The sequence below is a fragment of the Streptomyces sp. NPDC089799 genome (assembly GCF_040684755.1).
In the GTDB taxonomy this organism is placed as follows: Bacteria; Actinomycetota; Actinomycetes; order Streptomycetales; family Streptomycetaceae; genus Streptomyces.
On sequence record NZ_JBFBGR010000027.1, the window covers coordinates 56766 to 102427 of the forward strand.

Annotated in this window: 42 protein-coding genes and 1 riboswitch (1 of these 43 only partly in view); of the genes, 20 read left to right on the plus strand and 22 right to left on the minus strand. The window is 72.1% G+C overall.

From position 1 onward, the window contains the following. From AB0O36_RS26470 to def, 4 genes are all read left to right on the plus strand, one after another. On the plus strand, positions 1–746 hold the final stretch of the coding sequence (locus AB0O36_RS26470; protein WP_365114690.1) for an HD domain-containing phosphohydrolase. The gene continues 808 nt to the left of window position 1, outside the view; the window shows 746 of its 1554 coding nt (coding positions 809–1554); the start codon falls outside the window, past its left edge; the stop codon is at positions 744–746. Next, positions 743–2014, plus strand: a complete 1272-nt coding sequence (locus AB0O36_RS26475) for an HD domain-containing protein (RefSeq protein ID WP_365114691.1) — start codon at positions 743–745, stop codon at positions 2012–2014. Before AB0O36_RS26470 ends, AB0O36_RS26475 begins: the two co-directional genes overlap by 4 nt. A gap of 136 nt (positions 2015–2150) precedes the next feature. Further along, on the plus strand, positions 2151–3146 hold the full coding sequence (locus AB0O36_RS26480) for a hypothetical protein (RefSeq protein ID WP_365114692.1): 996 nt from the start codon (positions 2151–2153) through the stop codon (positions 3144–3146). 58 nt (positions 3147–3204) lie between these two features. Continuing rightward, positions 3205–3840 (plus strand): peptide deformylase, encoded by a 636-nt coding sequence (def, locus tag AB0O36_RS26485; protein ID WP_365114693.1) that lies wholly within the window; start codon positions 3205–3207, stop codon positions 3838–3840. A 70-nt stretch (positions 3841–3910) separates the two neighbouring features. On the opposite strand, the gene AB0O36_RS26490 is transcribed toward def, so the two are convergent. After that, positions 3911–4363, minus strand: a complete 453-nt coding sequence (locus AB0O36_RS26490) for a hypothetical protein (RefSeq protein WP_365114694.1) — start codon at positions 4361–4363, stop codon at positions 3911–3913. Positions 4364–4467: 104 nt separating this feature from the next. Then, the gene (locus tag AB0O36_RS26495; RefSeq protein ID WP_365114695.1) at positions 4468–5433 is read right to left on the minus strand and encodes a helix-turn-helix domain-containing protein; all 966 of its coding nucleotides are present in this window, start codon (positions 5431–5433) and stop codon (positions 4468–4470) included. Positions 5434–5525: 92 nt separating this feature from the next. Between AB0O36_RS26495 and AB0O36_RS26500 the strand changes: the two genes are divergently transcribed. Further along, positions 5526–5777: a hypothetical protein gene (locus tag AB0O36_RS26500; RefSeq protein ID WP_365114696.1), complete on the plus strand. Its 252-nt coding sequence runs from the start codon at positions 5526–5528 to the stop codon at positions 5775–5777. On the opposite strand, the gene AB0O36_RS26505 is transcribed toward AB0O36_RS26500, so the two are convergent. The 3 genes from AB0O36_RS26505 to AB0O36_RS26515 form a co-directional block, all read right to left on the minus strand. Further along, positions 5729–6745: a ribonucleotide-diphosphate reductase subunit beta gene (locus tag AB0O36_RS26505; protein WP_365114697.1), complete on the minus strand. Its 1017-nt coding sequence runs from the start codon at positions 6743–6745 to the stop codon at positions 5729–5731. The two genes, AB0O36_RS26500 and AB0O36_RS26505, sit on opposite strands and share 49 nt — an antisense overlap. Continuing rightward, positions 6745–9153 (minus strand): ribonucleoside-diphosphate reductase subunit alpha, encoded by a 2409-nt coding sequence (locus tag AB0O36_RS26510; protein ID WP_365114698.1) that lies wholly within the window; start codon positions 9151–9153, stop codon positions 6745–6747. The genes AB0O36_RS26505 and AB0O36_RS26510 overlap by 1 nt, the downstream gene beginning before the upstream one ends. Positions 9154–9306: 153 nt before the next feature. Further along, positions 9307–9426, minus strand: a riboswitch (cobalamin riboswitch). Between the two features lie 45 nt (positions 9427–9471). Continuing rightward, positions 9472–9987, minus strand: coding sequence for a GNAT family N-acetyltransferase (locus tag AB0O36_RS26515; RefSeq protein ID WP_365114699.1), 516 nt, complete (start codon positions 9985–9987; stop codon positions 9472–9474). A 78-nt stretch (positions 9988–10065) separates the two neighbouring features. On the opposite strand from AB0O36_RS26515, the gene AB0O36_RS26520 reads away from it, so the two are divergent. Beyond that, entirely contained in the window at positions 10066–10650 is a 585-nt protein-coding gene (locus AB0O36_RS26520) for a Uma2 family endonuclease (RefSeq protein ID WP_365114700.1), read from the plus strand. A gap of 60 nt (positions 10651–10710) precedes the next feature. Here AB0O36_RS26520 and AB0O36_RS26525 read toward each other — a convergent pair whose 3' ends face one another. The 3 genes from AB0O36_RS26525 to AB0O36_RS26535 form a co-directional block, all read right to left on the minus strand. Further along, positions 10711–10908, minus strand: a complete 198-nt coding sequence (locus AB0O36_RS26525; protein ID WP_365114701.1) for a YbdD/YjiX family protein — start codon at positions 10906–10908, stop codon at positions 10711–10713. Beyond that, complete coding sequence (locus AB0O36_RS26530; protein ID WP_365114702.1) at positions 10905–13058, minus strand: carbon starvation CstA family protein; 2154 nt, start codon at positions 13056–13058, stop codon at positions 10905–10907. Before AB0O36_RS26530 ends, AB0O36_RS26525 begins: the two co-directional genes overlap by 4 nt. A gap of 272 nt (positions 13059–13330) precedes the next feature. Then, positions 13331–14095, minus strand: coding sequence for a GntR family transcriptional regulator (locus AB0O36_RS26535; protein ID WP_365114703.1), 765 nt, complete (start codon positions 14093–14095; stop codon positions 13331–13333). A gap of 292 nt (positions 14096–14387) precedes the next feature. Between AB0O36_RS26535 and AB0O36_RS26540 the strand changes: the two genes are divergently transcribed. The 4 genes from AB0O36_RS26540 (at position 14388) to AB0O36_RS26555 (ending at position 19340) form a co-directional block, all read left to right on the plus strand. Beyond that, entirely contained in the window at positions 14388–15671 is a 1284-nt protein-coding gene (locus tag AB0O36_RS26540; protein WP_365114704.1) for an extracellular solute-binding protein, read from the plus strand. 235 nt (positions 15672–15906) lie between these two features. Beyond that, complete coding sequence (locus AB0O36_RS26545) at positions 15907–16935, plus strand: sugar ABC transporter permease (protein ID WP_365114705.1); 1029 nt, start codon at positions 15907–15909, stop codon at positions 16933–16935. A gap of 86 nt (positions 16936–17021) precedes the next feature. After that, positions 17022–17804 (plus strand): carbohydrate ABC transporter permease, encoded by a 783-nt coding sequence (locus tag AB0O36_RS26550; protein ID WP_365114734.1) that lies wholly within the window; start codon positions 17022–17024, stop codon positions 17802–17804. Between the two features lie 6 nt (positions 17805–17810). Further along, positions 17811–19340: a glycoside hydrolase family 3 protein gene (locus AB0O36_RS26555; RefSeq protein WP_365114706.1), complete on the plus strand. Its 1530-nt coding sequence runs from the start codon at positions 17811–17813 to the stop codon at positions 19338–19340. Positions 19341–19619: 279 nt separating this feature from the next. Here the strand turns inward: AB0O36_RS26555 and nagB are convergent, their stop codons facing one another. Beyond that, the gene (nagB, locus tag AB0O36_RS26560; RefSeq protein WP_365114707.1) at positions 19620–20405 is read right to left on the minus strand and encodes a glucosamine-6-phosphate deaminase; all 786 of its coding nucleotides are present in this window, start codon (positions 20403–20405) and stop codon (positions 19620–19622) included. A gap of 194 nt (positions 20406–20599) precedes the next feature. Next, entirely contained in the window at positions 20600–21361 is a 762-nt protein-coding gene (locus AB0O36_RS26565; RefSeq protein ID WP_365114708.1) for an SDR family oxidoreductase, read from the minus strand. Positions 21362–21447: 86 nt separating this feature from the next. Here AB0O36_RS26565 and AB0O36_RS26570 point away from each other — a divergent pair, with 86 nt between their 5' ends. Together AB0O36_RS26570 and AB0O36_RS26575 are read left to right on the plus strand one after the other, a co-directional pair. Next, positions 21448–22041 (plus strand): TetR/AcrR family transcriptional regulator, encoded by a 594-nt coding sequence (locus AB0O36_RS26570; RefSeq protein ID WP_365114709.1) that lies wholly within the window; start codon positions 21448–21450, stop codon positions 22039–22041. A gap of 389 nt (positions 22042–22430) precedes the next feature. Continuing rightward, positions 22431–23900: a PAS domain-containing sensor histidine kinase gene (locus AB0O36_RS26575; RefSeq protein WP_365114735.1), complete on the plus strand. Its 1470-nt coding sequence runs from the start codon at positions 22431–22433 to the stop codon at positions 23898–23900. Between the two features lie 260 nt (positions 23901–24160). Here AB0O36_RS26575 and AB0O36_RS26580 read toward each other — a convergent pair whose 3' ends face one another. Both AB0O36_RS26580 and AB0O36_RS26585 read right to left on the minus strand, forming a co-directional pair. Beyond that, positions 24161–24418 (minus strand): WhiB family transcriptional regulator, encoded by a 258-nt coding sequence (locus AB0O36_RS26580; protein WP_003953983.1) that lies wholly within the window; start codon positions 24416–24418, stop codon positions 24161–24163. A 323-nt stretch (positions 24419–24741) separates the two neighbouring features. Beyond that, positions 24742–25710, minus strand: coding sequence for a diacylglycerol kinase family protein (locus tag AB0O36_RS26585; RefSeq protein WP_365114710.1), 969 nt, complete (start codon positions 25708–25710; stop codon positions 24742–24744). Positions 25711–25844: 134 nt separating this feature from the next. Here AB0O36_RS26585 and AB0O36_RS26590 point away from each other — a divergent pair, with 134 nt between their 5' ends. Next, a complete protein-coding gene (locus AB0O36_RS26590) occupies positions 25845–26270 on the plus strand; it encodes a hypothetical protein (RefSeq protein ID WP_365114711.1) in 426 nt (141 codons plus the stop codon). A gap of 35 nt (positions 26271–26305) precedes the next feature. Here the strand turns inward: AB0O36_RS26590 and AB0O36_RS26595 are convergent, their stop codons facing one another. From AB0O36_RS26595 to AB0O36_RS26605, 3 genes are all read right to left on the minus strand, one after another. After that, a complete protein-coding gene (locus AB0O36_RS26595; RefSeq protein WP_365114736.1) occupies positions 26306–27211 on the minus strand; it encodes an RNA polymerase sigma factor SigF in 906 nt (301 codons plus the stop codon). A gap of 17 nt (positions 27212–27228) precedes the next feature. Next, positions 27229–27642 (minus strand): anti-sigma regulatory factor, encoded by a 414-nt coding sequence (locus AB0O36_RS26600; RefSeq protein ID WP_365114712.1) that lies wholly within the window; start codon positions 27640–27642, stop codon positions 27229–27231. Between the two features lie 206 nt (positions 27643–27848). Beyond that, positions 27849–28109 carry a UBP-type zinc finger domain-containing protein gene (locus tag AB0O36_RS26605; protein ID WP_365114713.1) on the minus strand — a complete coding sequence of 87 codons (261 nt, stop codon included), beginning with the start codon at positions 28107–28109 and terminating at the stop codon, positions 27849–27851. A 56-nt stretch (positions 28110–28165) separates the two neighbouring features. Between AB0O36_RS26605 and AB0O36_RS26610 the strand changes: the two genes are divergently transcribed. After that, positions 28166–29764, plus strand: coding sequence for a Na+/H+ antiporter (locus AB0O36_RS26610; RefSeq protein WP_365114714.1), 1599 nt, complete (start codon positions 28166–28168; stop codon positions 29762–29764). Positions 29765–29818: 54 nt separating this feature from the next. On the opposite strand, the gene AB0O36_RS26615 is transcribed toward AB0O36_RS26610, so the two are convergent. From AB0O36_RS26615 to AB0O36_RS26630, 4 genes are all read right to left on the minus strand, one after another. Beyond that, entirely contained in the window at positions 29819–30718 is a 900-nt protein-coding gene (locus AB0O36_RS26615) for a pyridoxal-phosphate dependent enzyme (RefSeq protein ID WP_365114715.1), read from the minus strand. Between the two features lie 64 nt (positions 30719–30782). Then, positions 30783–31373 (minus strand): N-acetylmuramoyl-L-alanine amidase, encoded by a 591-nt coding sequence (locus AB0O36_RS26620; RefSeq protein ID WP_365114716.1) that lies wholly within the window; start codon positions 31371–31373, stop codon positions 30783–30785. Positions 31374–31505: 132 nt separating this feature from the next. Next, entirely contained in the window at positions 31506–32690 is a 1185-nt protein-coding gene (locus AB0O36_RS26625; protein WP_365114717.1) for a globin domain-containing protein, read from the minus strand. A gap of 144 nt (positions 32691–32834) precedes the next feature. After that, positions 32835–33284, minus strand: coding sequence for an Rrf2 family transcriptional regulator (locus AB0O36_RS26630; RefSeq protein WP_365114718.1), 450 nt, complete (start codon positions 33282–33284; stop codon positions 32835–32837). 231 nt (positions 33285–33515) lie between these two features. Here AB0O36_RS26630 and AB0O36_RS26635 point away from each other — a divergent pair, with 231 nt between their 5' ends. The 5 genes from AB0O36_RS26635 to AB0O36_RS26655 all read left to right on the plus strand — a co-directional run bounded on the left by AB0O36_RS26635 (position 33516) and on the right by AB0O36_RS26655 (position 37578). Continuing rightward, positions 33516–34925 carry a family 2B encapsulin nanocompartment shell protein gene (locus AB0O36_RS26635; RefSeq protein ID WP_365114719.1) on the plus strand — a complete coding sequence of 470 codons (1410 nt, stop codon included), beginning with the start codon at positions 33516–33518 and terminating at the stop codon, positions 34923–34925. A 4-nt stretch (positions 34926–34929) separates the two neighbouring features. After that, positions 34930–35961: a family 2 encapsulin nanocompartment cargo protein polyprenyl transferase gene (locus AB0O36_RS26640; protein ID WP_365114720.1), complete on the plus strand. Its 1032-nt coding sequence runs from the start codon at positions 34930–34932 to the stop codon at positions 35959–35961. Positions 35962–36080: 119 nt separating this feature from the next. Next, a complete protein-coding gene (locus AB0O36_RS26645) occupies positions 36081–36677 on the plus strand; it encodes a GNAT family N-acetyltransferase (protein ID WP_365114721.1) in 597 nt (198 codons plus the stop codon). A gap of 95 nt (positions 36678–36772) precedes the next feature. After that, the gene (locus AB0O36_RS26650; protein WP_365114722.1) at positions 36773–37345 is read left to right on the plus strand and encodes a dihydrofolate reductase family protein; all 573 of its coding nucleotides are present in this window, start codon (positions 36773–36775) and stop codon (positions 37343–37345) included. Positions 37346–37380: 35 nt separating this feature from the next. Next, positions 37381–37578 carry a hypothetical protein gene (locus AB0O36_RS26655; protein ID WP_365114723.1) on the plus strand — a complete coding sequence of 66 codons (198 nt, stop codon included), beginning with the start codon at positions 37381–37383 and terminating at the stop codon, positions 37576–37578. Here AB0O36_RS26655 and snpA read toward each other — a convergent pair. Then, on the minus strand, positions 37575–38264 hold the full coding sequence (gene snpA, locus AB0O36_RS26660; RefSeq protein ID WP_365114724.1) for a snapalysin: 690 nt from the start codon (positions 38262–38264) through the stop codon (positions 37575–37577). The genes AB0O36_RS26655 and snpA overlap by 4 nt on opposite strands. A 219-nt stretch (positions 38265–38483) precedes the next feature. Between snpA and AB0O36_RS26665 the strand changes: the two genes are divergently transcribed. Continuing rightward, a complete protein-coding gene (locus AB0O36_RS26665; RefSeq protein WP_365114725.1) occupies positions 38484–39419 on the plus strand; it encodes a LysR family transcriptional regulator in 936 nt (311 codons plus the stop codon). Positions 39420–39561: 142 nt separating this feature from the next. Here AB0O36_RS26665 and AB0O36_RS26670 read toward each other — a convergent pair whose 3' ends face one another. Continuing rightward, entirely contained in the window at positions 39562–44112 is a 4551-nt protein-coding gene (locus AB0O36_RS26670; RefSeq protein WP_365114726.1) for an amino acid adenylation domain-containing protein, read from the minus strand. Beyond that, complete coding sequence (glyA, locus tag AB0O36_RS26675; RefSeq protein ID WP_365114727.1) at positions 44109–45500, minus strand: serine hydroxymethyltransferase; 1392 nt, start codon at positions 45498–45500, stop codon at positions 44109–44111. Before glyA ends, AB0O36_RS26670 begins: the two co-directional genes overlap by 4 nt. Between the last annotated feature and the right edge of the window lie 162 nt (positions 45501–45662).

Sequence of the window (45662 nt, forward strand, 5' to 3'; positions counted from 1 at the left end):
CGCGCGGCCACGGCGAGCGCGTCGGCCAGGCCTCCGCGATGATCGCCCGCGAACTGGGCATGTCCGCGGACCGCGTCGAGACGGTCCGGATCGCGGGCATCCTGCACGACGTCGGCAAGCTCGGCGTTCCGACCCGGCTGCTGTGCAAGGACGGTCCGCTCACCCCCGAGGAGCGCCGCACCATCGAACTGCACCCCGAGTACGGCCACGAGATGGTCCGGGGCATCGGCTTCCTCGGCGAGGCCCGGGCGGCGATCCTGCACCACCACGAACGGGTGGACGGCGGCGGCTACCCCTACGGCCTGACCGGCGAGCGGATCCCGGTGGCGGCCCGGGTGGTGGCCGTCGCCGACGCCTTCGACGCCATGACCTCCACCCGCTCCTACAGCCGCGCCCGGCCCGTCCCGGTCGCCCTCGCCGAGCTCGAACGCTGCGCCGGAGCCCAGTTCGACCCGGAGATGGTGCTGGCCCTGACCACCGCGGTCCGCCGGGACGGCTGGCACCCGGTGGTCACCTCCGACGTGCCGGGCCCGCCGCCGCTGAACGCGCTCCCGGCCCAGGGCGGCGAGGCCGCCGGACGGGCACACTCCGGGTCGGTCCGGGCCGGTGGCCGCGCCGGGGCCACGGGTCACACCGGGGCGGCCGGAGGCGCCGGAGATGCCGGGCCTCCCGGACCCGACGGACCCGCCGGCGAGGGCGGAGGGTCCGACCGCACCCGCCGGACCGGCCGGACGGGCACCCGGTGAGGCCCGGCACCGTGTGGGCCGTGCGCGGCGCGGCCGGCGCGCTGACCGCGGCGGCGCTCGGCCACACCCTCTGGAACGGCATCACCGAGCCCGGCACCGCGCTCGCCTTCGGCCTGCTGATCACCGTCGGCGAGCTGGCCCGCGGGGACACCGTGGACGACCGGACCGGCCACCTCCCGGCCGGGGCCCGCCGCCCCGCGCCGCTCGGCTCCGCCGGCGCCCTCGCCTACGCCCTGCTCGGCCAGAACGCCGGAGCGCCCACCCACCACGGGGTGCTCCAGACCGTCGCCGTGGTGGTCGCGGCCGCCCTGGCCGGGACCGTCCCGCACATCGCCCGCGGCCACGGGCCCGCTCTCGACCACCTCGCCCGCCGGGTGCTCACCGTCGCGTTCGCCGCCGCCTGCTTCCAGCCGTTCCACCGGTCCGCGGGGCCGGCGGACCCGGTCGGCCAGGGGCCGCTCCTGGTGCCGTTCCTGGTCCTCCTGCTCGGCCTGACCGCCCTGTGCGACGCCGTGCTCGCCGCCGCCCTGGCCCGGGCCCGCACCGGATGGCCCTACGGGCCGCTGCTCCGGGACGAGCTGCGCGCGCTCGCCGGGATCGGCTCGGCGATCGGCGCCACCGGGGTGGTGACGGCCCTGGGCGTGGCCGTGGCCGGGCTGTGGGCCCTGCCCGTGTTCAGCGTGCCGCTGCTGCTCACCCAGCTCTCCTTCCGGCGGATCTCCGCCGCCCGTACGACGTACCGCCAGACCATCGCCTCGCTCGCCCGGGCCACCGAGATCGCCGGCTGCACCCGGCCGGGCCACGCCCGCCGGGTCGCCTCGCTCAGCTGCGCCGTGGGCCGGGAACTCGGGCTGTCCGAACGGGAACTGACGGTGCTGGAGTACGCCGCGCTGATGCACGACATCGGCCGGCTGTCGCTGGCCGACCCGGCCCCGGCGGGCTCCGCCCCGCTGCCGGCCGCCCAGGCCCGCCGGATCGCCGGGCTCGGCGGGGAGGTGGCCCGGCAGACCGGACTGCCCGCGGAGGTCGCCGTGGTGGTGGAGCGGCAGGCCGACCCGTACCGGGAACAGCCCGTGGCCGCCCGGATCGTCCGGGTGGCCGACGCCTACGACGACCTGGCCGGCGCCGCCCGGAACCCCGGCGGATCGCTGGAGGCCCTGGAACGGCTGCGGCTGGGCACCGGCCGGGAGTACCAGCCGGAGGTGGTCGAGTGCCTGGCCCGCGTCCTGCGGGGAACGCGGCCGCCCGGGAAGCAGACCCCGACGTGATGGAATCGCCGCTGTTCGGGCGGGGTAACCCATGGGTAATGAGCGGCCGTCCGAGTGGGCATGGTTGGATGCGAAGTGGAGAGTGTCCGCAAGGCTGCACCCACAGGCTGCACCGTTGGACCGGCAGGCGGGAATCGTGAGGATCTTCGGGAAGGTACGGCACAGGCCCTCCGCATCGTGGCGGCAGGCCACCGACCGCGCGTTCACTCTGATCGGCGACGGCCGGTACGAGGACGCGGGCGCCCTGCTGACCAGAGCCGCGGACCTGGAGCCCTGGCTGTCGGAGTCCTGGTTCAACCTGGCGCTGCTGCACAAGTTCCGGCACGACTGGGAGCAGGCCCGCGCGGCCGGACTGCGCGCCGTCGCCCTGCTGGACCGGGCGGCCGGCGCACCCGACTGGTGGAACGTGGGCATCGCCGCCACCGCCCTGCAGGACTGGCCGCTGGCCCGGCGGGCCTGGCAGGCGTACGGCCTGAAGGTCCCGGGCCACCCGCACGGCACGGGCGGCTCGGCCGAGCCGGTGGGCATGGAGCTGGGCAGTGCGGCCGTACGGCTGTCGCCCGAGGGCGAGGCCGAGGTGGTCTGGGGCCGCCGGCTGGACCCGGCCCGGATGGAGGTCCTGTCGATCCCGCTGCCCTCCTCCGGGCGGCGCTGGGGCGAGGTCGTCCTGCACGACGGGGTTCCGCACGGCGAACGGGTGACCGCGGCCGGTCCCGCCTACCCGGTCTTCGACGAGATCGAGCTGTGGGCGCCCTCGCCGGTGCCGACCTGGGTGGTGCTGCTGGAGGCCGCCACCGAGGAGGATCGGGACGCACTGGAGCGGCTGGCCTCGGACGCCGGTTTCGCCGCCGAGGACTGGTCGTCCTCGGTCCGCCTGCTGTGCCGGACCTGCTCGGAGAGCTCGATGCCGAGCGACGAGGGCGAGGGCGAGCACCTGGACCCGCACGACCACAGCGAGCCCGGTCACCCCGGCCCGCTGGGCCACCGTACGGCCGGTTCCGGCTCGCTCTGGGTGCCCGAGCGGGAGTGCGGGATCGCCGCTCCGGCCGGTCTGGTGCGCGGCCTGCTGGACGGCTGGGTGGCGGACAGCCCCGACACCCGTGAGTGGCGGGATCTCGAAGAAGTCTGCTGACCCCGGCACGTAGGCTGTACGGGCACACCAGAGACTTCAGGGAAGGCGTACGCGGGACATGGCGCAGCAGGAGAACGAGGTCCTCAAGGTCGATGACGACGGTTACGTTGTGGACACCGAGGACTGTGAGGCGCGTGAGCTCGCCCACCGGGAGCGGGGCACGGCCCGGCCGATCACCGTGGTCGGCAACCCGGTGCTGCACCGCGAGTGCAAGGACGTCACCGAGTTCGGCGAGGACCTCGCCCGGCTGATCGACGACATGTTCGCCAGCCAGAAGGCGGCGGAGGGCGTGGGCCTGGCCGCCAACCAGATCGGCGTGGACCAGAAGGTCTTCGTGTACGACTGCCCGGACGACGAGGGCCTGCGGCACACCGGCGTCGTCGTCAACCCGAAGCTCGTGGAGCTGCCGACCGACCGCCGCGTCCTGGACGACTCCAACGAGGGCTGCCTGTCCGTGCCGACCGCGTACGCCTCGCTGGCCCGCCCGGACTACGCCGAGGTGACCGGCCAGGACGCCCTGGGCAACCCGATCAAGGTGCGGGGCACCGGCTACTTCGCGCGCTGCCTGCAGCACGAGACCGACCACCTGTACGGCTACCTGTACATCGACCGCCTCTCCAAGCGCGACCGCAAGGACGCGCTGCGCCAGATGGCGGAGAACTCCCCGCGCTACGAGACCGTGCCGAACGAGTAGCGGTTCCCGCGCACGCCCGAGGGGCCCGCTCCGGTCAGGAGCGGGCCCCTCGGCATGTGGGACGGGCCGATCAGCCCCACCGGTCGTCGTCGGTGCCGGCCGGGGTGGTGTCCCAGCCGTTGCCGTCCTTGCCGACCGGGGTGGTGTTCCAGCCGAAGTCGGCCTTGCCGGCGGGGGTGGTGTTCCAGCCGAAGTCGTTCTTGCCGATCGGGGCCGTGCCCCAGTCGGAGTCGGCCTTGCCGGCAGGAGTGGTGTTCCAGCCGAAGTCGGCCTTGCCGGCGGGAGTGGTGTCCCAGCCCAGGTCGTTCTTGCCGATCGGGGGAGTGCCCCAGTCGGAGTCGGCCTTGCCGGCGGGAGTGGTGTTCCAGCCGAAGTCGGCCGGGGCGGTGTTCCAGCCGAGGTCGTTCTTGCCGATCGGGGCGGTGCCCCAGTCGGAGTCGGCGGAAGCGGTGGTGACGGCGCCACCGAAGGCGAGCGCGGCGATGGCAGCGGTGGCCAGGAAACGTGCTGTGGTGCGCGACATTTGAACCCCCTGAAATATCGGCGGAGTTGACGGGACCGACCGTATGCAGACCGATCGCCGACGGCATACGGCCAAGATCACAGCACGTGGGGGAACAGGCGACTTCAGGCCACCCGCGGACCGCGGAAGGCGCGCCGGAAGGCGTTCGGGGTGGTGCCCAGGGCGCGCAGGAAGTGGTGCCGCAGCGCGGCGGCGTTACCGAAGCCGCAGCGGCCGGCGATGGCGTCCACCGTCTCGTCCGAGCACTCCAGCAACTCCTGCGCCAGCAGCACCCGCTGACGCAGCAGCCACTGGTAGGGGGTGGTGCCGGTCTCGGCGAGGAAGCGGCGGGCGAAGGTCCGCGGGGACATGTGCGCCCGCTCCGCCAGCTGCTCCACGGTGATCTCCTCGGCCAGGTGCCGGGACATCCACTGCAGCACCTCGCCGACGGTGTCGCATGGGGTGCGCGGCAGGGGGCGCCGGATGTACTGGGCCTGGCCGCCGTCCCGGTGCGGCGGGACCACCATGCGCCGGGCGATGGTGTTCGCGACCTCGGCGCCGTGCTCCTGGCGGACCACATGCAGGCAGGCGTCGATGCCGGAGGCGGTGCCGGCCGCCGTGACCACCCGGCCCTCGTCCACGTACAGCACCTCGGGGTCGACCAGGGCGCGCGGGTAACGGCGCATCAGGGTGGCCGAGTGCATCCAGTGGGTGGTGCAGCGGCGCCCGTCCAGCAGTCCGGCCGCGCCCAGCACGAAGGCGCCGCTGCACACGCTGAGCACGCGCGCGCCCCGGTCGACGGCTGCGCGCAGGGCCTCCAGCAGCGGCTCGGGGTAGTCGCGGACCGGGGCCTGCCGGTCGGCGGGCAGGCAGATCAGGTCGGCTTCGGCCGTCCGCTCCAGGCCGTGTGCGGGCCGGAGGGTGAGTCCGGTGTCCGCGAGCGCCAGCGGGCCCTCCTCGCCGGCGCACACGGCGAAGTCGTACACCGGCAGGCCTTCGGCGCTCCGGTCGATCCCGAAGACCTCGCAGAAGATCCCGAACTCGAAGGGGGCGACGCCGTTCATCAGCACCACGGCCACGTTCTTCAGCATGGGCCCAGTGTGCCAGCGATCTGGCAGTAATTCGCACTTCCATGACAGTCCTGCCACTGTCCGGTGGGGATCATCCTGGCGAGAGTTGAGGCATGAACACGCCCATGAACACGCCCTTGGACACGCTCCTGAGCTACCTCGCCGTCGTCGCCCTCGCCGCCCTGGTCCTGGGCCCCGCCCTCTTCGGAATCGCCCGGGAACGCCGGATCGGCCGGCAGCTGCGCGAGGCGCAGGCCGCCGGCCGATCCGTGGAGGGGGCCCGGGCGTCCCGGGTGTCCGGGGCGTCCCGCAGGGCTCAGAAGTCCTCGTCGAGGTCGACCGTGCCCTCGACGGCGACCTGGTAGGCCGACGGACGCCGCTCGAAGAAGTTGGTCAGTTCCTGGACGCCCTGGAGCTCCATGAAGGAGAACGGGTTCTCCGAGCCGTATACCGGCGCGAAGCCGAGGCGGACCAGACGCTGGTCGGCGACGCACTGGAGGTACTCGCGCATGGACTCGGTGTTCATGCCCGGCAGGCCGTCACCGCACAGGTCGCGGCCGAACTGCAGCTCGGCTTCCACGGCTTCCTTGAGCATGTCGGTGACCTGCTGCCGCAGCTGCTCGTCGAAGAGCTCCGGCTCCTCCTTGCGCACGGTGTCGATGACCGCGAACGCGAAGTCCATGTGGCAGCTCTCGTCGCGGAACACCCAGTTGGTGCCGGTGGCCAGGCCGTGCAGCAGGCCGCGCGACCGGAACCAGTAGACGTACGCGAAGGCGCCGTAGAAGAACAGGCCCTCGATGCACGCCGCGAAGCAGATCAGGTTCAGCAGGAAGCGGCGGCGGTCGGCGGCCGTCTCCAGGCGGTCGATCGTCTCGACCGAGTCCATCCACTTGAAGCAGAACTGCGCCTTCTCGCGGATGGAGGGGATGTTCTCCACGGCGGCGAACGCGGCCGTGCGGTCGTCCGGGTCGGGCAGGTAGGTGTCCAGCAGCGTCAGGTAGAACTGGACGTGCACGGCCTCCTCGAACAGCTGGCGCGACAGGTACAGGCGCGCCTCCGGGGAGTTGATGTGCTTGTACAGCGTCAGGACCAGGTTGTTCGCCACGATCGAGTCGCCCGTCGCGAAGAACGCCACCAGACGGCCGATCATGTGCTGCTCGGCCGGGCTCAGCTTCGCCAGGTCGGCCACGTCGGAGTGGAGGTCGACCTCCTCCACCGTCCAGGTGTTCTTGATCGCGTCCCGGTAGCGCTCGTAGAAGTCCGGGTAGCGCATCGGGCGGAGCGTCAGTTCGAAGCCCGGGTCGAGCAGGTTCTTCGTGTCGGTGGTGGTCATTACTGGCAGGCCTCGCAGGACTCGGGGTTCTCAAGGGAGCAGGCCAGCGCGTCGGCGTCGACGGCCTGCGGGAGCGGCGCGGCGGTGGCGGGGACCGCCGTGCCGGAGGCCGCGCGGGCGATCTTCGTCGCCGGGCGCGAGCGCAGGTAATAGGTGGTCTTCAGGCCCTGCTTCCAGGCGTACGCGTACATCGAGCTGAGCTTCCCGATGGTCGGCGTCTCCATGAACAGGTTCAGCGACTGGCTCTGGTCCAGGTACGGGGTGCGGGCCGCGGCCATGTCGATCAGGCCGCGCTGCGGGATCTCCCACGCCGTCCGGTACAGGTCGCGGACCTCGTCCGGGATCCAGCCGAAGCCCTGGACGGAGCCGGAGGAGTCCCGCAGTGCCTCGCGGGTCTGCGCGTCCCACACGCCGAGCTTCTTCAGGTCGTCCACCAGGTACGCGTTGACCTGGAGGAACTCCCCGCTCAGCGTCTCGCGCTTGAACAGGTTGGAGACCTGCGGCTCGATGCACTCGTACACGCCGGCGATCGAGGCGATCGTCGCGGTCGGGGCGATCGCCAGCAGGAGGGAGTTGCGCAGACCGGTGGTGGCCATGCGCGCGCGCAGCGCCTCCCAGCGCTCCGGCCAGTGGTGCGCCACGCCGTAGTGGTCCGGGTGCAGGACGCCCCGGGCGGTACGGGTCTCCGCCCAGGCCGGCAGCGGGCCGCTGCGCTCGGCGAGGTCGGTGGACGCCTCGTACGCGGCCAGCATGATCCGCTCGGCGATCTTCGTGGAGAGCGCCTTGGCCTCGGCGGAGTCGAAGGGCAGGCGGAGCTTGAAGAAGACGTCCTGCAGGCCCATCGCGCCCAGGCCCACCGGGCGCCAACGGGCGTTGGAGCGGCCGGCCTGCTCGGTCGGGTAGAAGTTGATGTCCACCACGCGGTCGAGGAAGGTCACCGCGGTACGGACGGTCTCGTCCAGGCGCTCCCAGTCCAGCTCACCGGTGCCGGGCAGCACGAAGGCGCCCAGGTTGACCGAGCCGAGGTTGCAGACCGCGGTCTCGCCGTCGTTCGTGACCTCGATGATCTCGGTGCACAGGTTCGAGGAGTGGACCACGGTGCCGGGCAGCGCGGTCTGGTTGGCCGTCCGGTTGGAGGCGTCCTTGAAGGTCATCCAGCCCTGGCCGGTCTGCGCGAGGGTGCGCATCATGCGGCCGTACAGCTCGCGCGCGGGCATGGTCTTCCTGGCCAGGCCGGCCTGCTCGGCCTTGACGTAGGCGGCGTCGAAATCGGCCCCGTACAGGTCGACCAGCTCGGGCACGTCGGCGGGCGAGAACAGCGACCACTCGGCGTCGGCGTTGACCCGGCGCATGAACTCGTCCGGGATCCAGTGCGCCAGGTTCAGGTTGTGGGTGCGGCGGGCGTCCTCGCCGGTGTTGTCGCGGAGTTCCAGGAACTCCTCGATGTCGGCGTGCCAGGTCTCCAGGTAGACGGCGGCGGCGCCCTTGCGGCGGCCGCCCTGGTTCACCGCGGCGACCGAGGCGTCCAGGGTCTTCAGGAACGGAACGATGCCGTTGGAGTGGCCGTTGGTGCCGCGGATCAGCGAACCGCGGGCGCGGATCCGGGAGTACGACAGGCCGATGCCGCCGGCGTGCTTCGACAGCCGGGCCACCTGGTGGTAGCGGTCGTAGATGGAGTCGAGCTCGTCCAGCGGGGAGTCCAGCAGGTAGCAGGAGGACATCTGCGGGTGCCGGGTGCCGGAGTTGAAGAGGGTGGGGGAGGAGGGGAGGTAGTCCAGCCGGTTCATCAGCCCGTACAGGGAGGTGACCTCCTCCACCGCGCGGACGCTCTCGTCCTCGGCGAGACCGCAGGCCACGCGGAGCATGAAGTGCTGCGGGGTCTCGATGACCTGCCGGGTGATCGGGTGGCGCAGCAGGTAGCGGCTGTGCAGGGTGCGCAGGCCGAAGAAGCCGAAGCGGTCGTCGGCGCCGTCGGCGAGGGCGTGCTCGACCAGCGCGTCGAGGCGGGCGGCGTGGGCGCGGACGAACTCCGCGGTCCGGTCCGCGATCAGACCCTCGCGGTGGCCGACGGCGACCGACTCGGTGAAGGAGGCGGCGCCCTGGCCGGCGGCCTCCTCGGCGATGGCGAGGGTCAGCAGGCGTGCCGCCAGCTTCGAGTACGCCGGGTCCTCGGAGATCAGCCCCGCGGCCGCCTCGGTGGCCAGGCCGCGCAGCTCGGCCTCGTCCGCGTCGGCGCTGCGGCCGCGCAGCGCGGCGGCGGCGACCCGGCCGGGGTCGGTGTCGGGAAGGTCGGCCGTCAGCTGGGTGAGGATCCGCAGCAGTGCGGCCCCCGGTCCCCCGGTGCCCTTGGTGTCCTCGGAGGACGGGTCGGCGGACTCGGCGCGCGGTGCGGCAGGCGCGATGGTCACGGGGGGAGCTCTCCCTCGCTCGGCTCCGGATCCCCGGTGGCGGGCGCGAGGCAGCGCGCGTACGGGGTGGCGGGGCGGGAAGCGAGCGCAGCACCGTACGGCGTCCACCGGCCCAACCGCGAGGCCCGGACGTGATCGGCACCCGGGACGGACGTACCCGGGCGCACCGTCGGCAGGTACTCGGACTTTTCATACCGTTGCGGGACAGTTCCGGATTCTCACCGGATTCCCCTGCGTCGACAGCGAGGACGAGCATACATGTGGGGGCGGCTGCGTGTTGCCACCCCCACATGTTGTGTCGTGGTGTGAATGGTCCGGCTACTGATCGGGTCCGTTCAGCTCCAGTGCGTAGGTGAGCAGGGGAACGCTGGGGACCGGTGACCAGTCCCGCCCGGGGGTCCGTACGAAGCCCAGCCGGCCGTAGATCCGGTGAGCGCCGCGCATGGCCGGCTGGGTGGACAGCACCAGCGCCCGGACCCCCGCGATGGCCCGGGCCCGCTCGATGCAGGCCCGTACGAGTGCTTCGCCCACGCCCTGCCCGCGAGCCTCCGGCGCGACCGCCAGCATCCGGAACTCGGCCTCGTCCGGTCCGGCGATGTCGCAGTAGCGACTGCCGGGCGGTGCGAAGGCGACCCCGCCGAGCACCGTCCCGTCCTCCCGCACGGCGACCAGCACCTCGGAATCCTCCGCCCGCGCGGCCACGTCCCGCAGGACCCCGAGGTAGTACCCGTCGGGGTTGGCGTCGAGCAGCCCGTCGCCGACGTACGCCCGCGCGGTGATCTCCCCGAGGGCCTCGTACTCCCCGGGCCTTGCCTCCCTGATCACGATGTCCATGCGGTCGAGTGTGCAGGACGGCTGTCGGCGGCCGCCGCTATCGTCGGAGACAGCACCGTCGAGGAAGGCGAGCGAGGCATGACCGTGACGACAGACCGGCCCCACATGCCGACTGACGACTTCGAAGCCGTAGCGCGCATAGCCGCCCGCGAGAGGGAGGGGACGCGGCTGGAGTTCATCGACGGGGTCATCAGGAGCAAGGCCATGCCGGACGGCGATCACGGGCGAATCATCCAGTGGCTGCTCAAGATCTGCATGCAGTCACGGCCTGACTTGTTCCTGCATCCGGGGCAGGGGATCAAGGCGCAGGACTATCGGACGGGGCGGGCCATTCCCGACGCGGTGCTGGCGCATCCGGATGCGTTCGTCGGGCAGGGTGACTGGGTCGAGCCCGAGCCCGTCCTCATGGCCGTCGAGGTGACGTCGTGGGATTCCGACACGCAGCGGCGGGACCACGTCGAGAAGCCCCGAGCGTACGCAGAGACGGGAATTCCCGTTTACCTGCTGATCGATCGGGCGAAGTGTGAACTCTCGGTCTACAGCCAGCCCAACGGGCGACGGTACGAGAGCGTCCACATCGTGCCGTACGGCACCGACATCGCGCTTCCGGATCCGGTCGGCATCGTGCTCCAGACCGAAGTTCTGAAGGACTGGGTGCGCTGACGCGAGGCGACGGTTGGGGGCCCCGCCGGGAATCCGGCGGGGCCCTTCGGTGCAGCCGGGTCAGCAGCAGCGGAAGCCCTCGCGGGGGTCCGCCTCGCGGGCGTCCACCCGGGCGCGTTCGAAGGCGCGGCGGGTCATGACCTCCGCGTCCGGGTCGTGCGAGCGGGCGTGGGCGACATAGCGGTCGTACGCGGCCTCGCCGGAGAACTCCCGGACGTAGTACCGGACCCGAGCGAGCCGGTCCCGCAGGGCGGTCACGCCACCGGCTCCGAGACCTTGCCGCCGCCCGAGTCCAGGCCGGCGGCCTCCAGTTCGGCCCGCTCCCGGGCCGTCGGGAACAGCCCGGCCGGGGCGACGATCTTCGACTCGGTCCAGGGGACCTCGGCCAGCCGCACCGACTCGGGGCTGCTGACGGCCTTGAAGCAGGTGCGGGCCGCGTCGGCCAGCACCACGATGATCAGCAGTGCGAACAGGGCGCACAGGACGCCGTCCACGGTGGCGTTGGTGACCACCGTGTGCATCTCGTCCATGGTCTTGGCGGGGGGCAGGACCTTGTCCGCGTCGATGCCGGCCTGGTACTTGTCGCGCTGGGCGAAGAAGCCGACCTTGACGTCGTCGGAGAAGACCTTCTGGTAGCTGGCGGTGAGGGTCACCGTCGCGTCCCAGGCCAGCGGAACGGCCGTCACCCAGGCCCACTTGAGCCGGCCGGACTTCACCAGCAGGGTGGTGCAGACCGCGAGGGCGACGGCGGCCAGCAGCTGGTTCGCGATGCCGAACAGCGGGAACAGCTGGTTGATGCCGCCCAGCGGGTCCTTGACGCCGACCCACAGGAAGTAGCCCCAGCCGCCGACCACGATGGCGCTGGCCAGCCACACGCCGGGCTTCCAGCTGACGTCCTTGAAGGACTTGTGGACGTTGCCGAGGGTGTCCTGGAGCATGAAGCGGCCCACCCGGGTGCCCGCGTCGACGGTGGTGAGGATGAACAGCGCCTCGAACATGATCGCGAAGTGGTACCAGAACGCCTTCATCGAGGAGCCGCCGACCACCGAGGCGAAGATCTCCGACATTCCGAGTGCGAACGTCGGGGCGCCGCCCGTGCGGGAGAGCAGGCTGGTCTCCTCCACGTCCTTCGCGGCCTGCGCGAGGGTCTCCGGGGAGATGGCGAAGCCGAGGTGGGTGACGGCCTGCGAGGCGGACTCGACCGTGGTGCCGATGACCCCGCCCGGGGAGTTGACGGCGAAGTAGAGGCCGGGCTCCAGGATGCAGGCCGTGATCACCGCCATGACGGCCACGAAGGACTCGGTCAGCATCGCGCCGTAGCCGATCATCCGGACCTGGGTCTCCTTCTGGATCATCTTCGGGGTGGTGCCCGAGGAGACCAGGGCGTGGAAGCCCGAGAGGGCGCCACAGGCGATGGTGATGAACACGAAGGGGAACATCGAGCCGGCGAACACCGGGCCGTCGCCGCGCGAGGCGAAGTCGGTGACGGCGGGCATCTTCAGGGTGGGCGTGGAGATGACCACGCCGACGGCCAGCAGGGCGATGGTGCCCACCTTCATGAAGGTGGAGAGGTAGTCGCGGGGTGCGAGCAGCATCCAGACCGGCAGCACCGAGGCCAGGAAGCCGTACACCACCATCCAGATGACCAGGGTCTCCTTCTCCAGGGTGAAGGTGCCGGCCAGCGAGGACTCCGCGACCCAGCCGCCCGCGACGATGGCGAGCAGCAGCAGGGCCACGCCGATCACGGAGACCTCGGTGACCCGGCCGGGGCGCAGCACCCGCAGGTAGAAGCCCATGAACAGGGCGATCGGGATGGTCATGCCGATGGAGAAGACTCCCCAGGGGGAGTGCGCCAGCGCGTTGACGATGACCAGGGCGAGCACCGCGAGCAGGATGATCATGATGACGAACACGGCGACCAGGGCGGCGGCTCCGCCCACCGGGCCGATCTCGTCCCGGGCCATCTGGCCGAGCGAGCGGCCGTCGCGCCGGGTGGAGAAGAACAGCGTGACCATGTCCTGCACCGCTCCGGCGAAGATCACGCCGGCCACGATCCAGATGGTGCCGGGCAGGTAGCCCATCTGGGCGGCGAGCACCGGGCCGACAAGCGGGCCGGCGCCGGCCACCGCGGCGAAGTGGTGGCCGAAGAGCACGCGGCGGTCGGTCGGGTGGAAGTCGACACCGTTGTCGAGGCGTTCGGCGGGGGTCGCCCGGGTGTGGTCGGTCTTCAGTACCCGGTCCGCGATGAACTTCGAGTAGAAGCGGTAGCCGATCGCGTACGAGCCCAGTGCGGCGGCGAGCAGCCAGGCGGCCGAGATCTCCTCGCCGCGGGAGAGCGCGAGCACGCCCCAGCCGATGGCGCCGATGAGTGCCACGAGCACCCAGATGCCGATCGACCGGGGCGTCATGCGCCGTTGTGTCGGTGTTGCTCCCGGTTCTGCCATGACCCTCGTCCCCTCGTTGATCACTACACGCAAGTGCAGGGAATCTATGGGGGGCGGCCCGCCCGGCGTAAGCCCCCGTCCGGAATCCGGTCATGAAGGTCCGTTGGGGGTTCGCCGGGCATTCGTCGAGGGTCGGTGGAGAACCCGTGGAGGACCGGACGGAAGGCCGGACGGAAGGCCGGACGGGGGCCGGGCCGGGGCCGGGCCGGGGCCGGGTGGAGGACCCGGCCCGGGGGTCAGACGGCGGGCCGCTTGAGGCGGGCCACGAACTTGTACCGGTCACCGCGGTACACCGACCGCACCCACTCGACGGGTTCGCCGTCGGCGTCGAAGGAGTGCCGGGACAGCATCAGCATCGGCAGGCCCACGTCGGTGCCGAGCAGCCCGGCCTCGCGCGGGGTGGCCAGCGAGGTCTCGATGGTCTCCTCGGCCTCCGCGAGGTGGACGTCGTACACCTCGGCGAGGGCGGTGTAGAGGGAGGTGTACTTGGCCAGCGAACGGCGCAGTGCGGGGAAGCGCTTGGCCGAGAGGTGGGTGGTCTCGATGGCCATCGGTTCGCCGCTGGCCAGCCGCAGCCGTTCGATCCGCAGCACCCGCCCGCCGGTGGTGATCTTCAGCAGGCCGGCCAGGGTGTCGTCCGCCGTGACGTAGCCGATGTCCAGGAGCTGGGAGGTCGGCTCCAGCCCCTGGGCCCGCATGTCCTCGGTGTACGAGGTGAGTTGCAGGGCCTGCGAGACCTTCGGCTTCGCGACGAACGTCCCCTTGCCCTGGATCCGCTCCAGCCGGCCCTCGACCACCAGCTCCTGCAGCGCCTGCCGGACCGTGGTCCGCGAGGTGTCGAACTCCGCGGCGAGGGTGCGCTCCGGCGGCACCGGGGTCCCGGGCGGGAGGGTCTCGGTCATTTCCAGCAAGTGCCGCTTGAGCCGGTAGTACTTGGGTACGCGTGCGGTGCGGGTGGCCGCTCCGCCGTCCGGCTCAGAGAGCGCCCCTTCGGTGGCCATTGCCGCCCGCCTTCCCGACTCCAGTTCTGCTGCCGTCACCGGCTCCTCCGATATGTCGCTGTCACATCGTGACACGTGCCGGAGGGTCGCCCTCGCCCCTCCTGAGGTGTCGGTCCGGTAACGGACCGAGCACCCGCTCATTAGACCCTTGACACCCCTAAAGGTCTAGGCCAAGCTCCGGGTACTGGTCTAAACCAATCATGAACCAGGTCCCAGCCCCACAGGCAGTACTTGGCGTATGTCATCGCGGCGGGCAAGGGAAGTGCAATGCAGCATCCCTGAGGAGGGTGGCGTGAAGCGCAAGCTCATCGCGGCGGTCGGTGTCGCGGGCATGGTGATCGGCCTCGCGGCGTGTGGCGACGGGGACGACAGCAAGGGCAAGACCGACGCGAACGGCAACAAGGAGCTCACCGTCTGGGTGATGGACGGCTCCGCTCCCCAGCCGTGGCTCGACGCCGTGAACAAGGAGTTCGAGGCCAAGCACCCGGGCACCAAGGTAAAGGTCGAGGTCCAGCAGTGGAAGGGCATCCAGGAGAAGGTCACCACGGCCCTCTCCGAGAACACCCCGCCGGACGTCATCGAACTCGGCAACACCCAGACGGCCGGCTACTCGGTCACCGGCGGCCTCGCCGACCTCACCGGTGACAAGGCCAAGCTCGGCGCCGACGCCTGGTCCAAGGGCATGCTGCCGTCCGCCGAGGTCGACGGCAAGCTGTACTCCGCCCCCTGGTACGCCGCCAACCGTGTCGTCGTCTACGACAAGAAGGCCTACGCCAAGGCCGGCGTCACCCCGCCCAAGACCCGCGACGAGTGGGTCGCCGGCCTGGAGAAGCTGAAGGCCGCCGACCCGGCCACCCAGCCGATCTACCTCCCCGGCCAGAGCTGGTACGTCCTCGCCGGCTTCATCTGGGACGAGGGCGGCGAGCTCGCCGTCAAGGACGGCGACAAGTGGAAGGGCCAGCTCGGCACCCCCGCCGCCAAGAACGGCATGGAGTTCTACAAGAAGCTCCAGGGCTACTCCACCGCCCCCAAGGACAAGGACGAGGCCACCCCGCAGCAGTCCACCGACATCGTTCCCAAGGGCGGCGTCGCCTCCTGGATCGGTCTCGGCTGGGAGGCCGCCGGCGCCGAGAAGGCCCTGAAGGAGGCGGGCAAGGAGGCCGACTTCGGCTACTTCCCGATCCCGGGCAAGACCGCCGACAAGCCGGGCGCCACCTTCCTCGGCGGCTCCAACCTCGCCATCTCCGAGCGCTCCAAGAACAAGGACCTCGCCAAGGAGTGGCTGGCCCTGGCCGCCGGCAAGGACCAGATGACCAAGTACGCCGCCGAGCTCAAGGGCGCCCTGCTGCCCAACCAGGAGGCCGCGAACTTCCAGGCCCCGGCCGGCTCCTTCGCCGAGGCCATGGCCCAGGGTGCCGTCTCCGGCAAGATCACCCCGATCACCCCGGGCTGGGCGAACGTCGAGACCGAGCCGAACCCCATCAAGGAGTTCATGACCAAGGTCCTGAAGGGCGAGGACGCGGCCAAGGCCGGCGAGGCGGCCGACAAGGAAATCGCCTCCCGCATCAGCAAGTGACACCCGCCGGACGAGTGACACCGCTCGGCGAGTGACACGCGCCGGACGAGTGACACCCGTTCGACGAGCGACACCCGCACCCGGCTCCGGCCGGTGGCACCCGGCGCCCCCGGCCCACACCGGACGGCACCACCTGAGCAGCACGACGCACCGGGGGTGCGGCAGCCGCGCCCCGGCGCCCGCCGTACCCCCGGTCGCGCATTGACGCCACAGTCAACCGCGAGGAAACAACGACATGACCGTGCACTCCCAGGGAGCGGCGACCAGCGCTCCACAGGACGCACCACAGAAGTCCGCCGGAAGGCCGCCCGTGCCCCCGGCGCAGACCGCTCCCGGCCCGGGCCGGCCGTCTCCTCGCGGGGGCAGAAAGTCGCTCCCGTCCGGCTGGCTGCCGTACGCGCTGATCGCGCCGGCCGTCATCAGCCTCGTCGGTCTGCTGCTCTACCCCTTCCTCAAGAACATCCTGCTGTCCTTCCAGCGGGTCAACCGGATCGAACTGATCCAGCGCAAGGCCCCGTTCACCGGGTTCGACAACTACACCGAGCTGCTGGGCGACTCGCAGTTCTGGACCGTGGTCGTCCGCACCTTCGCCTTCACCGCGGCCAACGTCGCCCTGATCATGGTGCTGGGCAGCCTCATCGGCATCCTGCTCAACCGCCTCGGCAAGTGGATGCGGCTGGTCCTCTCGCTGGCCCTGGTCATGGCCTGGGCCATGCCCATCGTCGCCTCCGTCACCGTCTTCCAGTGGCTGTTCGACGAGCAGTTCGGCGTCGTCAACTGGCTGATGCGCACGCTCGGCTTCTCCGGCTACGAACAGCACAACTGGTTCGAGACCGGCTTCTCCACCCTGGCGATCATCACCGTCCTGGTGGTCTGGGGCTCCATCCCCTTCGTCGCCCTCAACATGTACGCCGGCCTGACCACCGTCGGCGCCGAGCTGTACGAGGCCGCCAAGATGGACGGCGCCAACGGCTGGCAGACCTTCTGGAAGGTCGTCTTCCCCAACCTCAAGCCCTTCTTCCTGGTCACCACCTTCCTTGAGGTGATCTGGGTGTTCAAGGCGTTCACCCAGGTCTACGCGATGCGGGCGGGCGGCCCCGACCGGGCCTCCGAGACCCTCCCGGTCTTCGCCTACATCGAGGGCCAGAGCCAGGGCCACTACGGCCTCGCCGCCGCCATCTCGGTCCTGACGATCCTGATGCTCGTGGTCGTCATGTCCTTCTACTTCCGCCTGATCCTGAAGCAGGAGGACGATCAGAGTTGAGCACTCAGCAGAGCCTTCGCCCGCGCCCGGAACTCCGGAACCGCAAGCCCCTCCGGCCGGCCACCGTCGCCAAGAACCTCGGCGCGCTGCTCCTGGCCGTGGTCTTCGTCTTCCCGGTCTACTGGATGATCTCCTCGGCGCTGAAGCCGTCGAGCGAGATCCTCACCAAGGACCCGGTCTTCTTCTTCACCCCCACCTTCGACAACTTCGGCACCGCCACCGGGGTCGAGCTGTTCTGGACCTACGTGCAGAACAGCCTGATCGTCACGGTCGCCGCCGTGCTGCTGGCCCTGCTCGTCGCCCTCGCCGCGAGCTTCGCCATCGCCCGGATGAAGTTCAAGGGCCGCAAGGGCCTGATCCTCGGCGTGATGATGGCGCAGATGGCCCCCTGGGAGGTCATGGTCATCGCGATGTACATGATCGCCCGCGACGCGGAGATGCTGAACAGCCTCCCGCTGCTCACCGCGATCTACTTCGTGATGGTCCTGCCCTTCACCATCTGGACCCTGCGCGGCTTCATCGCGGCCGTCCCGGTCACCCTGGAGGAAGCCGCGCAGATCGACGGCTGCACCCGCGGCCAGGCGTTCCGCAAGGTGATCTTCCCGCTGCTCGCCCCCGGCCTGATGTCCACCTCGCTCTTCGGCTTCATCACCGCCTGGAACGAGTTCGCGATGGTCCTGATCCTCAACAAGGACAAGAGCGCGCAGACCCTCCCGCTGTGGCTCACCCAGTTCCAGACGGCCTTCGGCAACGACTGGGGCGCCACCATGGCCGCCTCCACCCTGTTCGCCCTGCCCGTCCTGCTGATCTTCGTCTTCCTCCAGCGCAAGGCCGTCGGCGGGATGACCGCCGGCGCCGTGAAGGGATAACGGCACATGACTGTCCTTGCGCACCGCTCCACCGCGTCCGATTCGAACGACAGGCTCAACCGGGACGCCCTGGCCGTCCTCCAGCCCGGCTTCGAGGGCACCACCGCCCCGGCCTGGCTGCTCCGCCGGGTATCCGAAGGCCTCACCGCGGTCGGTCTGTTCGGCCGCAACATCACCTCGCCCGCACAGCTCGCCGCACTCACCGCACAGCTGCGCGCCGAACGCGAGGACGTCCTCGTCGCCATCGACGAGGAGGGCGGGGACGTGACCCGCCTGGAGGTGCGCGGCGGCTCCTCCTTCCCCGGCAACCTCGCACTCGGCGCGGTGGACGACACCGCCCTGACCCGGGACGTGGCCCACGAGCTGGGCCGCCGCCTCGCCGGGTGCGGGGTCAACCTCAACTGGGCGCCGTCCGCCGACGTCAACTCCAACCCGGACAACCCGGTCATCGGCGTACGGTCCTTCGGCGCCGACACTCTGCTCGCGGCCCGCCACACCGCCGCGTACGTCGAGGGCCTCCAGGCCGCCGGCGTGGCCGCCTGCACCAAGCACTTCCCCGGGCACGGCGACACCAGCGTCGACTCGCACCACGCCCTGCCGCGCATCGACGCCGACCCCGACACGCTCTACGCCCGCGAACTGGTGCCCTTCAAGGCGGCCATCGCCGCCGGCACCAAGGCCGTGATGAGCGCGCACATCCTGGTCCGGTCCCTGGACCCGACCCGGCCCGCCACCCTCAGCCCGCAGATCCTCACCGGCCTGCTCCGCAAGGAGCTCGGCTACGAGGGCCTCATCGTCACCGACGGCATGGAGATGAACGCCATCGCCGGAACCTACGGGATCGAGCGCGGCTCCGTGCTCGCCATCGCGGCCGGTGCCGACGCGATCTGCGTGGGCGGCGGACTCGCCGACGAGGCCACCGTGCTGCGGCTGCGGGACGCCCTGGTCGACGCCGTCCGCGAGGGCTCCCTGCCCGAGGAGCGGCTCGCCGACGCCGCCGCCCGGGTGCGGGCGCTGGCCGACTGGACCCGGCAGGCCTGTACGGCCCGGGCGGACGCGCCGCAGGAGGAGGGGAGCGGCGCGTCCGCGATCGGCCTCACCGCGGCCCGCCGCGCCCTGGCCGTGTCCGGCCGGCCGGCCGCCGTACGCCGCCCCTACGTCGCCACGCTCGCCCCGGTCGCCAACATCGCGGTGGGCGACGAGACCCCGTGGGGCGTCGCCGCCGAACTGGCCGCGCTGGTCCCGGACACCGAGAGCGGGGTCCACCCCGAGGGCGCCACGGCGGCGGACGTCCTGGCCGCGGCCGGGGACCGCACGGTGGTCGCCGTGGTCCGCGACGCCCACCGCCACCCGTGGATGGCCGCGGCCGTGACCGGGCTGGTCGCCGCGCGCCCGGACACCGTGGTGGTGGAGATGGGCCTGCCGCGCGCCGAACCGGCCGGAGCCCTGTACATCGCCACGCACGGCGCAGCCCGGGTCTGCGGCCGGGCCGCGGCGGAGGTCATCGCGGGCACGGGCGCCGGCACGGCGGGCTGAGCACCGGCCCGTCTCACGGACCGGGTCCGGCGCCTCGGGCAGGGGTGCGTACGGACCCCGGGGTGTCCCGCGGAACCAGGCGGTCGTGCGGGACACCCCTTCTGACCCCGACGTGCCCGACGGCGCGCACGCCGGACCGGGCCGGCACCCCGACCACGCCGGTACCGGGTACACCGGAGGCCGGGCTTCCCAGGGGGAAGCCCGGCCTCCGGTGCTGTGCGGCGCCGACCGTACGCGTCGGGATGCGTATGTCGGGATCCGTACCCGTCGGGCCGCTGCCTACAGGCCCTGCCAGGCCGGCTTGGCGGCGTAGGTGTGGCGGAAGTATTCCGCCAGCTTGAGCTTGGAGGCCGCGGCCTCGTCCACGACGACCGTGGCGTGCGGGTGCAGCTGCAGCGCGGACGCCGGGACCAGGGCGGAGAGCGGGCCCTCCACGGTCTGGGCGACGGCCTCGGCCTTGCCCTCGCCGGTGGCCAGCAGCACCAGGTGGCGGGCGTCCAGGATGGTGCCGATGCCCTGGGTGATCACGTGGTGCGGCACCTGGTCGATGTCGTCGTCGAAGAAGCGGGCGTTGTCCACCCGGGTCTGCTCGGTGAGCGTCTTGATGCGGGTGCGGGAGGCGAGCGAGGAGCACGGCTCGTTGAAGCCGATGTGCCCGTCGGTGCCGATGCCGAGCAGCTGGAGGTCCACACCGCCGGCCTCGGCCAGCGCCCGGTCGTACGCCTCGCAGGCCGCCTGGACGTCCTCGGCGGAGCCGTCGGGGCCCATGAAGCTGGCTTCGGTCAGCCCGAGCGGCTCGACGACCTCGCGGAGCACGACCGCCCGGTAGGACTCGGGGTGGCCGGCGGGCAGGCCGACGTACTCGTCGAGCTGGCATATCCGGGCGCGGGAGGGGTCGACCTCGCCGCGCGCGACCTTGCCGGCCAGGGCTTCGTAGATCGGCAGCGGCGTCGAGCCGGTCGCCACGCCCAGCAGGGCGTCGGGCTTGCGGCGGACCAGGGCGGCCATGGCCTCCGCGATGAGCTCGCCGCCTGCCTTGGCGTCCGGGACGATGACAACTTCCACGCTGGGCCTGCCGTTCTGGAGAGGGGTCCCCCGGCGCAGCCGTGGGGAATGGGGCTGTGTGGTATAGACCAATCTAGCAGAGTCGCCCCCTTCCCGGCTGCGTTTTCCGCCCGACTTCCATGGTGGTCCCGGCGGGCCGCCCCGGCAGGGCGGGGCAGCCCGCAGGCCGGGGCGGCCGGGGCCGCCGGAGTCCGTCAGAGCAGCGCGAGCTGGAGGCCGCCGGTCGCCGCCAGGTGCTGGCCGGTCACCCACCCGGCGTCCGGCGAGGCCAGGAAGGCCACCACCGAGGCGACCTCGTCCGCCGTCCCCAGCCGGTGGAACACCGAGCGTGACTCCGCGTGCGCCCGGGCCGCCGGATCGGCCAGCCAGCCGGCGTTGAGGTCGGTCTCGGTCACACCCGGGCCCACCGAGTTCACCGTGATCCCGCGCGGCGCGAGCTGCGCGGCCAGCGACACCGTCAGGGCGTTGACCGCGCCCTTCGCGGCGACGGTGGCCAGGATGGCGGGCAGGGCGATGTCCGGGGTGCCGGTCACGTTCACGATCCGGCCGCCGTCCTTCAGGCGGGCCAGCCCGTGCCGGATGACGAAGAACGGCGCCTTGGCGTTGAGCGCGTGCGCCCGGTCGTACGTGTCCTCGTCGGTGGTCTCGATGTCCGCGAAGAAGGCCGCGCCCGCGTTGTTCACCAGGACGTCCACCTTCTCGGTGGCCAGTGGGTGGGCGGCGTACGCAGCCCACAGCGCCTCGGCGTCGCCCGGGACCCCCAGCTCCGCCCGGATCGCGAAGGCCCGCCCGCCGGCCGCCTCGATGCCCGCCACGGTCTCCTTCGCCGTCGCCTCGTTGCTGCCGTAGTGCACGGCCACCAGCGCGCCGTCGCGGGCCAGCCGCTCGGACACCGCCCGTCCGATGCCCCGGCTGCCGCCGGTGACCACTGCCGTCTTCCCCTGGAGCACGCCCATGGCGCTCCCCTTTCCGTAGCGATCGATACAGAAGCTGACGACGGGGACCGTACCAGATTTTCTAGCGTACGCTATAGAATTGGCGCATGGTGACCGGACAGCGCGGCAGGCCCCGCTCCTTCGACCGCGACGCCGCCCTCGACAAGGCGCTGACCGCCTTCTGGGAGCGCGGCTACGAGGCGACCTCGATCTCGGACCTCACCAGGGCGATGGGCATCGGCGCGCCCAGCCTGTACGCGGCCTTCGGCGACAAGCGCAAGCTCTTCGACGAGGTCGTGCTGGTCTACGGCGGCCGATACGGGGACTTCGCGAGCGTCGCGCTCGCCGAGGAGCCCACCGCGCGGACCGCGATCGGGCGGATCCTGCGCGAAGCCGCCGAGATCTACACCGACCCCGCCCACCCGCCCGGCTGCCTGGTGATCAGCGCGGCCGTCAACACCACCGCGGGCGAGGTGGCGGAGGCGCTGCGGGTCCGGCGGGAGGCCAACCTGGCGGCGTTCGAGAGCCGGATCCGGGCGGACGTCGCGTCCGGCGAACTGCCGGCGGACACCGATGCGCACGCGCTGGCCCGCTACTGCGGGGCGGTGCTCCAGGGGATGTCCGTGCAGTCGCGGGACGGCGCGACCCGGGAAGAGCTGGAGGCGGTGGCCGAGACGGCGCTGCGCGCCTGGCCGGCGTAGGGGATTCCCGGGCTCTCAGGGGGCTCTCGGGGCGCGCCCCGGGCTACCCGGGGGCTCCTCTGGGCCACGGTGCCGGGACGGGACCCTCGACCCGTCCGGCACCGTAGCCCGGAGTTCTTCGGCCGGCAGGTGTGCGGTCCTGGCGGCCGGCAGGAGGTGCCTGCGCGGTCAGGGCAGAGCGCGTGGCTTCCTCGATCCGTCCTCCTGTGCGGGGAGGACGGAAGCTTGATGACGATTGTGGACTAGACCAATATCCTCTGTCCATCCGACGACGGAAACGGATTCCGAACCGTCGCTTCCTCCAAGGTTACGCGGCCCACCGTACTCGTGGGTATTCCTGTGGGGAAAGTCTTGTCGGAAACCCGGGTACGCTCGCACATGTGCCCTCCATGAACGACCTCGTCCGCCAGCACACCGCTCTCAGCGACACCGACCTGGAGTGGCTCCACATGCTGGTGTCGGAGTGGCAGCTGCTCTCCGACCTGTCGTTCGCGGACCTGGTCCTGTGGGTCCCCACGCTGGACGGCACCCGCTACGTCTCGGTCGCCCAGATGCGGCCCAACACCGGCCCCACCTCCTACCAGGACGACATGGTCGGCCACCTGGTGCCGCGCGGCCGCCGCCCGCTGCTGGACGCGGCCCTCGACGAGGGACGCATCGTGCGCGAGGGCGACCCGGAGTGGCGGGAGGAGGTCCCGGTGCGGGTCGAGTCCATCCCGGTCCGCCGCGAGGGCCGGGTACTCGGAGTGATCGCCCGGAACACCAACCTGCTCACTGTGCGTACACCGAGCCGGCTGGAGCTCACCTATCTGCAGTCCGCCTCCGACCTGGCGCAGATGATCGCCGCGGGCTCCTTCCCGTTCCCCGGCCAGCAGGTCGACATGGACGCCTCCCCGCGCGTCGGCGACGGCCTGATGCGGCTGGACGCCGAGGGCGTGGTGACGTACGCGTCCCCGAACGCGCTCTCCGCCTACCACCGGCTGGGCCTGGCCTCCGACCTGGTCGGCCAGCACCTGGGCACCACCACCGCCGAACTCGCGCCCTCGCGCGGCCCGGTGGACGAGGCGCTCGTCAAGCTGGCCAGCGGCTGGGCGCCGCGGGAGACCGAGGTCGAGGGCAACGGCGGCGTGATCCAGCTCCGCGCGATCCCGCTGAAGCCCAAGGGCACCCGGATCGGCTCGCTGGTGCTCTGCCGGGACGTCACCGAACTCCGGCGCCGCGAACGTGAACTGATCACCAAGGACGCCACCATCCGGGAGATCCACCACCGGGTGAAGAACAACCTGCAGACGGTGGCCGCGCTGCTGCGGCTGCAGGCCCGCCGCATGGACTCGGACCAGGGCCGCGAGGCGCTCAACGAGGCGGTCCGCAGGGTGGGTTCGATCGCCATCGTGCACGAGACGCTGTCCCAGAACCTGGACGAGCGGGTGGAGTTCGACGAGATCGCCGACCGGGTGATCGCGATGGTCGCGGAGATCTCGCCGGGCAAGGTGGACTGCCGCCGCACCGGCCGGTTCGGCATCCTCGACGCCGAGGTCGCCACCCCGCTGTCGATGGTGCTCACCGAGATCCTGCAGAACGCCCTGGAGCACGCCTTCGCGCCGGGGGAGCGGGGCACCGTCGAGGTGACCGCGGTGCGCGGCGGCACCGGACGCGACGACGCGCGGCTGATGATCACGGTGCAGGACGACGGCCGGGGCCTGCCCGAGGGGTTCGACCCCCAGAAGGCCGGCAACCTCGGGCTGCAGATCGTACGGACCCTGGTCGAGGGCGAGCTCGGCGGCAGCTTCGACATGGTCCCGGGCGACGCGCGCGGCACCAAGGTCGTGCTCGACGTCCCGGTGAGCGCCCCGAAGTAGCTCCCGCGGGGCGGCCCGACCGTCACGCAGCGTATCCGCGCGGATGCGTCTGGATCGTCACCGGTCGTCACGCAGCGTGGCGGCGACCCGTCCCTTGCGGTCCTGTGCGCACCCCGCGCAGCGCCCGGTACCGCACCCCGTACGGCAACCCGGAAAGCACTGAGCCCCGGACCGGGGGGTTCCCGGTCCGGGGCTCAAGAGCACGTTGCCGATCGCTACGGGGTACTACGCGCTGCGGCTCGAGGCTCGAAAGTCGATGATCAGGCGCTGGCGTTGCGCGCCCGGTTGCGGGCGGCGCGGCGCTTCATGGCGCGGCGCTCGTCCTCGCTCAGACCGCCCCAGACACCGGAGTCCTGGCCGGACTCGAGCGCCCACTGCAGGCACTGCTCCATGACGGGGCAACGGCGGCAGACGGCCTTGGCTTCCTCGATCTGCAGCAGCGCAGGACCGGTGTTGCCGATGGGGAAGAAGAGCTCGGGGTCTTCCTCGCGGCAAACGGCGTTGTGACGCCAGTCCATGGCTGCTCCATCTCCTTGTATTGCGGGCAGGTTGCTTGTGAATGTGAACGCTTTCACGAATCCCCCCGCAAGGGAAGGGCCAACGCCCAGTTTCCCGGGGCGGTCCGTGATTCGTGGAGGGGTTCTGGCGGTCTTCGTGGGTGCTGGCCGGGTTGTGCGGGCCGTCCCGATCGCCATGTAGAGATTCGCAAACCTCGGACGGGGATACAACCCCTTCCGGAAAGTTTTTTTTGATTCGTCGGTGTCGACTAGGTCACAGCCGTACTTCTAGGGGGTGGACTGGCGCCTAAACGTTCGAGTGAAAGGACTTTGGGCTCTTCTACTCACACAATCACACGCAGTGCACGGCGAACGCCTGTGAACCGAACGCTGGTGCGCAGACCCAGGTGGTCTCCGTCCATCTGGAAAGGAAGCGGCACCTTCGAATGCAAGGTGAACTCGGTCAGATCGTGCAGGGACAGCGCGTGCTTGCCCCGCGGACCGCGTTCAGGAGTCGAGGTCAGGAGCTGTGTGGCGTAGCGCGCGACCGCCGAAGTTGACAAACGGTTCAGCGCGAGAACGTCAAGTGCGGTGTCGAAGGACGCCTGCGGGGACGCGTACAGCGGGCGGTTCCCCAGGAAGGTCCAGGGTGACGTGTTGCACACTATCGACAGGACCAGACCCGGCACCGGGTCCGCGCCCGGCCGCTCCAGGGTGACGGTGCCGCGCCGCCGGTTCGGCTCCTCCAGGTACTGCCGCATCAGCTGGCGCACGTAGAGGGAGTGCGTCGAACGCTTGCCGCGCTCGCGCTGTTGTTCGACCCGGCCGACGACTCCTGCGTCGAAGCCGAAGCCGGCGCAGAAGGTGAACCAGCGCGGCGGGACCCCCTGGTCCTCCGAACCCTCCGGGCCGTCCGCCAGGCCGAGGCCCACCGTCCGCTCGCGCCGCTCCCGCAGCGCGTCCAGCAGTGCGCCCGTCGCCTCGACCGCGTCGTTGGGGAGGCCGAGCGCCCGTGCGAAGACGTTCGTGGAACCGCCCGGCACCACGGCCAGGCCGGGCAGCCGCTCGGGGTCGGGCCCGGCGTGCAGCAGGCCGTTGACCACCTCGTTCACCGTGCCGTCGCCGCCCAGCGCCACGACCAGCTCGATGTTCCCGCTCTCGGCGGCCTGCCGGCCGAGGTCCCGCGCGTGCCCCCGGTACTCGGTGGTCACCGTCTCCAGCTTCATCTCGCTGGCCAGGGCGTGGATCAGGACGTCACGCGTACGCGCACTGGTGGTGGTCGCTGCTGGGTTGGCCACGAGAAGTGCACGCATGAGCGTCAGAGTACCCACACCGGGTCGGCTCACCCATAACCGCCCGCCCCCGCCCGCCCCTGGTCGGGGCCCGCCCGGCTCCGGCCGTGGCCCGCCCCCGACGGTGCGCCGGGCGGCGCGGCTACCCTGCTGGGGTGAGCAAGCAGCAGACCTCCGCGCCCCCGTCCCTGCCCGGCCGGCTGACCGCCGCCGCGGCACTCACCGCGCTGGAGGGCCTCGCGCTGGCCGGCCTCGGTGTCTATCTCCTCTACGTCGGCATCGCCGGCGACGCCGACTCCCCGCAGCAGGCGGAGACCGGCGGTCTCACCGTGCTCGGGCTCGCCGCGCTGCCGCTGATCGCGGCCCGCGGTCTGCGCCTGGGCCGCCGCTGGAGCCGCGGCCCGGCGATGATCACCCAGTTCATGGCCATGCCGGTGGCCTGGACCCTGTGGACCACCGGCGGCGCGATGGCGTTCGCCGCGGTGGCCCTGGCCGTGGCCGCGCTGGCCGTCCTGGTGCTGCTGGTGAACCCCACGGCCACCGAGGCCCTGGGCATCGGGGCCCGCGAGGAGACCCGGTAGGGACCTGACCCGCCGGGGACTCCGGCGGGGCCCGGTCACTCCTCGACGAGCAGCTTGTCCCGGAGCTGGGCCAGGGTGCGGGCCAGCAGCCGGGAGACGTGCATCTGGGAGATGCCGACTTCCTGGGCGATCTGGGACTGTGTCATGTTGCCGAAGAAGCGGAGCAGCAGGATTCGCTTCTCCCGCGGCGGCAGCCCCTCCAGCAGCGGCTTCAGGGACTCGCGGTACTCGACGCCCTCCAGCGCCTCGTCCTCCGCGCCCAGCGTGTCCGCCACCGCAGGCGACTCGTCGTCGGTGTCCGGCACGTCCAGGGAGAGCGTGCTGTAGGCATTGGCGGATTCCAGTCCCTCCAGCACCTCCTCCTCCGAGATCCCGAGCCGCTCGGCGAGCTCGTGCACCGTGGGGGAGCGGCCGTGCTGCTGGGACAGCTCGGCCGTGGCGGTGGTCAGCGACAGCCTCAGTTCCTGGAGCCGGCGCGGGACCCGTACGGCCCAGCCCTTGTCCCGGAAGTGCCGCTTGATCTCCCCGACCACGGTCGGGGTGGCGTACGTCGAGAACTCGACCCCGCGGTCCGGGTCGAACCGGTCCACCGACTTGATCAGGCCGATCGTGGCGACCTGTGTCAGGTCGTCCAGGGGTTCGCCCCGGTTGCGGAACCGCCGCGCCAGGTGCTCGACCAGCGGCAGGTGCATGCGCACCAGCCGGTTGCGGAGCTCGGCCCGCTGCGGGGAGCCCTCGGGGAGTTCCCGCAGCTCCAGGAAGAGGGCCCGCGCGCCGCTGCGGTCGCGCGGATCGCGCTCCTCGTGGTGATCGTGCTCGTTATCGCTCATAGGGCCCGCCCGTCGCTCCGCCGAGTCCGAAAAGCCGTCTGCCGCGTGGCCGTCCGCATCCGGGTGCGGACGGGCCTGCTGTTCCGGGATGCCGGAGGCGGACTCCCGCACCGGGGTCTCCCCGCCGCTCACGCCGCGCCTGGTCCCGCGCCGCGCTGTTTGTAGAGGCTGATGCTGACCGTGCGGTCCTCCTCGACCGTGGAGTCGACCTTGCCGGCCAGCGCCGACAGGACCGTCCAGGCGAAGGTGTCGCGCTCGGGTGCGCGTCCGTCCGTGGTGGGTGCGGACACGGTCACCTCCAGCGAGTCCTCGATCAGCCGGAACACGCAGCTGAGGACGGAGCCGGGCACGGCCTGCTGGAGCAGGATCGCGCAGGCTTCGTCCACCGCGATGCGGAGGTCCTCGATCTCGTCCAGGGTGAAGTCCAAGCGGGCCGCGAGGCCGGCCGTGGCCGTTCGCAGCACGGACAGGTAGGCACCCGCGGCCGGCAGCCGGACTTCCACGAAGTCCTGGGTCCCGGGCTCGCCTGCGATCTGGGACACCCTCACCTCCAAGGTGGTACGAGCTCTGTTCGCCGGTGACGCTATCGCGATCCGGACGATCGTGTCGCGGCACCCCCGGTGGCAACCCCCACCACGGCAGTGACCGATGGTAAGCCCATCGGTACGCACAGTGGCTAGGGGTCTGCGGGTTCCAAATCGGGGGAACCGGCGGAGGGTTGACCTACCCCACCGCGAGCGATCGAACCTCAGACGATCGAGGCATCGACAAAACACCACCGCCAGGTCTCGCCGGGCTCGTGGCTCCGCATCACCGGATGTCCGGTCTGGTGGAAATGTGCCGTGGCGTGCCGGTGCGGGGACGAGTCGCAGCACGCCACGTGGCCGCACCACAGGCAGAGCCGCAGCTGCACCGGATGACTGCCCACGGCTTCGCATTCCGGGCAGGTCAGGGCACGTGGGACAGGCTCGGGGCGCGGCAGTTCGGCAACGTGCTGGCACTCGCTCATGATGGCCAGGTTACGCAGGTCGGGGCGCGCGACGAGGTACGGAGGGTTGATCTTCGATGGAAGTACTGCCACTGGTGGCGCTGGTGGCGTTCAGCGCCGTGGTGGCGGGCCTGGCCCGCCGGACCCCGGTGCCGGCCCCGCTGCTGCTGGTCGCCGCCGGACTGGCGGCGTCGTACGTCCCCGGCGTGCCGGCGTACGTACTGGACCCGCACGTCGTGCTTCCGCTGGTGCTGCCGCCGCTGCTGTACACGGCCGCGGTGGACAGCTCGTACCTGGACCTGAGGGCGAACCTGCGGCCCGTCGCGCTGCTGTCGGTGGGCTACGTCCTGTTCGCCACCCTGGCCGTCGGCTACGCGGCGTACCTGCTGGTGCCGGGGCTGCCGCTGACCGCGGCCCTGGTGCTGGGCGCGGTGATCGCCCCGCCGGACGCGGTGGCCGCGACCGCGATCGCCCGTAAGTTGGGCCTGCCGTCCCGGATCACCACGATCCTGCAGGGCGAGTCGCTGGTGAACGACGCCACCGCGATCACCGCGTACAAGGTCGCCCTGGCGGCGGTGGTCGGCGAGGGCGCGGGCTGGGCGGGCGGCTTCACCGAGTTCCTGCTCGCCTCGGTGGGCGGCATCGGGGTCGGCCTGCTGCTGATGGTGCCCATCCACCAGCTCCGCACCCGGCTGCGCGAGCCGCTGCTCCAGAACACCCTCTCGCTCCTCATCCCCTTCGTGGCGTACGCGGCGGCCGAGCGGGTGCACGCCTCCGGGGTGCTGGCGGTGGTCGTCGTCGCCCTGTACCTCGGGCACCGGGCCTGGCAGGTGGACTTCGCGACCCGGCTGCAGGAGGAGGCGGTGTGGAAGATGGTCGCCTTCATCCTGGAGTCCGTGGTCTTCGCGCTGATCGGGCTCCAGCTGCCGGTGGTGCTGCGGGGGCTCGGGGAGTACGAGGGCGGCGAGGCCCTCTGGTACGCCCTCGCGGTGTTCCTGGCGGTGGTGGTGGCGCGGTACGTCTGGGTCTTCCCGGCCACCTTCCTGCCGCGGGTGCTGTCCCCGCGGATCCGGGAGCGGGAGCCGGAGACCGACTGGAAGTCCCCGGTGATCGTCGGCTGGGCGGGCATGCGGGGCGTGGTCTCCCTGGCCATCGCCTTCTCCATCCCCATGGCCCTGGACGACGGCACCCCCTTCCCGTACCGGAACCTGATCCTCTTCCTCACGTTCACCACGGTGATCCTCACCCTGGTGGTCCAGGGGCTGACGCTGCCGCCGCTGATCGGGCTGCTGCGGCTGCCGCCGCGCGACGCGCAGGCGGAGACCCTGGCCGAGGCGCAGGCGCAGAGCGAGGCCTCGCGGGCGGCGGAGGACCGGCTGACGGAACTGCTCGCCGACCCGGGCAACGCCCTGCCGCCGCCGCTGACGGACCGGCTGCGCACGGTGCTGGAGCGGCGGCGCAACGCGGTGTGGGAACGGCTGGGCGAGACCAACCCGGTGACGGGCGAGTCCGCGGACGACGTCTACCGCCGCCTCGCCCGGGAGATGATCGAGGCGGAACGCGAGGTCTTCGTCTCCCTGCGGGACCGGCGCCGCATCGACGACGAGATGCTCCGGGCGCTGCTGCGCCGCCTGGACCTGGAGGAAGCGGCGGCGTACCGCGAGGAGACGGCGTAGCCGGCCGGGGTCGTCAGGTCGTCAGGTCGGGCCAGGTCGGGCCGGGTCAGGGGGTCAGGGCCGTCCGGTGATCACGGCCGCGAGGGTGGTGCCGCGGGGGAAGCCGCCGTCCTCGGTCAGCCGGAGCAGCGCCCAGAGCAGCTTCGCCACGTACAGCCGTTCCACGGGGACGCCGTGCCGCTGCCCGAAGTCCGCCGCGAAGGCTTCGAGCGCGTCGGGCACGCGGGCGTAACCGCCGTGGTGGAACCCCTCGGCCAGGCTCCAGTGCGGCAGGACCCGCCCGTACGCGGCGTTCTGGAGGGAACGTATCTCCCCGTCGAGGAAGCCGCCCCCGACCACCGGCACCCCCAGCGCCCGCTGCCCGGGCCCCAGCCCCGCCACGAGCCCGGCCAGCGTCCCGCCGGTGCCGCACGCGACTGCCACCACGTCCGCCGTGCCGGCGAGCTCCCGCCCCAGTCCGGCACACCCCTCCAGGGCGAGCGCATTGCTCCCGCCCTCGGGAATCACGTACGCCCGGGCCGCCCCGGCCTCGGCCGCCAGCCCGGGGTCGGTCGCCTTCTCCCGGTACCGCGCCCGGCTGACGAAGTGCAGCCGCATCCCGTCTGCCACGCACCGCGCGAGCGAGGGATTGAGCGGCCGCCCGGCCAGCTCCTCCCCGCGCACCACCCCCACGGTCGGCATCCCCAGCAACCGCCCGGCGGCCGCGGTGGCCCGCAGATGATTGGAGTACGCCCCGCCGAAGGTCAGCAGCTCGGGATACCCCTGCGCCACGGCGACCCGCAGATTGGGCGCCAGCTTCCGCCACTTGTTCCCCGGCAACTCCGGATGCACGAGGTCGTCCCGCTTCAGCACCAGTCGCACCCCGTGCCGCTCGAACCGCTCGTCCGCCACCTCCACCAGGGGCGACGGCGGCCGTTCCCGAAGGGGCGGGGCAAGGTCCACGGAGCGGTTCACCCACCCATTGTCCGACGTACGGGGCGGGGTGGGGGGCGAGGGCCGGGGCCCTCGCCCCCTTGGGCTACTTCAGGCGTTCCGCCACGCGGGTGCGCATGGAGGCCATGGTGAAGCCCTTCGGGTCGATCTTGCCCGGTTGCCATTCGAGGTGGCCGATGACCGAGCGGGAGGTCCAGCCGTGGACGCGGCAGACGGCGGCGGCCGCGCGGGCGATGGCGTCGAGCTGGCGGGTGGGCCAGGGGTCCTCGCCGTCGCCCAGGTTCTCGCACTCGAAGCCGTAGAAGTGGCGGTTGCCGTCCGTGGTGGCCTCGTTGTCCGGAGGCAGGGCCTTCTCGGCGACGACGGCGCGCAGGACGTCGGGGTCGCCGGCCCCGGCGTGGTTGGCGCGCCCGTAGCCGACCAGGTGGACCCGGCCGTCCTTGGTGATCACGCCGTGGCAGAGCGGGCCGGGGAGCCGGGAATCGCCCTCGCGGCACAGCGCGACGGTGTTCGCCGTGCCGCGCGAGACGGTGTGGTGGATCATCACACCGTTGACCGGCCCCCACGGGCCCTTGTGGTTGCGGTTGTGCGTGCGCCAGGCTCCGACCTCGACGACGGTCAGCCCTTCGCCCCGCAGTGCCGTGATGAACCGTTCCGCGGACATGGGTGCGGACATGGCCGCCTCCTTCCTTGCGTACCGGGAGTGAGCATCCACCACCCGATGTAGCGGAGGAAGAGGTTCCGCGGCTAGTCCCTTCGTACGGTGAGCGAGTCGTTCAGGACAGCCGTGGCCGTCGGGGCCGGGGGCTCAGGAAGCCAGCCAGAGGTCCGGGCCGAAGACCTCGTAGTGGATGTCCGACGCCGCGACGCCCGCGGTCAGGAGCTGTTCGCGGACCGCGCGCATGAAGGGGAGCGGGCCGCAGAGGTAGGCGCGGGTGCCGGGGGCCGGCCGGAGGCCGGAGAGGTCGGCCAGGCCGGTGCGGTCCTCCGCCGTAGCCCCCGACTCGTACCAGAACTCCGCACGCCCGTCGGGGAGTTTGCCGGTGAGCGCCCGGTGGTCGGCGCGCAGCGCGTGGTCCGCCGGGGAACGGTCGGCGTGGACGACGGTGACCGGGGCCGAGTGGCCGGATTCGGCCAGGTGCTCCAGCATCGACAGCATCGGGGTGCAGCCGATGCCGGCCGAGGCCAGGAGGAGCGGGGCGGGCCGGTCGCCGTCCGTGCCGGGCAGGACCAGGTCGCCGTACGGGGCGGAGGCGCGCAGCACGGCGCCCTCGTGGACGTGCTCGTGCAGGTGGCGGGAGACCTCGCCGTCGTGCACCCGCTTGACGGTGATCGAGCGGACCGGCGAGCCCGGTGCGCAGGAGAGGCTGTACTGGCGGATCTGGCGCGCGCCGTCGGCCAGTTCCACCTGTACGGAGACGTACTGGCCGGGCCTGAAGGAGGGGGCGGGACTTCCGTCGGCGGGGACCAGCCGGAAGGTGGTGCAGTCCGCGGTCTCCTCGGTGCGGCCGGTGACCCTCCACTCGCGCCACACGTCGCCGGCGAGGACCTGCCGTTCGGCCTGGAGCCGCTCCTCGATGGCGATCAGGGCGCCGGCCATCAGCCAGTACACCTCGTCCCAGGCCGCGGCGACCTCCGGGGTGACCGCGTCACCGAGCACCTCGGCGATCGCCGCGAAGAGGTGGGTGTGGACCACCTGGTACTGCTCGCGGGTGACGCCGAGGGAGGCGTGCTTGTGGGCGATGCGGTTCAGCATCACGTCCGGCCGGGTGTCCGGGTGGTCGACGAGGTGGCCGGCGAAGGCCGCGATGGATCCGGCGAGGGCCTGCTTCTGGAGCCCGGCGGCCTGGTTGCCCCGGTTGAACAGGTCGCGCAGCAGCTCCGGGTGGGCGGCGAACAGCTTCCGGTAGAAGAGGTCCGTGATGTCGCCGATGGCGGCGCCGACGGCGGGCAGGGTGGCGCGTACGGTCGCGGCCGACTTCTCCGAGAGCATCTGGGCTCCTTCTTCGTGCTTCACGGGCAACGACTGGTTGCAGTTAATTGGTATGTGAGATGCGTATTTAAGGGTGCGGTCGGGCCGGGAGGGGCTTTCGACCGTCCGGTATCGGCCACCGGCCGTGCCGGTCCGCCGGGGCGGTTACGGCGCGGGGCTCCCGGGGCCCCGGGAGATGCCCAGCAGCAGCGGACCGGTCGGCGCCGCCACCAGCTCGCCCACGGTCAGCGGGTCCAGTGCTGCGTAGAACGCCTCCTGGGCCCGGCGCAGTGCGCCCCGCAGGACGCAGGCCGAGCGCAGCGGGCACGGTGTGCCGCCCTCGCACTCGACCACGTCGTCGGCGCCCTCCAGTTCGCGGACCAGGCCGCCCACCGAGGCGTCCCGGCCGGACGGGGTCAGCGTCAGGCCGCCGCCGCGGCCGCGGCGCGCCTCGACCAGTCCGAGGTGCTGCAGCCGGGCGACCACCTTGGCGGTGTGCGTGTAGGGGACCTCCATGGTCGCCGCCACCTCGCGCGTCGTGGGCTGCTCGCCGTCCTCGACGGCCAGGCGCATCAGGACGCGCAGGGCCAGGTCGGTGAATCGGGTGAGCCGCATGGGGACACCGTAGGAAACTTTGCATCTTGGATGCAAATTAAGGTGCGCGGCCCGGGTCGCGCCCCGGGACCGTTGGCCGGATCGCGCCGTACCGGGCAAGGGCGCGGGCCCTAGACGATTCCCCGCCCCCGGCCCGAGTAGTCCCACCCTTTTGTGTAATGGTCCTGCCGCGTGTCGCCCTGGAAGGCTCTTGTTCCGCAGCACATCCATGGAGTGTCGAAAGGGATAGACATGTCGGTCCAGGCAGGTTCCGAAACCGCGGCCCAGGCGCTGCCCCAGCGCAGTCTCGCGACCTCGGCGGCACGGAACTTGGCAACCACGACCAAGTCCGCGCCGCAGATGCAGGAGATCACCTCGCGGTGGCTCCTCAAGATGCTGCCGTGGGTGTCGGTGCAGGGCGGCGCGTACCGGGTGAACCGGCGGCTCAGCTACTCGGTCGGCGACGGCCGGGTCACCTTCGTCAAGACCGGGGACCAGGTCCAGGTCATCCCGGCGGAGCTCGGCGAACTGCCGCTGCTGCGCACCTACGAGGACCTCGACGTGCTCGGCGAACTCGCCCGGCGCTTCCAGCAGATCGAGTTCCAGGCCGGCCAGGAGCTCACCTCCTTCGGCAGCCAGGCCGACCAGGTCTTCCTGCTCGCCCACGGCCGCATCGAGCAGATCGGCCCCGGCCCCTACGGCGCCGACGCCGTGCTGGGCACGGTCGCCGACGGCGCCTACTTCGGCGAGGACAGCCTCGTCGACGACGAGGCCATCTGGGAGTACACCGCCCGCGCGGCCACCTCCGGCACCGCGCTGGTGCTGTCCCGGCAGGACTTCCGGCTCCTCGCCGACCGCGTCGACTCGCTCCGCGCCCACCTGGACCGGGTCCGCAGCGTGCCCGAGCAGCGCACCAACGAGCACGGAGAGGCCGAGATCGACCTCTCCGCCGGCCACGTCGGCGAGCCCGTCCTGCCCGGCACCTTCGTGGACTACGAGGCCAGGCCGCGCGAGTACGAACTCTCCATTGCACAAACGGTCCTGCGGGTCCACACGCGCGTCGCGGACCTCTACAACCAGCCGATGAACCAGACCGAGCAGCAGCTGCGGCTCACCGTGGAGGCGCTCCGCGAGCGCCAAGAGCACGAGATGATCAACAACCCGGAGTTCGGTCTGCTCCACAACGCGGACTACGACCAGCGCATCCAGCCGCACGACGGCGCGCCCACCCCCGACGACTTCGACGCGCTGCTGTCCATGCGGCGCGACTCGAAGCTGTTCCTCGCGCACCCCAAGGCCATCGCCGCCTTCGGCCGCGAGTGCAACCGGCGCGGTCTGGTCCCCGAGACCATCGACGTCGGCGGCAGCCGCATCCCGACCTGGCGCGGGGTCCCGATCTTCCCGTGCAACAAGATCCCGATCAGTGACGCCCGTACGACCTCCATCCTCTGCATGCGCACCGGCGAGGACGAGCAGGGCGTGATCGGACTGCACCAGCCGGGCCTCCCGGACGAGCTGGAGCCGAGCCTGTCGGTCCGTTTCATGGGCATCAGCGAGCAGGCGATCATCTCCTACCTGGTCACCGCGTACTTCTCGGCGGCCGTGCTGGTGCCGGACGCGCTGGGAGTGTTGGAGAACGTCGAGATCGGCCGCTGGTACTGAGCCCGTGAACGCCATCGTGACCGGTGAGGGCCAGGAGGCGGCGGCCCTGCTGGAACACACCAGGGAGACGGTCGATCCGGAACTCCGGCGCGCCGTGGAGGAATTGCCCGGTTCCATGCGCCGCGTGGTGAAGTACCACTTCGGCTGGGAGCACGCCGACGGCACCCCGGCCGACGGCCGCGCGGGCAAGGCCATCCGGCCCGCCCTGGTCCTCGCGGCCGCCCGGGCCGTGGGCGGGGACCCGGACCGGGCCGTTCCGGCCGCGGTGGCCGTGGAGCTGGCGCACAACTTCACCCTGCTCCACGACGACGTGGTCGACGAGGACGTGCAGCGCCGCGGCAGGGCGACGGCGTGGACGGTGTTCGGGACCCCCGACGCGATCATCGTCGGGGACGCCGTGGCGGCGCTCGCCCTGCGGTGGCTGGCGCAGGACCCGCATCCGGCCGCCGCCCGCGCCGTGGTCCGGCTCGCCGACTGCCTGATCGAGCTGTGCGCGGGCCAGCAGGCGGACTGCGCCTTCGAGAAGGTGGCCGAGGTCTCGCTGGACGAGTGCCTGACCATGGCGACCGCCAAGACCGGGGCCCTGTTGGGGTGCGCGTGCGCCCTCGGCGCGCTGTACGCCGGGGCGGCGCCGGACGAGGTCGACGCCATGGACGCCTTCGGGCGGGAGGCGGGGCTGGCCTTCCAGCTGATCGACGACCTGATCGGCATCTGGGGCGACCCGGAGCACACCGGCAAGCCGGCCGGCGCCGATCTGATCGCCCGCAAGAAGTCCCTGCCCGTCGTCGCCGCGCTCACCTCGGGGACGGAGGCGGGGGCCGAGCTGGCCCGGCTGTACGCGGGCCCCATGACCGGGGACGACGTACGCCGGGCGGCCGACGCGGTGGAACGGGCCGGCGGCCGCGACTGGGCGCAGGCCCATGCCGCGGACCGGATGGGGCGGGCGGTGCAGCAGCTGTCCCGGGCGGTCCCGGACCTCGCGGCGGCGGGCGGACTGCTGGCCCTGGCGGAGTTCGTGACCCGGCGCACCCGCTGAGCCGGGGCAGGAGAAGGCTCGTTCCGGCACCCCACGGTGCCGGAACGGGCCTTTCCGCGTTCTCGGCCCAACTCTAGGATCACTCACGGTTGTTGGTTGCCGAGTGAGGGGTGGTTCCCGTGGTGCTGGAGATACGCCGGGCGGGTCCGGCGGACCGGGACGCGGTGGCCCGGCTGCTGGACGAGACCTTCCGGGACGACCCGGTGAGCTCCTGGGTCTTCCCGGACGCGGAGCACCGCCGCGCGGTGCACGGCGCGTTCCTCGGGGTGTTCGTGGACGTGGCCCTGGAGGAGGGCCGGATCGACTACGCGGCGGACGGTTCCTGCGCGGCACTGTGGCTGAGGATCCCGGCCGGCGAACCGGAGGGCGAGGACGAGGTGCCGGCGCGGATGCGGGAGGCGGCCGACCCCGGCAACGAGCGGTGCGAGCTGGTCGGCCGGCTCACCGGAGCCGTGCACCCCACCCATGAGGAGCACGAGTACCTGCTGATGATCGCCGTGGACCCGGACCGGCAGGGGGAGGGGCTGGGCACCGAGCTGATGCGCCCGGTGCTGGAGCGCTGCGACCGGGAGGGCGTGGCGGCGTACCTGGAGGCGAGCAGCGAGCGGAGCGTACGGCTCTACGAGCGGCTGGGCTGGGTGTTCACCGGGACGGCGGTGCAGCTGCCGGGCGGGCCGCCGATGTGGCCGATGTGGCGGAAGCCGGGGGCGGCCTGAAGGCAGGGACCGAAATCCGTTGCCTGACCACTACGGGTGAAGTACTTTGTTCGACGTGCCCCGGAGAGGGCACGGACCGACGGGGGAGATTTCGCATGCGCAAGCTCACTTACTTCATCGGCGTCAGCATCGACGGGTTCATCGCGGCCCCGGACGGCGCGTTCGACTGGTTCTTCCCCTTCGTGGACCCGGAGTACATGGGGTTCCTGGCGGCGGAGTACCCGGAGACCATGGCCGCGGCCGGCCGTGAGCCGCTCGGTCTGCCCGAACCCGACCCCAAGCGGTTCGATGCCGTGATCATGGGCCGGGCCACCTACGAGCTCGGGGACGCCAGCCCGTACCGTCCGCTGAAGCACTACGTGGCCAGCCGCTCGCTGACCGCCCCCGCCGACTCGGGGGACGAGATCATCAGCGGCGACCTGGTGGCCCGGGTGCGGGAGCTCAAGGCCGAGGACGGCCTCGGCATCTACCTCTGCGGCGGTGCCGATCTGGCGGGACAGCTGGTCGAGGAGATCGACGAGTTCGTCATCAAGACGTACCCCGTCTTCCTCGGGTCCGGCATCCCCATGAGCCGGGCCGGGTACGTGCCGCGGGGGCTGGAGCTGACCGACGTCCGCTCCTTCGGCGGCGGTCAGGTCGTGACCACCTACGCCCGCAAGCGCTCCTAGCGCCGTACACGGAAAACCGGCCTACCGTTGAAGGTATGACCGGTCATGATCAGCATCCGTACGGGACGGTCGCCCCGCAGGCCGGGCACGAGCAGCACTTCTGCCCGGCCTGCAGGCGCACCGTCCAGACGATGCTCAAGCGGCGCAAGGTCCTCGGGGCCTGGGTCCCGGTGTGGGGTCCCGGTCCCTGCCGGAACCCCGACTGCCCGGAGTACGTGCCGCCGGGCGGCTAGCGCGCCGCGGCCAGGCCGTTCCGCCACAGGGAGTCCACGCGGGACCGCTCCGTCGCGTTCGGCGTCGCGTTCTGGCAGGAGGTGCCCGGACCGCCGCCCGACATCAGCTCGCTGCACGGACCGGAGTAGTGGTCCGGCAGGCCGAGCACGTGTCCGGTCTCGTGCGCGGTCACCCGGGTCGAGTTGTACTGCTGGTTCTGCCGGTAGTCGAGGAAGATGTACCCGCGGCCGTGGCCGTCGGTGCTGGCGTACGAGCCGCGCGAGTCATTGCCCTCGTAGTACGAGAAGCTTCCGCCCGAGGACACCTCCTGGAGCTTCACGTTCGACACCGAGCTGTTCCAGATCTGCGTGGACCGGGCTATCTGGGACCGGAAGCTCGGCGCGTTGCGGGTGTTGTAGGTGACGGTCACGGCCAGGGCACCCGGCTTCGCGGCCCGCTCCTGGGCCACCGCGCGCTTCACGGCCTCGAAGAACGCCCGGTTGGCGTCGGCGTTCTCCTTCGACTTCTCGTACGCCGCGTAGCTCGCGGGACCGCCCGCCGCGGCGGCGTCGGGGGCGGCTGCCGCGCCGGCGGTGGGCGCGGCGCCGAGGACGGCGGCGAGACCGAGGCCGATCGCGCTCGCCAGCAGACCCTTGCGGGAACGGGGCGAACGGGCGGCGGCATGGGTGTGACGGGACAGGCGCATGTGGGGGGCTCCTGCTCTCGATTCGGTGCGGGGGGTGGGTCGTTCGGTACCGGAGTCTGCGGGAGCCCGAGCCCGCCGCGGATGATGTCAGCACCCGATAGCACCGGCCTATCGAGGGTTTTCGGCACGCCAATCCCCTTAAGGGCAAGAGAAATTGGCGTGAATCAACGGGGTCCCGGTGACTGGTGCGGCCGACCGGCCCCGACCTACCCTCGGGGCATGGAGCTAGAGGTGAGGCACCTGCGCGCACTCTGCGCCATCGCCGACGCCGGCAGCCTGCACAAGGCCGCCCGGCAGCTCGGCGTCAGCCAGCCCTCGCTCACCACCCAGCTGCAGCGGATCGAACGGGCCCTGGACGGCGAGCTGTTCCTGCGCGAACGCACCGGCTGCCGCCCCACCCCCTTCGGCCGCGAGATCCTCGGCCGCGCCCGCCCGCTGCTCGCCGGGATGGCCGCACTGGTCGCGGAGGCGCGGGCCCGCTCCCAGGGCCGGCGGCTGCGGATCGGCTCCACCGCCAGCCGTGCCCTGCCCGGCTGGCTGCGCCGCCTGCACCGCCGGCTCCCCGACACCGAGACCACCCTGGTGGTCGACGTCTCGGCCAACGCACTGCTGCGCATGACGGCTGCCGGACAGCTCGACGTGGCCTTCGTGCACGAGGTGGAGGGCAGCCCGCTGACGGTCCCCGCCGGGCTCCAGCTGCGGGTGCTCATGGAACGGGAACCGCAGTTCGTCTCGATGTCCAGGAACCACCCCGCCGCCCGCCGGCCCGTCGTCGACCTGCGCGACTTCGCCGGGGACCGCTGGACGGTGGACCCCTCGGTGGACGGCGAGTGGGACGGGCTGCGCCGCGTCCTCGCCGGAGCCGGCCTGGACCCGCCCGTGCTGCACACCGACTACCACACCGCCGCCTCGCTGATCGTCTCCGGCGAGGCGGTCGCGCCCTGCCAGCCGACCTCCCTGCCCCGCGAGGACATGGCCATACGGCCGCTGCGCGGCGACCCGCTCGCGGTGCGGCTGCTGCTGGCCACCCTGCCCGGCGCGCACGCCGAGGTGTACGCCGACCTGTGCGCGGCCTACCGCGAGGCCGCGCTGAGCACGGCTCCGTACCGGGCCTGGCTGCGGCGGGCCGGGAGCCCGCTGATGGCAGCGGCGTAGCGGGGCGGGACGCAGGGGATGGGACGGGGAAGCCGGAGGCCCCCCGGCCCGGGGTCACCGGGCCGGGGGGCCTGAACGCACGCGCGGGGGACGCGGGCGGGGGCGGGGGCCCTCCGGGGGAGGGCGGCCCCTTTCGGAAGGTCTAGAGGGTCTTGGCGCCGGTCACCTGCGGGGCGTTCTTGGCCTCCTTGGCCTCCTTGGCCGCGGCGCGCTCGGCCTCCTTGGCCAGGTAGGAGCCCCACTGCTTCTTGGAGCCCGCCTGCATCCCGCGCTCGATGCGGGCGTCGACGTCCGCCTGCAGCCGGGCCTGGAAGTCGTCCCCGCTGTACTGCTCGCGGGCAGCCGCCGTGGCCTGCTCGGTGAGCTGCTCCTTGAGCTCCTTCGCCTGCTGCTTCACGGTCGCCTTCATGTCCTTCACCTGGTCCTTCGAGTCGTTTCGGATGTCCTTGACCGCCTGCCTGAGCGACTTGCCCAGGGTGGGGCGGCTCTTTGCCTTGGCGGGCTGGAGGTGGCCGGAGAGTTCCGCGATGGTGGCGTGCTGGAACAGCATCCGGATCGACACCTCCAGTCCGAGGGTCCGGCGCATGCGGCCGATGATGCGGGTGGCCTTGAGGGAGTTGCAGCCGAGGGCGAAGACGTTGTCGTCGATGCCGACCCGGTCGACACCGAGGACCTCCGCGAAGAGCTCGCAGAGCGCCTCCTCCTGCGGGGTCCGGCCCGCCCGGTACCCGCCGGCGGCGGGTGCGGCGGGAGCCTCCCCGGCGGCCGCGGCCCGGCGTACGAGCAGGGCCTCCAGGGTCTGCGCGGGGAGACCGCCACCGGACCCGGAGGGGGACACGGCGGGGCCGGAGGCGCCGGCTGCCCGCTCCCGTTCGGCGGCCGACAGCACCTCCACGGCGCCGACGGGCTGTGCGGGGGCGGCGGCGATCCCGGTGAGCACGGCGTGCAGCCGTCCGGCGATGTCGCCGACCGCGTCCGGCCCGAGCAGGTTGCGGTGGTACTGGAGGGTCAGCCGGACCTGCGGGTCGGTCTCCACGATCAGGGCGAGGGGGTAGTTGGCGGCGCCCTCGGCACTGGTCCCGGTCACCTCGATGCCCGCCGCCGACGTCGCCTCGGCGATGCCGGCGTGGTCCACCGGGTACGACTGGAAGGCCACCAGGGTGTCGAACAGGGTGTCCAGTCCGGCCGCCCGGTGGATCTCGGGCAGGGCCGCGTGGTGGTGGTCGAGCAGGCCCGACTGGCGGTCCTGCAGGCCGGTCAGCAGCTCGGCGAGGGTCTCCCCGGAATCGAGGCGGACCCGGACCGGCAGCGTGTTGATGAACAGGCCGACCATGGACTCCACGCCCGGCAGCGCGGCCGGACGGCCGGAGACGGTCGCTCCGAACACCACGTCCTGGCGGCCGGTGAGCCCGCCGAGCAGGACCGCCCAGGCGCCCTGGACCAGCGTGTTGACCGTGATGCCCAGTTCGGAGGCGCGGCGCACCAGCCGGCCGGACTCCTCCTCGGACAGGCCCAGGCCCACCTCGCCGGCCCCGGAGGTCCCGCCGCGCTCGCCGGGCGCCGGGACCAGCAGGGTCGGGCCGTCCACCCCGGCGAGCTCCTCGGCCCAGACCCGCTCGGTCTCCGCCCGGTCCTGCCGGTCCAGCCAGGCCAGGAACTCCCGGAAGTCACGGACCGGGGGGAGCCCGGAGGCGTCGCCGTCGGAGGCGTACAGCCGGATCAGGTCCTGCATGATGACCGGCTCGGACCAGCCGTCGATCAGCACGTGGTGGGTGGTGAGCACCAGCTCGCTGCGGTCGGGGCCGAAGCGCACCAGGGTCAGGCGCACCAGCGGCGGGACCGCGCGGTCGAAGTGGCGGGCGTAGTCCTCGGCGAGGAACCGTTCGAAGGCGGCCTGGCGTCCGTCCTCGGCGAGGGGGCCGAGGTCCAGCTCCTGCCAGGGCAGTTCGACCCCGTCGACCACGAGCTGGACGAGGTTGTCCTCGGCGTCCTGGGCGAAGGCCACGCGCAGGTTGGCGTACCGGTCGAGCAGGGCCTGGCCCGCGGCCCGCATCCGGGCGGAGTCGACCGGGCCGGACAGGTGGAACACCGTCTGCATCTGGTACGCGTCGTAGCCGGTGTCGCTGAGCGTGGACTCGAAGAGGATGCCGGACTGCAGCGCGGTCAGCGGCCATACGTCCGACAGGCCGGGGTAGCGCTGCTGCCAGGTGCGGAAGGCGGCGGAGTCCGGCGCGGTGAGCGGGGCGGTCGCGGTGGCCTCCGCGGAGCGGTCCGCGTCGGTGGCGACCTCGGCGAGCGCGGCCACCGTACGGGACTGCAGGATCTGCCGGGGGGTGACGTCCAGTCCGCGGGCGCGGGCCCGGGTGACGACCTGGATGGCGCGGATGCTGTCGCCGCCGACCGCCAGGAAGTCGTCGTCGATGCCGATCCGTTCGGTGCGCAGCACCTCGGCGAAGACGGCGGCCAGCAGTTCCTCCGTCGCGGTGCGCGGCGCCCGGTAGGGGGCGCCGGCGATCTGCGGCTCGGGCAGGCCCTTGCGGTCCAGCTTGCCGTTGGGCGTGAGCGGCAGCTTCTCCATGACGACCACCGTGGCCGGAACCATGTATTCCGGGAGGCGGCCGGCGGCGAGCCGGAGCAGCTCCCCGGTGTCGATCCCGCCCGCGGCGGCGGCGGTGTCCTCGGCGACCACGTAGGCGACCAGGCGGTTGGAGCGGGCCACGACCACGCTCTGCCGGACCTCGGGGTGGGAGCGCAGGACGCTCTCGATCTCGCCGAGCTCCACGCGCAGGCCGTGGATCTTCACCTGGAAGTCGGCGCGGCCGATCAGCTCGATCAGGCCGTCCGGGCCGAACCGGGCGACGTCGCCGGTGCGGTAGAGCCGCTCGGCGGGCAGCAGGTCGCCGTGGGACCAGTCGAGGAAGCGCTCGGCGGTCCGCTCCGGCTGGTTCAGGTAGCCGCGGGCCAGGCCCGTTCCGGCCAGGTACAGCTCGCCGGGGACGCCCGGGGGCACCGGCTGGAGGTCCTCGTCCAGGACGTAGGTGCGCTGGTTCGCCATCGGGCGGCCGTACGGGATGCTCGTCCACTCCGGGTCGGTCTTCTCGACCTCGAAGATCGTCGAGTGGATGGACGCCTCGGTGGCGCCGCCCATCACGATGAAGCGGAGGGAGGGGGCGAAGACCCGGACCCGGTCGGCCAGCGGCACCGGCACCCAGTCGCCGCCGAGGAGGGCCAGGCGGAGCCGCTCCAGGTGCGCCGGCGCCGTGCCGGTCTGCTCCAGCTGGTCGGCCAGCAGGCCCAGCAGGGCCGGGGCGGAGTTCCAGACGGTGATGTTCTCCGAGGCGGCCAGCTCGGCCCAGTGGGCCGGGTCCTTGGTGAGCCCGGCGGCCGGCACGACCACGGTGCCGCCGGCGATGGTCAGGCCCAGGAACTCGTACACGGACATGTCGAAGCTGGGCGAGGACAGCGCGAGGACGGAGTCGCCGGGGCCCACCCCGAAGCGGTTGTTGAGGTCCGCGATGTTGTTCAGCACGCCGGCGTGGCGCAGCGCGATCGGCTTCGGAGCGCCGGTGGAGCCGGAGGTGTGGATGATGTAGCAGAGGTGTTCGGGACCGGCGACCGGCTCCGGGTCGTGCTCGGGGCGCGCGGCCAGTACGGCGGCGTCGCGGTCGAGCAGCACCAGCGGCGGGCTCTGCTCGCCGGCGTCGGGCAGGTTGCCGGTCAGGTCCTCGCGGCTGATCATCACGGCGCACGCGGTGCCGCCCACCATGACGGCGATGCGGTCGGCCGGGTAGTCCGGGTCGAGCGGGACGTAGGCGCCGCCGGCCTTGAGCACGGCCAGCTCGGCGACCAGCAGGCCGGGGGAGCGGTCCAGGCAGAGGCCGACGCGGACGTCCGGGCCGACCCCGAGCTCGCGCAGGTGGTGGGCCAGCCGGTTGGCGGCGGCGTTGACCTCGCGGTAGGTGAGCCGCTCGGTGCCGTGGACGACGGCGACCGCGTCGGGGGCGGCGGCGACCTGGGCCTCGAAGGCCCGGTGCAGCGTGCCGTGGGCGTGCTCGGGGAACTCGGCTCCGGTGCGGTTCCACTCGATCAGCGTCCGGTGCAGCTCGTCCTCGGTGAGCAGGCGCAGCCGGCTGACGGGGCGGGCCGGGGAGGCCAGTCCGTCGGCGAGCAGGGCGCGGTAGTGGCCGAGCAGGCGGAGTGCGGTGTCACGGTCGAACAGGGCCGGGTCGTAGTGGAGTTCCAGCTCCGCGCCGCGGACCAGCAGCAGGAGCTCGTACGGGGCGGGAGCGTCGGTGCCGGCCGGGTCGGCGGGGTCGGCCGTCGCGGCGTCGGCCGGGAGTACGGCGAAGGCGGTCACGGTGGAACCAGTCGTTCCGGATTCCGTGGCGGGTATGCCGGCCGCGGCCAGCCCGGTGAGCGTCGCCGCTCCGTTCACCGGGAAGCGAAACCCCCCGTCGGGACCGCCCAGGGCGATCCGGTCCTGGCCGGTGTAGCGGAACAGCAGGGCGGCGAAGGCGGCCGCCAGCACCTCGCCCCGTACGGCCTGGGAGGCCGCGGCCAGTACGTCGAAGGTGGTGTGCACCACCGCCGAGCACCGGGGCGCCGTGTCCGGGAGGCGCGGCCGGTCCGACGGCACGAGGGCCGGCGGCCAGGCCTCCTGGGAGGCGTCGTGGTGGTGGTCGAGGGTGGTCATGGTCCGACTCCGATCAGTTCTGCGGAAACGCTGCTGGGGCTCTCGATGGGGAGGGGATGGCGGGCGCACAGCCACCGCACCTCCTCGCGGATCCTGGCGACCAGTGCGGGGTCGATCCGGTATTCGGTGTCCGTCAGGGCCGTGGTGCCCTCCAGGACGGTGTGCATGAGGAGCGCGCACTCGCGCATCTGCTCGGGGCCCATGCCGCGCTGGGCGAGGATGTTGGTGCCCAGCCGCAGTCCGCTGGTGACCAGCGGCGGCTTGGTGTCACCGGGGATCCGGTTGCGGTTGGCGAGGATCCCGCACTCCTCCAGGGCCCGTTCGGCGATCACACCGGTCAGACCGACCCGAGCGGTGTCGATCAGCACGATGTGGTTGTCGGTGCCGCCGGTGAGGATCCGGTAGCCCAGCGAGGACAGTTCGCCGGCCAGGGCCGAGGCGCTCTCGACGATCAGCCGCGCCGTGTTCCGGAAGCCCGGGCCGGAGGCCACGGCGAAGGCGCGGGCCTTCGCGGCGATCGAGGCCGGGCTCGGGGTGCCCTGGGACTGCGGGAAGACGGCCCGCTGGATCAGCCGGTTCAGCGGGGTGCGGCCGTCCGGACCGGGGGTCTGGTATTCCCGGCCGCTGAGGATCAGACCGCCGCGCGGGCCGCCCAGCTGCTTGTAGGTGCTCATCGTGGTGATGTGGGCGACGTCCACCGGGCTCGGGTGCCGCCCTGCCGCCACCAGGCCCGCGATGTGGGAGATGTCGGCCAGCAGGTACGCCCCGACCTTGTCGGCGATGGTGCGGAAGCGGACGAAGTCGACGGTGCGCGGGTAGGCGCTCGCGCCGGCGATCAGGACCTTGGGCCGGTGCTCCAGCGCCAGCGCCTCGACCTGGGCGTAGTCGATGCGGCCGGACTCGTCCAGGCCGTAGTGCACCGCGTGGTAGTGACGGCCGGTGACCGACGCCCGGGAGCCGTGGGTGAGGTGGCCGCCGGCGTCGAGGTCCAGGCCGAGGATGGTGCCGCCCGGCGGGACCAGGGCCGCGAGCACCGCGAGGTTGGCGGAGGAGCAGGAGTGCGGCTGCACGTTGGCGTAGCGGGCGCCGAACAGGCCCTTGGCCCGCTCCACGGCGAGGCGTTCCACCTCGTCGAACTGCTGGGCGCCGGGGTGGTACCGGGCGCCGGGGTAGCCCTCGGCGGTCACGTTGGACAGGGCCGCTCCGCCGGCCGCGAGGACCGACGGGTCCGCGATGCTCGCCGACGCGATCATCGCGAGCACGGTGTTCTGCTGGCTCACCTCGGCGTCCAGGAGCGCGGCGAGCTCGGGGTCGGTGTCGTTCAGGGCGTCCATGCCGATCCGGAGCAGGTCGGCCTGCTCACCGCCCACGACGGTTTGACGGGTCATCGCCTGTACCTCATCTCGCGCTTCCGTAGCGCCTCGAAGGATCAACTGCAGGTCGGGGCAGCCGTTTTCAGTGGGTGCGGTCCTTGTTGAAGTGCTTCATGGACCACATGAAGCCGAGGAGGGCGATGCCGGCGCACCAGGCGAGGGAGATCCAGCCGCTGT

Excerpts from the sequence above, each read along its gene's own strand:
- AB0O36_RS26500 (WP_365114696.1), top strand. The coding sequence starts at position 5,526 with ATGAACACGCCCATGAACACGCCCTTGGACACGCTCCTGAGCTACCTC.
- AB0O36_RS26605 (WP_365114713.1), bottom strand. The coding sequence starts at position 28,109 with ATGAGCGAGTGCCAGCACGTTGCCGAACTGCCGCGCCCCGAGCCTGTC.
- AB0O36_RS26585 (WP_365114710.1), bottom strand. The coding sequence starts at position 25,710 with ATGCGTGCACTTCTCGTGGCCAACCCAGCAGCGACCACCACCAGTGCG.
- snpA (WP_365114724.1), bottom strand. The coding sequence starts at position 38,264 with ATGCGCCTGTCCCGTCACACCCATGCCGCCGCCCGTTCGCCCCGTTCC.
- AB0O36_RS26515 (WP_365114699.1), bottom strand. The coding sequence starts at position 9,987 with ATGGACATCGTGATCAGGGAGGCAAGGCCCGGGGAGTACGAGGCCCTC.
- AB0O36_RS26630 (WP_365114718.1), bottom strand. The coding sequence starts at position 33,284 with ATGCGGCTCACCCGATTCACCGACCTGGCCCTGCGCGTCCTGATGCGC.
- AB0O36_RS26635 (WP_365114719.1), top strand. The coding sequence starts at position 33,516 with ATGTCGGTCCAGGCAGGTTCCGAAACCGCGGCCCAGGCGCTGCCCCAG.
- AB0O36_RS26610 (WP_365114714.1), top strand. The coding sequence starts at position 28,166 with ATGGAAGTACTGCCACTGGTGGCGCTGGTGGCGTTCAGCGCCGTGGTG.
- glyA (WP_365114727.1), bottom strand. The coding sequence starts at position 45,500 with ATGACCCGTCAAACCGTCGTGGGCGGTGAGCAGGCCGACCTGCTCCGG.
- AB0O36_RS26570 (WP_365114709.1), top strand. The coding sequence starts at position 21,448 with ATGGTGACCGGACAGCGCGGCAGGCCCCGCTCCTTCGACCGCGACGCC.
- AB0O36_RS26530 (WP_365114702.1), bottom strand. The coding sequence starts at position 13,058 with ATGACGCCCCGGTCGATCGGCATCTGGGTGCTCGTGGCACTCATCGGC.
- AB0O36_RS26575 (WP_365114735.1), top strand. The coding sequence starts at position 22,431 with ATGAACGACCTCGTCCGCCAGCACACCGCTCTCAGCGACACCGACCTG.
- AB0O36_RS26520 (WP_365114700.1), top strand. The coding sequence starts at position 10,066 with ATGACCGTGACGACAGACCGGCCCCACATGCCGACTGACGACTTCGAA.
- AB0O36_RS26620 (WP_365114716.1), bottom strand. The coding sequence starts at position 31,373 with ATGTCCGCACCCATGTCCGCGGAACGGTTCATCACGGCACTGCGGGGC.
- AB0O36_RS26665 (WP_365114725.1), top strand. The coding sequence starts at position 38,484 with ATGGAGCTAGAGGTGAGGCACCTGCGCGCACTCTGCGCCATCGCCGAC.
- AB0O36_RS26650 (WP_365114722.1), top strand. The coding sequence starts at position 36,773 with ATGCGCAAGCTCACTTACTTCATCGGCGTCAGCATCGACGGGTTCATC.
- AB0O36_RS26555 (WP_365114706.1), top strand. The coding sequence starts at position 17,811 with ATGACTGTCCTTGCGCACCGCTCCACCGCGTCCGATTCGAACGACAGG.
- AB0O36_RS26565 (WP_365114708.1), bottom strand. The coding sequence starts at position 21,361 with ATGGGCGTGCTCCAGGGGAAGACGGCAGTGGTCACCGGCGGCAGCCGG.
- AB0O36_RS26535 (WP_365114703.1), bottom strand. The coding sequence starts at position 14,095 with ATGGCCACCGAAGGGGCGCTCTCTGAGCCGGACGGCGGAGCGGCCACC.
- AB0O36_RS26490 (WP_365114694.1), bottom strand. The coding sequence starts at position 4,363 with ATGTCGCGCACCACAGCACGTTTCCTGGCCACCGCTGCCATCGCCGCG.
- AB0O36_RS26495 (WP_365114695.1), bottom strand. The coding sequence starts at position 5,433 with ATGCTGAAGAACGTGGCCGTGGTGCTGATGAACGGCGTCGCCCCCTTC.
- AB0O36_RS26545 (WP_365114705.1), top strand. The coding sequence starts at position 15,907 with ATGACCGTGCACTCCCAGGGAGCGGCGACCAGCGCTCCACAGGACGCA.
- AB0O36_RS26670 (WP_365114726.1), bottom strand. The coding sequence starts at position 44,112 with ATGACCACCCTCGACCACCACCACGACGCCTCCCAGGAGGCCTGGCCG.
- def (WP_365114693.1), top strand. The coding sequence starts at position 3,205 with ATGGCGCAGCAGGAGAACGAGGTCCTCAAGGTCGATGACGACGGTTAC.
- AB0O36_RS26580 (WP_003953983.1), bottom strand. The coding sequence starts at position 24,418 with ATGGACTGGCGTCACAACGCCGTTTGCCGCGAGGAAGACCCCGAGCTC.
- AB0O36_RS26655 (WP_365114723.1), top strand. The coding sequence starts at position 37,381 with ATGACCGGTCATGATCAGCATCCGTACGGGACGGTCGCCCCGCAGGCC.
- AB0O36_RS26625 (WP_365114717.1), bottom strand. The coding sequence starts at position 32,690 with ATGCTCTCGGAGAAGTCGGCCGCGACCGTACGCGCCACCCTGCCCGCC.
- AB0O36_RS26505 (WP_365114697.1), bottom strand. The coding sequence starts at position 6,745 with ATGACCACCACCGACACGAAGAACCTGCTCGACCCGGGCTTCGAACTG.